Source organism: Duganella sp. 3397 (genome assembly GCF_031456625.1).
Classification (GTDB): Bacteria; Pseudomonadota; Gammaproteobacteria; order Burkholderiales; family Burkholderiaceae_D; genus Rugamonas; species Rugamonas phyllosphaerae.
Map to the genome: position 1 here is coordinate 1 of NZ_JAVDVB010000002.1, position 56,329 is coordinate 56,329.

Below are 56,329 nucleotides of genomic sequence, written 5' to 3' on the forward strand. Positions count from 1 at the left end.
TCTGATAGCATCGTGCAGAAAGTTAACACTTCCGGCAGTCGTTTACAAGAAAAATGCCGCTAAGAGCTTAACTTAGCGGCATTAGGCACTGACCCTGAAGTGGGAACTTCCGCCTGCAAGGTAATATGGTCGATGCCGTGCTTCTCGAGCAGCATCGCCTTGATCGCCTGCAGGATCGCAGGCCAGCGCTGCAATTCGACGATCTCCACGTGGCCGATCAGCGCCGGCTCACCCGGCGACATGTCCCACACGTGCAGGTCGTGCACCGAGCACACGCCGTCGATGTGCTCGAGGTCGGCGCCCACGGCCAGGTAGTCGATCGGTTCGGGCACGCCGCCCATCAGGAAGTGATACGACTCGCGCAGCACGCCGATGGTCGAGCGCAGTATCAGTAACGCGACGAACAGCGACAGCAGCGGATCGACCTGCATCCAGCCCGTGTAATAGATCACCGCGCCCGAGACCAGCGCCGCCACCGAACCGAACAGGTCGCCCATCACGTTGACCAGCGCCGCGCGCGTATTCATATTGCTGTCGCCGCGCGAGAGCATCCACGCCAGCAGCAGGTTGATCACCAGGCCGATGCCGGCGACGATGAACACGGTGGAGCCGTGCACTTCTTCAGGTTTGGAAAAGCGCTGCGCCGCCTCCAACATGATCCAGCCCACCAGGACCAGCAGCACCAGGCTGTTCACAAAAGCTGCCAGCGCCTCGGCGCGACCAAAGCCGAACGAGTGTCGCGCCGACGGTGGTCGCTTGGAAATGATTTGCGCCAGCAGCGCCAGGCCCAGCGCGGCAGCGTCGGTCACCATGTGGCCCGCGTCCGAGATCAGCGCCAGCGAATTGGCCATGAAACCGGTCACCGCTTCCACCACCGCAAAGCTCAGCGTAAGCAGCAGCGCCCAGGCCAGCACTTTCTGGCTGCGCTGCACGCTGACGTGCTTGTACTTGGCGTCATCGCTGCGGTGCTCGTGCAGATGGGAAGACGGGGAGGCGGCGCGGCTATCTAAGGACATGGCGGTTCTTGTGTATGAATAGATACAGGCAGTTTACTGGAAGCAGGGACAGCGTGTGCTATCGACATCGTGCAATCCGTAAATCTTTCCTATGAAAGCCTCTTGTCATTCTGCTTTTCGCTCTCTATAATGCTGGTCTTCGGGCGGTTAGTTCAGCTGGTTAGAATACTTGGTCGACATCCAAGGGGTCGGGGATTCGAATTCCTCACCGCCCACCAGAATTCGCAGTATCGCAGTAAAAAGCGCAGTAAAATGTAGTGCAAAAGGGCGGTTAGTTCAGCTGGTTAGAATACTTGGTCGACATCCAAGGGGTCGGGGATTCGAATTCCTCACCGCCCACCAGAATTCAAATGAGGCTGATTCAAAATGAGCGCGGCAAGGCGCAACACCGCAGACAGTGCGGTTGCACGGCAAGGTGGTGCAACGAAGCTGCGGTCGTTTTGAGTCGGCCCTTCATGTAAGAGCGAGAAAGGCATCCCGGTTATGACACCGCGAACTACTACCAAGCTTTGGGAGTGACGCTAGTCGAACGGGAACCTTTTTGCTCAAAAAAAGAGAAAACGCGGCTAGTCCGCGTTTTTTTTCGTCCGCGTTTTTTAATTCAATGTACCAACAGGCGCGCCATGCGCCCACAGGGAGAACTTCATGATTTCAGTCCGCCTTCCAGATGGCTCCGCCCGCGAGTTCGAGGGTCCCGTCACCGTTGCCCAGGTCGCGTCCAGCATTGCCACCAGCCTCGGCAAAGCCGCGCTGGCCGGCAAGGTCGACGGCAAAGTCGTGGATACTTCCCACCTGATCGAGAAAAACGTCGACCTGGCCATCATCACCGATAAAGACCCCGAGGGTCTGGACGTGATCCGTCACTCGACCGCCCACCTGCTGGCCTACGCCGTCAAGGAACTGTTCCCGGATGCGCAAGTGACCATCGGCCCGGTGATCGAGAACGGTTTTTACTACGACTTCTCGTACAAGCGTCCGTTTACGCCCGATGACCTGGTGGCGATCGAAAAGAAAATGACGGAACTGGCCAGGAAGGACGAGCCGGTCACGCGCCGTGTCTTGCCGCGCGACGAGGCCGTGGCCTACTTCAAGTCGATCGGCGAAGCTTATAAAGCTGAAATCATCGCCTCGATCCCGGCCGACCAGGACGTCTCGCTGTACAGCGAAGGCGGCTTCACCGACCTGTGCCGTGGGCCGCACGTGCCATCGACCGGCAAGCTGAAGGTGTTCAAGCTGATGAAGCTGGCCGGCGCCTACTGGCGCGGCGACAGCAAGAACGAAATGCTGCAGCGCGTGTACGGCACCGCCTGGGCCAGAAAGGAAGACCAGGAGCAGTACCTGTTCCAGCTGGAAGAGGCGGAAAAACGCGACCACCGCAAGCTGGGCAAGCAGCTGGACTTCTTCCACTTCCAGGACGAGGCGCCGGGCCTGGTGTTCTGGCACCCGAAAGGCTGGACCATCTGGCAGCAGGTTGAGCAATACATGCGCCACAAGTACCAGGTCAACGGCTACCAAGAAGTGAAGGCGCCGCAAATTCTCGACGCCAGCCTGTGGGCCAAGACCGGCCACTGGGACAATTACCGCGAAAACATGTTCGTCACCGAGTCGGAAAACCGCTCGTATGCGTTGAAGCCGATGAACTGCCCGGGCCACGTGCAGATCTTTAACAGCAATATGCGTTCGTACCGCGACCTGCCGCTGCGCTACGGCGAGTTTGGCCAGTGCCACCGCAACGAGCCTTCGGGTGCGCTGCACGGCATCATGCGCGTGCGCGGCTTTACTCAGGATGACGGCCACATCTTCTGTACCCACGAGCAGATCGAGCCGGAAGTGGTGTCATTCCACACCCAGGCCATGGAGGTGTATGCCGATTTCCACTTCCATAATATCGAAGTGAAACTGGCGCTGCGTCCGGATAACCGCATTGGTTCCGACGAAGTGTGGGATGAAGCGGAAGAAGCGCTGCGCTCGGGCCTGCGCGCCTGCGGCGTGAGCTGGACCGAATTGCCGGGCGAGGGCGCCTTCTACGGTCCGAAGATCGAGTACCACCTGAAGGATTCGCTCGGTCGCCCATGGCAGGTGGGCACCATGCAGGTCGACTTCTTCATGCCGGAGCGTTTGGGCGCCGAGTACGTGGCGGCCGACAACACGCGCCAGGTGCCGGTCATGCTGCACCGTGCAATCGTCGGTTCGATGGAACGTTTCATCGGCATCCTGATCGAAAACTATGCGGGCGCCCTGCCGGCGTGGTTGGCGCCGGTGCAAGTTTCGGTCTTGAACATCTCCGATGCGCAGGCTGATTATGTGCGCGAAGTAACCGAAAAGCTGCGTCGGGCCGGGTTCCGCGTGCAGCTTGATTTGCGCAACGAGAAAATAAACTATAAAATACGTGAACATTCCGTCCAAAAACTGCCGTACATCCTCGTGGTGGGCGACAAAGAGCGGGATGCCAATACCGTGGCCGTGCGGGCACGGGGCAATGTCGATCTGGGCGTCATGTCCGTCGATGCCCTGATCGAGCGACTGTCGCAAGACATCGCCAACAAAGCCTGATCGCACGCGCCTTATTCTCAGATTTTAAAAAGGAATCACCATAGCTACTGACAAGTCGCATCGCATCAATGGCGAAATCACTGCCCCCGAAATGCGTTTGAGCGGGGTCGATAACGAAGCACTCGGTATCGTGACTTTGGCCGAAGCCTTCCGCCTGGCGGAAGAGGCAAACGTCGACCTGGTCGAGATCGCCCCTACGGCGGTCCCGCCGGTTTGCCGTTTGATGGACTACGGCAAATTCAAGTACTCGGAGCAGAAGAAGGCTCACGAGGCGAAATTGAAGCAGAAAATCATCTCCGTGAAGGAAGTCAAATTCCGTCCGGGTACCGATGATGGCGACTACAATATCAAGCTGCGCAACCTTATCAAGTTCCTCGAAGAAGGCGATAAGACCAAGATCACGCTGCGTTTCCGCGGCCGTGAAATGGCGCACCAGGATATTGGCTTCCGTATGCTGGAACGTCTGAAAGCCGACCTCGAGCCACATGGCCAGGTCGAGCAGTTCCCGAAAATGGAAGGCCGCCAAATGATCATGGTCCTCTCCCCCAAGAAGAAAAAATAAGTCGCCGCTAGCGGTTGCTTCATCATTCCCGCGCAGGCGGGAATCCAGTTTTGCCTGAGTCAACGTGGCTCGCCGGCATTGGATTCCCACCTTCGCGGGAATGACGTTTTTGCAAGCCGGAATGACGTTTTTCAAGTCAGCGATTTTTGCTGCACAGTTGCTTCAAACCGGCTATAATCGCCGGCTGTAGTCAATGTAGTGGACTCGCATCCGCTGCACAAACAAGTGAGAGCAGGCATCTAAGCGTAACGTAGTTACCACCTGTAATCCTGTTTCGATATGGAGCTGTCCGTAAAACGACAGAATATCTATGCCAAAAATGAAAACCAAGAGCTCCGCGAAAAAACGTTTTCGCGTACGCCCGGGTGGAACTGTTAAGAGTGGCCACGCTTTCAAGCGTCACATTCTGACCAAGAAAACCACCAAATCCAAGCGCCAGCTGCGCGGTATCACCAATGTCGATGCGGCAGACGTGAAATCGGTTCTGCGCATGATGCCATCGGCTTAATCTCACACTCAATTTAAGGAGTTACTATGCCTAGAGTAAAACGTGGGGTTACAGCTCGTGCCCGTCATAAAAAAGTCTTAAACCTGGCCAAGGGTTACCGTGGTCGTCGTAGCAAGGTTTACCGTGTTGCCAAGCAAGCAGTCATGCGCGCTGGCCAGTACGCCTACCGCGACCGTCGTAACAAGAAGCGCGTCTTCCGCCGCCTGTGGATCGCCCGTATCAACGCCGCTTCCCGTGAGCATGGCGTGACGTACAGCGTATTCATGAACGGTCTGAAGAAAGCTGCAATCGAACTGGACCGTAAAGTCCTGGCCGATATGGCAGTAATGGACAAGCCAGCGTTCGCTGCGATTGTCAACGTAGTCAAAGCACAAATCGCTGCGTAAGCACTGATTGATGATGCGGCCCTTCGCGGGGCAGCGTAAAGGACGGGGCAAAGGTGTGAACCTGTGCCCCGTTTTTGATTGAGGATAAGAAACGCATGTACTCCCTGGAACAACTCGTTGCCTCAGCAGTGCAGGACTTCACGGTTGCGCAAGACGACGCCGCCGCACTGGAAAACGCCAAAGCCAAATACCTGGGCAAGACCGGCCAGATTACCGAATTGATGAAGGGCCTGGGCAAGCTCGACCCGGAAGCCCGCAAGGCGCAAGGCGCCCTGATCAACGCTGCCAAGCAGCAGATCGAAGCAGCCCTCACGGCCCGGCGCGACGCGCTGGCCGACGCCCAGATGCAAGCGCGTTTGAACGCCGAGGCGATCGACGTCTCCCTGCCAGGCCGCGGACGCGCCGGCGGTGGACTGCACCCGGTCATGCGTACCTGGGAACGGGTGGAAGAGATCTTCCGCTCGATCGGTTTCGATGTGGCCGACGGCCCCGAGATCGAAAACGACTGGACCAATTTCACAGCACTGAACAGCCCGGAAAATCACCCGGCCCGTTCGATGCAAGACACCTTCTATATCGACGGTAACGACAGCGAAGGCAAGCCGCTGCTGCTGCGCACCCACACCAGCCCGATGCAGGTGCGCTACGCGCGCAGCCACACGCCGCCGATCAAGGTGATCGCGCCCGGCCGTACCTACCGCGTCGATAGCGACGCCACCCACTCGCCGATGTTCCACCAAGTGGAAGGGCTGTGGATCGCCGAGAACATCAGCTTTGCCGACTTGAAGGGCGTTTACCTGAACTTCGTCAAGGCCTTCTTCGAGACCGACGATCTGCAAGTGCGCTTCCGTCCGTCGTATTTCCCGTTTACCGAACCATCGGCCGAGATCGACATCGCCTTCGGCTCGGGGCCGCTCAAGGGCCGCTGGCTCGAGATTTCCGGTTCCGGCCAGGTGCACCCGTCGGTGGTGCGCAACTTCGGCCTGGACCCGGAAAAATACATCGGCTTCGCGTTCGGCTCCGGCCTCGAGCGCCTGACCATGTTGCGTTACGGCGTGAACGACCTGCGGCTGTTCTACGAAGGCGATTTGCGCTTCCTGAAGCAGTTTAACTAAGACGAGATAAATCCCTGACTGTGCCTGCGCCAGCAACCGAGATCGCCGGCGCTCGCACCGTCATCCTCGCGAACGCGGGGATCCATAGAGCGCTTGTTCAGTCGGCTCAGCATGGATTCCCGCGTGCGCGGGAATGACGGCTCGAAGGTCGCGGGTACAAACAACTAGAAAGTTTGATTATGCAATTCTCCGAAAACTGGCTCCGCACCATGGTCGACCCGAAGATGACTTCGGACGAACTGGCCCACCTGCTGACGATGTCCGGCCTGGAAGTGGAAGAGGTCGAACCGGTCGCGCCACCGTTCTCCAACGTGGTGGTCGGCCTGGTGCGCGACATGGCCAAGCATCCGAATGCCGACCGCCTCAACGTCTGCCAGGTCGATGTCGGCACCGGCACCTTGCTCACCATCGTCTGCGGCGCACCGAATGTGCGCCCGGGCCTGCACGTGGTGTGCGCCAAGGCTGGCGCCGTGCTGCCGCCGGGCGCCGATGGCAAGCCGTTCGAAATCAAGGTAGGGCAACTGCGCGGCGTCGAGTCGCAAGGCATGTTGTGCTCGGCCAAGGAACTGAAATTGTCGGAAGAGGGCAGTGGCCTGCTGGAACTGCCGGACGATGCGCCGGTGGGCCAGGACTTCCGCGACTACTACGCACTGAACGACCTCAAGTTCACCATCAAGCTCACCCCGAACAAGGCGGACTGCCTGTCGGTGCTGGGCGTGGCCCGTGAAGTGTCGGCATTGACCGGCGTGGCGCTCACCGCACCGACGTTTACCCCGGTGCCGGTCACCAGCGACGAAGTGCTGCCGGTAAAAATTTCGGCGCCGGACCTGTGCGGCCGTTTTGCCGGCCGCGTGATCCGCAATCTCAACGCCAAGGCTGCCACGCCGGACTGGATGAAGCAGCGGTTGGAGCGCAGCGGCCAGCGGTCGGTGTCGGCACTGGTCGATATTTCCAACTACGTGATGCTGGAACTCGGTCGTCCGAGCCACGTGTTCGACCTGGCCAAGATTCACGGCAGCCTGGACGTACGCTGGGCCAAGGAAGGCGAAACCCTCAAGCTCCTGAACGGCAACACCGTCACCCTCAACGAGTGGGTCGGCGTGATCGCCGACGAGCAGCAGATCGAATCGCTGGCCGGCATCATGGGTGGCGATTCCACCGCCGTGTCGCTCGAGACCGACGCTATTTACCTGGAAGCGGCGTTCTGGTGGCCGAGCGCCATCCAGGGCCGCGCCCGCAAGTTCAACTTCTCCACCGACGCGGCGCACCGCTTCGAGCGCGGCGTCGATTACGCCACCGTGGTCGAACACATCGAGCGCATCACCGCGCTGCTGGTCGAGATCTGCGGCACCGCCACCACGCAAGTGGGCCCGGTGGACGACAAGGTCGTCAACCTGCCGCAGCGCTCGCCAGTGCAATTGCGCACCGCGCGCGCGCAGAAGGTGATCGGCGTGCCGCTCGACGATAAAGTGATTGCCGACATCTTTACGCGCCTGGCGCTGCCGTTCTCCCTGGCAGACGGCGTGTTCTCGGTAACCGCGCCAAGCTACCGCTTCGACATCGAAATCGAGGAAGACCTGATCGAGGAAGTGGCGCGCGTGTACGGCTTCGAGAACATTCCCGCTGTCGCACCAATCGCAGCCAACACCATGGTGATCGCGCCGGAAAACACCCGTTCGCTGTTCGCCGTGCGCCACCAGCTGGCCGACCTGGGCTTCCAGGAAGTGGTCAACATGAGCTTCGTGGAAGCGGCGTGGGAGCAGGACTTCGGCGGCAACAGCAACCCGATCACCCTGCAAAACCCGATCGCCAGCCAGATGAGCGTAATGCGCTCGACGCTGGTGGGCAGCCTGGTGGCCAACGTCCGCTACAACCTCAACCGCAAAACCAACCGCGTGCGCGTGTTCGAAGTCGGCGCGATCTATCGCCGTGACGACAGCGTGGCCGACGGCCCGCTCAGCGTGGCAGGCTATCTGCAGCCCAAGCGCGTGGCCGCGATGGCGTACGGCAGCAATGTTGACGAGCAGTGGGGCCAGGACAGCCGCGCGGTCGATTTCTTCGACCTGAAAGCCGACCTCGAGCACCTGTTTGCACCGCAAATCCTGCGTTTCGAGAAAGCGGAGCACCCGGCGCTGCACCCGGGTCGCTCGGCCAACGTACTGTTGAACGGCCAGGTGATCGGCTTCATCGGCGAACTGCACCCGCGCTGGATGCAGAAATACGAGCTGCCCAATGCGCCAGTGGTGTTCGAAGTCGATGCGTATGCTTTGCAGCAACGATCGGTGCCCGAGTACGCAGAGATCTCCAAGTTCCCCGGCGCCACGCGCGACCTGGCGGTGGTGGTCAAGCAGGGCGTGGCCGCGCAAGATGTGCTCGACGCTTTCCATGCCGCAGTGCAAGCAAGTCCGCAGGCCCGGTTGGTGCAAGCCATTGTTTTGTTTGATGAATATCGCGGCAAGGGTCTGGAAGCGGACGAGAAATCGCTTGCTTTCCGCTTTAGCTTACAAGATACTCAAAACACCCTGCAAGACGATGTTGTCGAGGCCATCATGGCTGCAGCGGGAAGTGCCGCACAGCACAAACATGGCGCGCGTCTGCGGGCGTGATAGCATAGCGGGCTGGCACAAATAAGCACATACGTTTCTTTTATCATCCGGGAGTCCGGCCATTTGGCCGGCCTCATGCGTTTTTGAAGGCAGGGCAGGAAAATTAATAATCACGACGTTGATTCCGCCGTACTCCAGTCAGCATTGGCTGCCGATTTACACCGGGCCATGCAAGTGGCCAAGGTACGCCAGGATGCCGAAAAAGATTTGCCCACGCTGACCAAGGCGGAGCTCGCCGAGCTGCTGTTCGAGCAAGTGGGCCTGAACAAGCGCGAGGCCAAAGACATGGTGGAAACCTTCTTTGATGAAATCCGTAACGCACTCGAGCGCGGTGAAGCGGTCAAGCTGTCCGGCTTCGGCAACTTCCAGTTGCGCGACAAGCCGCAGCGTCCTGGCCGCAATCCCAAGACCGGGGAAGAAATTCCCATCACGGCGCGCCGTGTCGTGACCTTCCATGCCAGCCAAAAACTCAAGGGCATGGTCGAAGAGAGTAATCCGATGGCGCGTGTCGCCTGACCCAAGCTGATTCTTGATGAACGATCGTCCCGCCAAGTCCGAGCTGGTGGCATTGCCACCGATCCCCGCCAAGCGCTACTTCACCATCGGCGAAGTGAGCGAGCTGTGTGGCGTCAAGCCGCACGTGCTGCGTTATTGGGAGCAGGAATTCACCCAGCTCAAGCCAGTGAAACGGCGCGGCAACCGCCGCTATTACCAACACCACGAAGTGCTGCTGATACGCCGTATCCGCGAACTGTTGTATGAACAAGGCTTCACCATCAGCGGCGCACGCAATAAACTCGACAGCCGTGCCTATGGCGGCTTACAGGAAGAGTATGATGCACAAGCCCCGGTCAACGACGTGGCGCCAGAGGACATTGCTGTGCCGCTGGACCGTGAATTGATACGCAGCGAACTGCTCGATATTCTCGGTCTGCTCAGGCAAGGGCAATAACCCCACGAGGGTGCGCACCGCTGGCGGGCAATACGTCAGAAGTGTGATTGCTGATATACTTTCAATATTATTTAATAAGTCAGCGACTGCTGAAATACGGTGGCGTGAAGTTCGGCCCGCGCCCAGCGCGTGTATGCCGGACACGACGAGAGGAAACAATGATACGCGTTGCCATTTGTGACGACCATCAAATAGTAAGAGCAGGTTTCAAACAGATTTTTTCGTCTTCGGACGATTTCGACGTGGTAGCGGAAGCCGGTACCGGGCGTGAAGCGCTCGACATCGCGCGCCGCGAAATCTGCGATGTGCTGTTGCTCGATATCGCCATGCCAGATCAAAGCGGCATCGATACCTTGCGCACCATCCGACAAGGCCAGCCCGACCTTCCTGTGCTGATCCTGTCCGGCTATCCGGCCCAGCAGTACGCACTCAACCTGTTCAAGATGGGCGCCAATGGCTACCTGAACAAGGAGTGCGAGGCGGACGAACTGATGACCGCCGTGCGCACCGTGTACCAGGGCCGCCGCTACGTCAGCTCCACCGTCGGCGAACTGCTGGCGCAAAGCTTCGACCGCGATCCCAACACGGCGCTGCACACGGAATTGTCCGACCGCGAGTTCCAGGTATTCTTGCGCCTGGCGCGTGGTGCGACTGTGTCCGATATCGGCGTGGCCCTGTCGCTCAGCATCAAAACCGTGAGTACCTACCGTACCCGCATCATGGAAAAAATGGGCATGCAATCGAATAGCGATCTGACCTACTACGCCATGAAAAACAATCTGCTTGACTAAACAATCTCACCTGATTCCACCGGGAAATTCCTTGTGGTCCAGGTGGCTTGCTTTCTTTTCTCCCCGCACTGTTCGCGTGCGCACTAATCTTACTTCCCGTCTATAATTGATCGGCTTGGGCGCGCCGTCGCCCCACTGATTGAAGGAAGAGGATGTATTTCACCGTCGATTCAGCGCCGCATCGTCGTTTGCCGCTGTACAAGACTGTCCTGTGCGTCACTTGCGCCTTATTGTTGATCGTCAACGGGTTCAGCCTGTTCCACAACCTGCAGGCGCTGCGTGGCGCCCAGGTCCTGATCGGCCAGACCGCCCGCGTGGCCGACCGTCTGCAATACCTGAACGTGCTGGTGCTCGATGCCGAGAGCAGCATGCGCGGCTATTTCTTGTCCGACCACGACGCCTACCTGGGCCCCACGCGCACCGCCCTGGCCGAGAGCGAAGCGGAGTTCCGCGAGCTGGAAAAGCTGCTGTCCGATAATCCCAATCAACTCAAAAACCTGGCGCAACTGAAAACCCTGGTGCGCCGCCGCCTGACCATCATGACGCAGTCGCTCGATGTCTACCGCGAGGGTGGCTTGAGCGAGATCGTCAAGATCGCGCGCGTGAGCGACGGCCGCGCCAGCATGGACGAGATCCGCCTGCAAGTAGTGATCATGGAACAGGAGCAGAACGAAACGCTCAAGGCGCGCAGCGCCATGTTCTACGAGGAATACCAGAAGGCCGTGATATTGGGTATGGGCATCAATGCCGTGGCCATCGTGGTGCTGATCATGTTCTACCAGCTGGTGGGGCGCAGCTTTGCCACCCGCGCCGAGGCCGAGCACGCGCTGAAAATGGCCAACGAAAGCCTGGAGTCGCAGGTCGAACAGCGCACCGAGCAGTTGTCGGTCCTGTCGCGCCACCTGATCAGCATCAGCGAGGAGGAAAAGGTCAGGCTATCACGCGAGCTGCACGACGAGATCGGCGCCCACCTGACGTCGATCAACATGGATATCGCGGCGGTGACCATGCAGCTGCAAAAGTCCGATCCCGAGCTGGCGGCGCGGCTCAAGCGGGCGCGTGGCTCGCTGGTGGAAGTGGTGGAAATGAAGCGCCGCATCGTCGAAAACCTGCGGCCTAGCCTGCTCGACAACCTGGGCCTGTGCGCGGCCATCGAGAGCTACTGCCAGGAGTTCAGCCGGATGGCGTCGGTGCGCTGCGATTGCGACGTCGATGACGAGATCGAACTGCTCACGCGCGATGCCGGCGACTTGTCGATTGCTTTGTTCCGCATCGTCCAGGAGTCGCTCAACAATATCCGCAAGTACGCCAAGGCCAGCCGGGTGTCGGTCATGCTCAACCGTAACCAGGAAGGGCTGATGCTGCGCATCATCGATGACGGCGTAGGCATTTCGGCAGCCAATATCGCCAAGCCGATGTCGCACGGTTTGCTGGGCATGCGCGAACGCGCCTTGTTGCTGGGTGGTACCTTGAATATCCGGCGCGGACGCAACGACAGCGGCACCTGCATCGAGGTGGCGATCCCCGTGCGTGACAACGTGGCGCCACAAGAAGAAAGACGGGCAGCGCCCGTCTTCGAGATGGTAGACCGCCGGGCAGCGCCGGCAGCTTAAAACCGTAGCGAGCGGTTCGATATCGTCGGGAGTAGCGGAGGCGTACGGAGGTACGCTGAAGGTAAGTAATGGAGCGGCGATAGCGAGACGCGCAGTAGGTTTTCTGTCAGCAGCGGCCGACATCGACCAGCAGGCGATCATACTCGGTCTTGGCGACCTTGTAGCATTCGCCGGCATAGGCTTCCAGCGCCGAGCGGTCGAGCACGGTGATATTGCCGCGGCGGTAGGTGATCAGGCCTTCGTCCTGCAGCTTGCCGGCAGCGGCGGTAATGCTTTCGCGGCGCACGCCGAGCATGATGGAAATCATTTCCTGTGTCACCTTCAGGGAGTTGCCTGGCGAACGGTCGAGGCGGTCGAGCAGCCAGCGGCACAGTTTCTGTTCGATCGAACTGTGGCGGCCGCCAACGGCGTTCTGCGCCATCTGCGCGAACAGCGCGGTGTTGTAACGCATCAGCAGCGCAGGCAGGGCGCCGCCCTGGCTGAACGCAGCGCGCAGGTGCTGGGTTTTCATGCGGTAGCCGTAACCGGCGGCCTGGGTGACGGCGCTGCACATGGCGCGCTCGCCATCGAATAGCGAGACGCCGATCACGCCCTCGTGACCGACCACGGCGATCTCGGTGGTGGCGCCGTCTTCCATGACGTACAGCAGCGAGACGATCGCGGTGGTAGGAAAGTACACGTAATCCATGGTGCCGCCGAACTTGAACAGTTCTTTGCCGAAAGGCATCGTGACCAGTTCCAGGTGTTCGAACAGCGATTCGAGCACGTCGCGCGGCAGGGCGGCCAGCAATTCGTTTTGCTGGGTGCCGCTATAGCTGACCACGGGCCGCGACGACGCCGTGACATGGTCGGCGCCAGCTGGAAGGCGGCGCGGTACCGGTGCGATGGTGGCGTTGTTTTGGACGTTGATCATGTTTTTCCTCACTTAATTAATGCATTGTGTGACTTACCTCACGTACAGGTGACACTGTATTGCCAATGTTAATTCCCGAACATAAGACGAGGGGGCGCCCCTCTGTAGGCTTGGACTACAAGGGCCTGTAGGCCTTCTCCTACAGGGCACTGTAGGTTTCTACCCTGCACGGGCGCATAATGCATATATCCAACAATTACGGCGCACAGCATGCAAATACTGGTAGTGGAGGACGACAGCGTGATCTCCGACGGCCTGTGCCGGGTACTGGGCGCGCAGGGCATGACGGTGCAGGTGGTCGATAACGGCTTGGCCGCCGACCAGCTGTTGCAGCGGCCGGATACGGCGGAGGTGGTGGTGCTCGATATCGGCCTGCCCGGCATGGATGGGTTCGAGGTGGTGCGGCGCTTGCGCGCGCGCGGCGGCCGGGTGCCGGTGCTGTTGCTCACCGCCCGCGACGCCATCGAAGACCGCGTGCGCGGCCTGGAAATCGGCGCCGACGACTACCTGGTCAAGCCGTTCGCCAGCGCCGAGCTGGTGGCGCGGGTGCGGGCGCTGGCGCGGCGCCACGGCGAACCGCCGGCGGTGCTGGCCATGGGCGCGCTCACGCTCGACTGCGCCACCCGCCGCGCCCGCGTGGGCGAGCGCGTGGTGGACTTGTCGGTGCGCGAGTGGACCGTGCTCGAATACCTGTTGCAGCACGGCGCCCGGGTGGTTTCCAAGCAGCAGATCATCGAAGCGATTTTGCCGTGGGGCGATGATCTCACCCTCAACGCGGTGGAAGTGTATGTGTCACGCCTGCGCCTGAAGATTGCCGACGCGGGCGTGGCGATCCGCACCATCCGTGGCTTCGGCTATATGCTCGAACCCGCGCCGGCCGCGGCTGCCGACACCGCGCCATGACCAGCATCCGGCTGCGGCTACTCAAGTGGCTGATCGGCCCCATCTTGCTGATCAACCTGGCGGGCGGAATGCTGGCTTACAAGCTGGCCTCGCTGCCCACGCCGCTCACGGCCACAGTCCCGGCCTCGGCCGACGCCGCGCGCAAGCAGGAGCAGTTGCGCCAGGCCGTGCTGCGCGCGTTGCTGCTGATGGAAGGTGTGTTTGCGGTGGCCAGCGTGGGACTGATCTGGTTTTCGGTCAGCAACGGCCTGCGGCCACTGCATCGTCTGCGCGCCGACCTGGGCGCGCGCGAAGCCGACGAGCTGGCCCCGCTCGATCCGGCGCGCGTGCCATCCGAGCTCGAGCCGGTCGTGACCGCCATGAACGGCTTGCTGGAAAAAGTAGGCGAGGGCGCCAGGGCGCGCCAGGACTTCCTGGCCAATGTCGCCCACCAGTTGCGCACGCCGCTGGCCGGCCTGAAAACCCAGCTCGAGTGGCTGCAGGCGCGCCACGCCGAGCCAGAGACGGCGCAATCGGTGCGCCTGATGCAGGCCGCCACCGAGCGCATGATACGGCAGACCAACCAGCTGCTGTCGCTGGCCCGGGCCGAACCGCACCAGTTCGAAAAAGCCCGGCTCGAACCGCTGGCGCTGGACGCCCTGGTAGGCGAAGCGATCCAGCTGTTCGTCGAGCAAGCCGTCCGCAAGGGCATCGACCTCGGCTTCGAATTGCAGCCGGCGCCGGTGACGGGCGACCGCTTCCTGCTACGCGACCTGATCGATAACCTGATCGACAACGCGCTGCGTTACACGCCGGCGGGAGGTACGGTGACGGTGCGCTGCGGGGTTGGGGATGAACGCAGTTTTCTCGCGGTGGAGGATGACGGTCCCGGCATTCCGCTGGCGCGCCGGGCCGACATTTTCAGCCGATACGTGCGCCTCGACGACAAATCGCATGGCAGCGGCCTGGGCCTGGCGATCGTGCGCGATATCGCCACGGTGCATGGGGCGGCGTTGACGGTGGGGGATGGACTGGGCGGCATAGGCGCTGTGTTCGAGGTGCGGTTTCCTTGAGAAAGTGCGTTACTCTGGCAGCTTACGCTGTCGGCGCTTCCACCATAGTCTGATTGCAGACACCACCAGCATCCAGAACGCGCCGGAGACAATCAAGCGCTGCCACAAGATGTCATCCACACCGATCAGCAGCGCCAAAGGATTCCGGGCAACCGAACCGACCGGGGCGATACCCTGGCTGTCGGCGAGGAACGGCAGCGGGAAGCCGTAGGCGAGCACTGGGCAATAGACCGGAACGTCCACGTGGGAGCACACCGCGTTGACATGTCCCGGGACTGCCAGTGACGGGTAACGGACAGCTCCTGTGGATTTATCATACGCTTGTCAGCAATCCGTCAGCATTCCCTCAGGGAAATGCAAGCTTGCCCGGCTACACTGTTTCCAAAAGCCAAGCCCCACGGAGACAGCCATGCACACCCGAAAGCCACGCGGCTTCACCCTGATCGAGCTGATGGTCAGCGTCGCCATCATCGGCATCCTGCTGGCGGTCGCCATTCCCTTGTACACTGACTACGTCACCCGCAGCCGCCTGAGCGAAGCCTTTTCCGCGCTGGGTGGCGCCCAGCCTGCCGCCGAGCAGTTCTGGTCCAACAACCGCACCTATGACGGTTTTGCCGCCGCCACCGGTTTTCCTGCCAAGACCGACAACTTCACCTATACCCTGACCGACGCCAGCGCGTCCGGCTACAAGCTCGTCGCCACCGGCGCCGGCAAGACCGCCGGCTTCATCTACACCATCGACCAGAACGGCACCCGCGCCACCACCGCCAGTCCGGACGGCTGGGGTACCAGCACGTCGTGCTGGGTCGATCACAAGGGCGGTACGTGTTCCAACTGAGCCCCTTCACGGCTACCGCCACCCAGCGCGGCTTGACCATGATCGAGCTGCTGGTGACGGTGTCCATTATCGGCATCATGCTGGCCGTGGGCATCCCCAGTGCCAGCCACTGGCTGCTGGCCAACCGCGCACGCGCGGCCAGCGAGTTTTATGCGGATGGCTTCAGCCTGGCGCGGCGCCAGGCCATTGCTCATAACAGCCACAGCCGCATTTCGCTCACGCCCAACGTGACCACCGGCCAGATGGACTGGCAGGTCGATATCTGCTTTACCACGCCCAATGCGCGCTGCACCGACGCCGCCGGCGCCTGGTCCACCACGGCCGCCGCGTCGGCTGCCGATCCGCAAGGGGCGGGCGGCTGGAAGTCGGTGTTCCGCGCGGCGACCTCCTTGCCGCCGAGCGAGGTGCTGGTGCCCGCCATCGTGCCCGATGGCGCCACCCAGGTCTACTACACGGCGCTTGGCTGGGTCGATCCGGTGGTCGGCAACCGGCTTTCCAGCCTGCGCCTGATCCCGGCCAGCGCCTACGCCGCCGACGTGCCGCCGGTGGCGCTGGTGGTGACCCTGGCCGGCATGCCCGTCAAGTGCAATCCGGCCGTGGCCCGCAGCGACAGTCGCGGGTGCCCGCCATGACGATTCCAAGCCGCCACACCAGCCGCTGCGCCACCATGCCGCCCGGACCAGCTGCCAGCGCACCGCCGGCGCCAGGCCGGCACGCCAGGCGCCAGGCCGGCATTGCGCTGCTCGAAGCGTTGATCGCCGTCGTCATCCTCGGCATTGGCCTGCTGGGCATGATCGGCCTGCAAGCGCGCGCGTACGCGGCGCTGTCCGATGCCAGCATGCGCGCCGAGGCCACCATGGCGGCCGAGAAACTGCTGGGGGTAATGAATACCGACATCCCCAACCTGGCCAGCTACAACCTGGCCGCCGGTGCCACGCCCAACAGCTTTCTGGCGCCATGGGTGCTGGAAACGCAGCGTGCGATTCCAGGCGCCAAACTGACGGTGCGGGTGCAGGATCAAACCCGGCAGTCGCAAGTCGATATCGGCATTACCTGGCAGCGCAAGGCTGCCGGTGCGCAGAACCGCCATGTCGTCACCGCCTACATTGCCAACTGACCCCATGCGCCGCCACGGATTCTCCATCGTCGAACTGATGGTCAGCATCGTGATCGGCCTGCTGGCGATCACCTTTGCCACGCGCCTGGTGGTCGGCGGCGAAAAGGCCAAGGATGCGGCGGTGGGCGGTTCCGACGCGATGCAGAACGGCATGCTGGCGTTGTATTCGCTCAGCAATGATGCCGGTGACGCCGGCTGGGGCCTGAACGATCCGATGCTGGCCGGCTGCAATACCGAGTTTTCGGACAGCCGTGGTTTCCGCATGGCCGTGGCCCAGCGCGGCGGCCTCGACATCACGCCGCTGGCGCCCGTGGTGATCGAGTCGCGCGGCGCGGCGCCCGACCTGGTGACGTTTTACAGCGGCACGTCGCAAACCGGCATCGGCTCGGTCAAGCTCGCGGCCAACTACACGCCCGGCGAAAGCTCGATCGCGGTGGACAGCAACAGCCCCTACGATTTCAATGTGGGCGACGTGCTGGTGGTGGCCCCGCTCGCGGCCGCCGGCGCGCGCTGCACCGTGATGCAGATGTCGGGCACCGGCAGCGGCCAGTCCTCCGCCAACCGCTTGACGATCGCCACCGGCGACCAGTTCCGCTTCAATCCGCAGGCGGGCCTTGGCGTGCCCTACGAGCTCAACCTGGCTTACCTGTACAACCTCGGCAGCGCCGACCGTCTGCATTTCCACACCTGGTCGGTCAGCGCGGGCGTACTGCTGCTGCGCGCCACCGACATGCCCGGCTCGGAAGCGAATGGCGCCTCGGTGAGCGACAACATCGTCTCGCTCAAGGCGCAGTATGGCTTCGACAACCGTACCGTGCCGAATTACAACCCGAATACGCCCGGCAACAGCAGCTGGGGGGAGACCACGGCCAGCGGCATGCGCATCGGCGCCTGGAGCGCCACCATGATCGATGCCGACGGCGACGGCCTGGTCGGCGGCGCCGGCGACTACCAGCGGGTGGGGGCGGTACGGCTGGCCGTGGTGGCGCGCAGCAAGAGCACCGAGCGTCCGGCCGCCAACGGCGCGTGCACCGCCACCACGGTGTTGCCCACGGTGTTCGAACAAGCGGCGCCGGCCAGCGTGGCGGCCGTGCCGATGCAGGTCAACGTGGCGGTGGCCGGCGACCCGGTGGACTGGAAGTGCTACCGCTACCGCGTGTTCGAAACCATTGTGCCGATCCGCAACGCCCAGTGGCGGCCATGATGCAGCGCCATCAACAGGGCATCGCTCTGCCCATCATGCTGATCATGCTGACCGTGATGATGGTCAGCGGCATCTACCTGATCAAGTCCAGTACGTCGAGCGCGCTCACCACGGCCAACCTGGCCTACGATTCGGCGCTGGCCAAGGCTGCCGACGCCGGCCTGCACGCCGGCTTTGCCTATTTGCGCACGGTGGTCAACAAGGCCGACCTCGAAAACAATCAGGCCGCGCAAGGCTACGTGGCCACCTTGAATTCCACCTGGACCGTGAGCACGCCAGCGTTCTGGACCGGTTCCGTCATCATGGATCCCAACGCGGCTGGCGACCGGGTGGAATACGTGATCCATCGCCAGTGCGACTTTACCGGACCGTACAACGGCAACACCTGCATCAAGACCTCGGCCCGGCCCAACGCGCCCACCCCGGTGGCATTCGGCAGTTCGCTGGGGCTGGGCAGCGCCCGCTATACCACCCAGCCACAGCTGCACTACGTGGTGACAGCGCGTATCAACGGTCCTCGTGGCGGCAACGTGGTAACCCAGGCGGTGGTGCTGAAAGGACCATGACCATGAAAAAACTGCTACAGATCTTATTTTTCCTTGCGCTGCTGCCGGGGACGGCCATGGCCGCGCAAACCCAGATCGCCCAGGTGCCGCTGCTCAATATCACCGGCACCGGCACGGTCAAGCCCAACCTGATGCTGTTGTTCGATAACTCCGGCTCGATGGACCAGACCTATACGCCCGACTATGTCAACGATAACCTGTGCCGCAGCAGCATCAGGCTGGCGTTCGGCACCAGGGCCTGCACGGTCGGCCATCCGCCGTTCATGAGCCCGGACTTCAACAAGCAGTACTACAACCCGCAGATCCGCTACGCGGTGCCGCTGCGCGCCGACGGCAGTGCCTACCCGGTCCAAAATGCCGCCACGACCAGCAACTGGACGTCGGTCAGTAGCGACGGCTATGGCGTCAGCCGCGCCGACCTGGCCGGCAACAGCGTCAACGGCAACATCAACCTGGTGACGGATTTCCCGGACCTGCGCTGGTGCGTGATCATCAATAACAACCTGACCTGCCAGAGCAATACGTCCAGCTACACCTACCCGGACCTGCTGTACCAGACCCCGTACGCCGCCACCGGCGCCCCGTACTACTACACCATCGGCGTAGGGCAATACTGCGCCGACGACACCTTGCGCAGTTGCGTGTCCACCGCCATCGGCGCCAACGCGCCGCCCGGCTACCCGGTGCCGGTCAAGGTGCGCTGGTGCAGCGACCGCCAGTTGACCCAGTGCCAGGGCAAGCGCGTGGGCAATTTCATTTACCCGGCGTATTCGCAACCGACCGGCGCGCTGGCCGCCTACGGCACCATTGCCATCGGCGCCTCGGCTACCGCCACGTCGCTGGGCATCAGCGATGTCACCCTGACCGATGCCCAGGGCAACACGAGCGAGCTGATCGCCAACACCGTCACCGCGCCCACCGGCACCAACACCGCCTTCAAGCAGCAGACCATGGCCAGCGCGCTGGCTGCCGCCATCATCGCCACGCCCAACAATTCGTTGCGGCAGATGTATGCGTGCGTCAAGACCCCGACCGGACAGTCGAGCGTGCCGGCATGCAGCTTGTTCGGCATCACCATCGGCGCCGAGAATGTGGTGGCGGTCGTGCCCCTGATTTGCGTGGGCAATACCAAGAGCCTGGCCAACTGCGTGGTGGTCAACGATCTCAGCCGCCAGGGCTGGGGCTTGACGGTGACGTCGCCGCAGGTGCAGGTGTCCGCCGCCACGCCGGCGCGCTCGGTGATCACGTTTTCCGGCGCCAATACGTCCAATACCCGCAACGCCCTGGTACGCAACCTGGCGCTCGGCTCGACCACCCTGATCGGCAATGGCGTGTTCGCCAACCCCAGTTACCTCGACCTGGGCCTCAACCGCAGTGCGGCGTACGCGGCCAATGCCATCGCCGGCAAGATCGGCACTAGCGGCAATATCCGCGCCTACGTTGGCGGCAACGCGCTGTGCCCGGGGCTGTCCAATCTCAACGTCTGCCTGATCAACTATGGCGTCACGTCCAACAACGCGGCCATCAGCAACTTCACCATCGACAACCAGGGCGGCCTGAGCTGGGTGCGCGGCGCCACCAGCGGCTATGCGCCGGCCGTCAGCGACGCCGTTCCAACGACCACGGCCTCGATCTCGGGCGGCCTGGGCGCGCCCAATCCCTTCGTGCGCGTGAACATCGTCAGTGGCCGCACCTATCCCAAGGCTGCCGACCGTATCGACTGCGCGGGCGCCAGCTGCACCTACGCCGAGGAAATGACCAACTTCGCCAACTGGTATGTGTACTACAAGAGCCGGCTGCAAATGATGAAGACGTCGCTGGGCATTGCCTTCTCGCCGATCACCAGCAACTACAAGGTGGGCTACGTCAAATTGTCCACGGCAGGTGCGGGTGGCGCCGTCGAGCTCAAACCGGCCGACTTTACCGGCAGCGCGCGCGAGAGCTGGTACTCGCTGCTGTACAACACCACATCGTCCGGCGCCACGCCCATCCGCACCGCGATGGACAACGTCGGCCGCATGTTCGCCAACCTGTCGCCATATGCGTACGATGCCGGCGCCGAAGTGGTGCAGTACCCGTGCCAGCAAAACTTTTTGATACTCACCACCGACGGCTACTGGAACGGCAGCAGCACGGCCAACGTGACCAGCAACGACAACGTCGCCAATCCCTCGCGCTTCTGCACCCAGGCGCGTGGCTGTGTCGATGCGCGGGCACAGGCGCAGCCGTCGATCGCGGACGTGGCCCTGCACTGGTACAACGGCGGTTCGAGCACCGGCACCACGTCGCTGCGGCGCGACCTGGAAGACATGACCAAGGCTGGCTCGGTGCCAGCCGGTGCCGGCGAGAACACCCACCTGCACATGAACACCTACACGCTGGGCCTGGGCGTGGACGGCGTAATGACTTACGAGCCCAATTACGACACGGCGCCGCGTACCGGCGGCGACTTTTACAACCTGGTCACGGCCGCCGCCACGGGCTGCCCGTGGAACAACAACGGCCCCTACGTGTGGCCCGATCCGCAGACCGGGGTCTCGGCCAACACGGTGCAGGAGCGGGTGGACGACCTGTGGCATGCCGCCATCAACGGCCACGGCAAATACTTCAGCGCACAGGAGCCGCGCGATGTGGTCAATGGCCTGAGCGAGGCGCTGTCGAACATGCAGATCCGCAGCGGCGCGGCGGCGGCTGCCGCCACGTCCACGCCCAACGTGACCCAGTCCGACAACGATATCTTTTCCAGCACCTTCACCACCGTCAAATGGTTCGGCGAACTGCTGGACCAGAAGATCAACATCACCACCGGCACCGCCAACACGGCGCCGGTGTGGAGCAGCCATGCCACGCTGGGCCGGCAGGTGGCCGCTGCCACCGACACCCGCACCATCGTGATGATGAACCCGGCCGGCACGGTCGGCAGCGATGCGCTGTCGTTCACCTTTGCCAACATGAGCGGCGCCATGGCCGGCTGGTTCAGCAACAAGTGCGGCGTGCTGGCGCAATGCACCCAGCTGTCCACCGCCGACAAGGCCATCGTCAACGACGGCGCCAACATGGTCAACTGGCTGCGCGGCCAGCAGCAGCACGCCGACGACGTGCGCTTCCGCCGCTACGCCATCACGCCCGCCACGCCGGCCGGCGCCACCGGGCCGCTGCCGATCGTGCTGGGCGATATCGCCTCGTCGAAGCCAGCCTACGTGCGGGCGCCGCTGGCCGATTACCCCGATACCACCTACGTCGCCTTCAAGGATGCCCGTATCGATCCTGCCAACCCTTTGTTCCGGCGCGGCGCCGTGTTCGTCGCCGCCAACGACGGCATGCTGCACGCGTTCGATGGCACGACCGGCAACGAGCTGTGGGCCTACGTGCCGCGCATCACCATGAAAAAGCTGCCCGGGCTGGCCAGCAGCACCTACGGCACCAACCACCAGTACACGACCGACGGCTCGCCCGAGGTGGCGGACGTCAAGGTAACCATCGGCGCCACCCAGCAGTGGCGCACGATCATGGTGGCGGGCCTGAACGACGGCGGGCGCGGTTACTACGCGCTCGACATCACCGACACCCACGCCGCGCCCAGGCAGCTGTGGGAGTTCTGCGCCGACGCCAGCGTGTGTGCGCGCAGCGACGCCGATATCGGTCTGACCTTCGGCAACCCGCAGTTCGGCACGCTGGCCGACGGCCGCTGGGTGGTATTCCTGACATCCGGCTACAACAACGTGCCCGGCATTGACGGCGTGGCCGGCGGTGATGGCAAGGGCTACCTGTATGTACTCGACGCCTACACGGGCGAGCTGCTGAAAAAAGTGCCCACCGGTTCCGGCGACACCACCACGCCCTCGGGCCTGGCCCGCATCACGGCCATCTCGAACGATCCGGCCACCGACCCACGCGCGACCTACGTGTACGGCGGCGACCTGCTGGGCCAGATGTGGCGCTTCGACTTTACCGCCACCAATGGCACGGTGGCGGTGCTGAAGATGGGCGATGCCGGCGCCCTGAAACCGATCACCACCCGGCCCGACGTCACGCTGTGCGGCGTTCCCGCCACCAGCACCAGCAACGGTGTGACCAGCACCGTGCTGCAGGGCCAGCGCATGGTCCTGTGGGGCACGGGCCGGCTGCTCGATATTCCCGATACGTCCAATACCGACCAGCAAAGCCTGTACGTGGTCAAGGACAGCGGCGCCACCGTCAATGTGCGCGGACCGACGATGGTGCGGCAGTTACTGAGCCTGCCGAGCGACGACACCAATTCGCCTGTCTATGCGATCACCGACAACGCGGTGGACCTGGCCCAGCGCGACGGCTGGTACCTGGACTTTTCGCTTAATGCGGGCGAGCGGATGAACCTCGATCCGCAGATCATCAACGGCGTGGCCAACCTGGTCACCAATATGCCGACTTCCTCGTCGTCGTGCTCGGTGGGTGGCTCGAGCAACCTTTACCAGCTCAACGTGTGCAATGGCCACTCGGTGCGCAACTATCCGGCCGGGATCACGCTGTCGAGCGCTTCGGCGGCGGTGGGGTACGTGGTGGTGCGCCTGCCCGATGGCCAGCAAAAAATCATCACCACGCTGGCCGATGGCACCAAAAAGACCGATCGCGGGGTGGAGGAGGTGTCGGCCGAGGCGCACAGGGTGGGGTGGCGCCGGGTCAGGGGAGAGTGACGGGGCTGGAAATTTCACACGAGAGTGGCATCTCCCGGTAAAATCGAGGGTTTTGCGGGCCCCCGCCGGAAGTCCCGGCCGCCGACCACCAAGCCGTCATTCCCGCGTTCGCTGGAATGACGTATGTTCCGTCCAGGGCTGGCGAACACTTAAATCAAGCATTAGCTTCAGATCGCGAATAAATGTCCAACGATATCGAAAACGTAATACCCGAGAATAGCGGCGAAATTAACGACGACGGCGCACCGTCCTCCAGCGCCGCCAGCGCCAAGACGCCGGCGCTGATCGCGCGCGAAGTGCAGCGCCGCCGCACCTTCGGCATCATCTCCCACCCGGATGCGGGCAAGACCACGCTGACCGAAAAGCTGCTGCTGTTCTCGGGCGCGATCCAGATGGCCGGTACCGTCAAGGCCCGCAAATCGGGCCGCCACGCCACGTCCGACTGGATGGAAATCGAGAAGCAGCGCGGCATTTCGGTCGCCTCGTCGGTGATGCAGTTCGAATTCCGCGATCACGTGGTCAACCTGCTCGACACCCCGGGCCACCAGGACTTCTCGGAAGACACCTACCGCGTGCTCACCGCAGTGGACTCGGCGCTGATGGTGATCGATGCCGCCAAGGGCGTGGAAGCGCAGACCATCAAGCTGCTTGACGTCTGCCGCATGCGCAATACGCCGATCGTCACGTTCATGAACAAGATGGACCGCGAAACCCGCGATCCGCTGGAACTGCTCGACGAGCTCGAATCGGTGCTGAAAATCCAGTGCGCGCCGGTGACCTGGCCGATCGGCATGGGCAAGAACTTCCGCGGTGTGTACCACCTGCTCAACGATACCATCATGCTGTTCAAGGCCGGTGAAGAGAAGGCCGACGGCGCCTTCGAAGTGCTGGAAGGTATCGATAACCCGCGCCTGACCGAGATGTTCCCGCTCGAGATGGATCAGCTGCGCATGGAAGTGGAACTGGTCAAGGGCGCCTCGCACCCGTTCGACCTGGAAGAATTCCTCGCCGGCGTGCAAACGCCGGTGTTCTTCGGTTCGGCGATCAACAACTTCGGCGTGCGCGAGATCCTGTCGGCGCTGGTGGACTGGGCCCCGGCCCCGCGCGAGCGCAACGCCACCGTGCGTGAAGTCGATCCGAAAGAGCAGCCGTTCACCGGTTTCGTGTTCAAGATCCAGGCCAATATGGACCCGGCCCACCGCGACCGCATCGCCTTTTTGCGCGTGTGCTCGGGACGTTTCGAGCGCGGCATGAAGGTCAAGCACCTGCGTTTGGGTCGCGAGATCAAGGTGTCGTCGGTGGTGACGTTCATGGCATCGTCGCGCGAGCAGGTGGAAGAGGCGTACGCCGGCGACATCATCGGCCTGCCCAACCACGGCAATATGCAGATCGGCGACAGTTTTTCCGAAGGCGAGATGCTGACCTTCACCGGCATCCCGTACTTTGCGCCGGACTTCTTCCGCTCGGTGCGCATCCGCAACCCGTTGAAAATCAAGCAGCTGCACAAGGGCTTGCAGCAGCTGGGCGAGGAGGGCGCGGTGCAGGTCTTCAAGCCGGTGCAGGGCGGCGAGCTGGTACTGGGCGCGGTCGGTGTGCTGCAGTTCGAGGTGGTGGCCAGCCGCCTGCTCAACGAATACGGCGTCGATGCCGTGTTCGAAGGCACGAGCATCAGCAGCGCGCGGTGGGTATCGAGCGACGACAAGAAGGCGCTGGCCGACTTCGAAGATGCACTGGGCCACAACGTCGCCTACGACGCCGCCGGCAACCTGGCCTACCTGGCCACGTCGGGCGTCAACCTGCGCCTGACGCAGGAACGCTGGCCGAAGCTGCAGTTCCACGCTACGCGTGAGCATTCGGCGAAGCTGGTGTAATGAGGTAGACGTGCTGCCTGCTTCAGGCAGCACGTAGTCCGAGGTGCGCCACAAAAGGATTGAAATCTCTGTCGCTGTATAGCAGGGAGTAGCCACTCTCGATGCAGCGGGTCGCGATGATCGTGTCGATGGTTTTACGAACCGTGATGCCGAGGGCACGCAGCGTACGGAAATTTTCCGCTGCCTTGACAGCCACGTCCGAACCCGCGACGTCGACAATCAATAAAGATGTCATCAGGCTTTTGGCGCGCTTGAAATCACGCGCATGACGAAAGCCTTGCAATACTTCGGTAAGAATCAGGTCGCCAGTCGCGACGATTTCGCTTGCAAGCAGCTCATCCAGCGTATCGGCTTGCCTGCTGGAAATTCCGTGGAAGTAATCGATCCATACACTGGAATCGACGAGGATCATCTGTGGGTCCGCATGTCGTCAAGGTCGCCTTCCCAAATGAGTTTGCCACGCAGTTGACGAATCTCTGCCTGCTGATGCAATCGCACCAGTGTTCTCAAGCCGAGCTCGATTGCCTCGCGCTTGGTCTTTAATCCCGTCGCGCGCAGCGCTGCCGTGATCAAATCTTCATCGATGGCGATATGAATGGTCATTGCTCAATTCCTTCGGCAAATATAGCCGTATCTTAGGCCTGTAGAACACTTGCTGCAAATTTGCTTTTGGGATGGGCGCGTCGCAACTAATTTCAGCTAGTGCGCCGAGAGCGCCCGCAGCAGCGCCGGCACCTCCGCGCTGATCTCGCGCGCCAGGTAGCCCAGCGGGCCGTGGCGCAGCGACAGCTGTTCGCCGGCCATTGCGTGCAATGCCACGCCCCACGCTGCGGCCTGTTCCAGCGAAGCGCCGCGTGCGGCCAGGCCGGCGATCAGGCCGGCCAGCACGTCGCCCGATCCCGATATCGCCAAGCCGGTGTTGCCCCCCGTGTGCGACCACATATCGCCGTCCGGCGCGGTGATGATCGTGGTAGCGCCCTTGAGCGCCACCACGGCGTTCAGGCGCTGCGCCGCACTGCGCGATGCCGGCTGCGGGTCGGCCGCGATGGCTTCCTTGTCGGCGCCGGTGAGGCCTGCCAGTTCGCCCGCGTGCGGCGTGAGCAGCACCGGCGTTGCAAAACGCATGCAGTCATCACCACCGGCCACGCACATGGCGCCGGCATCGAGTATCACCGGCGCATTGCCGCAGCAGGGCAGCAGTGCCGTCACCAGCGCGGCGCATGCGTCCTTGTCCTGCATGCCGGGACCGATCAGCACTGCGCTGGCGCGTTCGCAGGCTTGCCGCAGCGGCGGTGCCACGCCGGCGTCTTGCTTCTCGCTTGCCGATGCTGCTAACGGCGCGCCTTCAGCCAATTCACCAGACGAGCCGGCCAGCAGCTCACGCGCCGCCCGGTTTGACGCTCGCGTCACCAGTCCGCCCTCCGGCGTTTCATCCAGCCCGATCACCCGCGCCTCGGGCAGCGCCACGCCCAGCGCCGCCGTCACGCTGGCTGCGGTGGCGATGGTCAGCTTGCCGGCGCCCGCGCGCAGGGCGGCGGTAGCGGCCAGCAGCAGCGCGCCCGGCATCTCGCGCGAGCCGGCCACGATCAGCACGTGGCCGCGCGCTTCCTTGTCGGCGTGGGCGCCCGGCATGGGCAACGGCCAGTCGCGCAGCATGCCGGCCGTGATCTCGCGCACGGTGGCCGCGCTGGCGCTGCTGTCGGCGCCCGAGTGTGCGGCTGCGGCGTTCATGACTTGGGTGCAGCCGGCATGTCCGGCTGGTCGGTGACGGGCGTGCCGGTATCCTCCAGTGGCGCGACGAAATTGGCCTGTACCAGCGCCAGCTTGCCGCGCTTGCCCAGCGTGGGGTCGAAGCGGTACTCGGTGATGCCGCAATTGGGCACGTCGGCCTCGCGGTCGATCGCCAGGATGGTCTCTTCGTCCATGCGCTCGAGCAGGTAGCGCAGGCAATTGACGATCACCTGGTGGCCCACGATCAGAACCCGCTCGCCGCGATACTCACGGACGATGGTGTCGAGCGCGCTGCGCAGGCGCAGGATCACGTCGCACCAGCTTTCGCCGCCGGGCGGACGGAAATAGAATTTGCCGACGTGCTGGCGCTGCTCGGCCAGTTCCGGGTACTTGTCGTGGATGCCCAGCGGCGTCAGGCGGTCGAGGATGCCGAACTCCTTTTCGCGCAGGCGCTCGTCCATCACGGTGGTCAGCAGGTCGTCGCGGCCGATGCGGCCGATCACGGCGTTGGCGGTTTCGCGCGCGCGCACATACGGCGAATACAGCACCACGGTGGGCCGCTGGTCTGGCTCGAGCGCCTCGAACCAGTTGGCCAGGGCCTGCGCCTGGCGTTCGCCCAATTCGGACAGCGGCACGTCCATGTCGCGGTCGGCGATATCGATCAGGTGCAGGCGGGCCGCCTCGGCTGCATCGCGCGCGACGTTGCCTGCGCTCTGGCCGTGGCGCACCAGCCAGATTTTTTGCGGCCACTTTTGGTTGGCTCCGCTGGCTCCGCTGCCCGTGTCGGTAAAAATATCGGCGACGTCGTCGCCCGGTTGATCTGTCAGTATGCCCATCAATGGTCTCCGTCGAGGTCGAGTTCTATCCATACCGGCGCGTGGTCGCTGGGCTTTTCGCGGCCACGCACGTCGCGATCCACTTCGGCCTTTTTCAGGTGTGGCGCCAAGTCGGGGGAAAGCAATAAATGGTCGATGCGAATGCCGGCATTGCGCCCGTAAGCGTTGCGGAAATAATCCCAGAACGTGTAGATGGTCTCGCCCGGGTGCATGGTGCGCAGGGCGTCGGTCCAGCCTTGCGCCACCAGGCGGTGAAAGGCCTCGCGCGTTTCGGGGCGGAACAGGGCGTCATCGACCCAACGCTCGGGCTTGTACACGTCGAGGTCGGTCGGCATGACGTTGAAGTCGCCGGCGATCACGGTGGGCGTCCCGGCTTCCATCAGGCCGGCCGCATGGGTGATCAGGCGCTCGAACCATGCGAGCTTGTAGTCGAACTTGGGGCCGGGCGCCGGGTTGCCATTGGGCAGGTACAGGCCGCAAATGAGCACGCCGTTGACCACTGCTTCGATGTAGCGGCTCTGTTCGTCTTCAGGATCGCCGGGCAGACCGCGTCCGACTTCGATCGGCTTGACGCCACGCGCCAGGATCGCCACGCCGTTCCAGCTTTTCTGGCCGTGCCAGATCGCCTCGTAGCCGATTTCCTGGAGTGCCGCCTCGGGAAACTTTTCCTGCGGCGCTTTGAGTTCCTGCAGACAGACCACGTCGGGCTGGGTTTCTTGCAGCCATTGCAGCAGGGCCGGCAGGCGGGCGCCGATGCCGTTGATGTTGAAGGTGGCGATGCGCATGGAATTCCTTAAGTTGATGATGACTCTTCCTTGAGCACGGTGATCATGCCGTTCGCCTCGAGGAAGACATACTTCATTTTATCAAGTGGGCAGTCCGCTTCGCGCAGCGCCTGGTCGACGTCGCCCTTGGCCACGTGTTCGCGCTTCATGGCGTCCTTGAACACCTGGCCGTCGCGGCCCAGCAGCACCGCTTCGCCATCGACCAGCTTGGCCATCTTTTCGCTACGCGAAGTGGCAATCGCGATGCCGACGTTGAGCACGATGAGGGTGCCGGCCGAGATCAGCGCGCCAGCGACCGAGTCTTCACCGGCCGACAGCCCGTTCGAGACCGCTTCGGACAGCAGCATCACGACCAGCAGGTCGAACGGCGTGAACTGTCCCACGGTGCGCTTGCCGGTGAAGCGCATCATGACCAGCAGGGCGATGTAGATGAGGCTGGCGCGCAGCACCAGCTCCCACCAGGGCAAGTCCAGTTCGAACATGGGGCCTCCTTGCAATGTCATGCATTATAGTCATCGTTTTGTGACCATGAAGGTGGGTTCGCTAACAGTGCGCGCGCCTTGTGGTCGCTACGCTGTGCCCATGGACGACTTGATCAATTTGCTGCAATGGCCCGCGATGGCCATCACCCTGCTGGCCGCCTGGCTGGTCGGTTCCGAGCACCACCGGCGCCGCAAGCTCGGCTTCTGGTGTTTTCTGGGAAGTAATGCCCTGTGGGTGGCGTGGGGCCTGCACGACCAGGCCTGGGCGTTGATCATCCTTCAGCTGTGCCTGGTGGTGACCAATCTGCGCGGTGCGGTCAGGAACGACGATGATTCCAAAAAATGAAGGAAATGAATTGACGGCTGCTGGCGCTGCTTGCGCGTCATGGCGCCTGCGTTTCCGTCCGGGCGATTGGCATCCTGGATATCGCGTCGTGAATCGGTTATTGGTTGCGCGCCAGCCACCACGCATCGAGTACCGCACCGAGCCAGCACACCACCAGTACCAGCGACGCCAGGTTGGTGCTGGCATCGTCGCCGCCGGAGGCGCTGATGCGCGCCATGATGACCGGCACATCGAGGGGCAGGGCGCCGCTCTGGATTTCGGCCACCAGCTGGTCGGCCAGGGTGAGCGTGGTACGCAGCAGTACGCCGATCGCCAGCAAGGTGGGCACGATGAACAGGCAGCCGCGCATGGCGCGCTTGAGCACGAAGTGACCGAGGCCGGGGAACAGCAGCGCCGAGATGAGAACTGCCTTGGTTTTCGCTTTCATGCGGACGTCATCCTGTCGTAAATTTTTCGTGCGGAGATATTGTTGGCGCAACTCGGCAGCCTGGAGCAGGCTATCTTACCTGCCGCAGACTGTCACGCGCGTCCTGTTAGCAGAACGAGACGCGAGCGGTGCGCCGGCTGTCGCGGAAAACATGTAGTTTGGCATCTCTCACCGCGACCCGGCCGCGACCAGACCAAGGAGACCGCCATGACCCGCACCACTGCTGCAGTACGTCCGACCAGCCTGGCCGCTCAGAGGGGCAAGTTGGCCCTTACGCTTGCCGTCTCGCTGGGCCTGGCCGCCTGCGGCGGCTCCAGCGACGATACCGTGGTGGTCGTCAATCCTCCCGCCAATCCCGGCAACCCCGGCAATCCCGGCAATCCCGGCACACCCACCGCGCCGACCGCGCCCACCGTGGTGGCCAGCGGCCTGCGCGCGCCGTGGTCGATCGCGTTTTACAAGGGGACGCCACTGGTGAGCGAACGCGATACCGACCGCATCGTGGCCGTCGGCAGCAACGGCGCTGTAAGCGAGGTGGCGGTGATCGCCGGCGTCAATGGCAGCGGGGAAGGCGGCCTGTTGGGCATCGCCGTGCGCGACGATTACCTGTACGTGTATTTCACCGCCGGCAGCCAGAACCGCATCGTGCGGTATCCGCTGTCGGGCGACGGCGCCGGCATACGGCTGGGCGCCGTGCAGTCGGTCCTGAACGGCATCCCGGCCGCCTCCACCCATAATGGCGGCCGCATCGCCTTTGGTCCGGACGGCATGCTGTACGCCACCGCCGGCGACGCCGCCAACACCGCGCGCGCCCAGGACATGGCCTCGCTGGGCGGCAAGATCCTGCGCATGACGCCGGAAGGCGCGGTCCCGCGCGACAACCCGTTCCCCGGATCGTATGTCTACAGCCTCGGCCACCGCAACCCGCAAGGCATTGCCTGGGCCGCCGACGGCGCCATGTATGCCTCGGAATTCGGCCAGAATACCTGGGATGAACTGAACCGCATCACGGCCGGCGCCAATTATGGCTGGCCGGTGGTGGAGGGCATCGCCACCGACAGCCGCTACACCAATCCGCTGCAGCAGTGGAGCACGTCCACCGCCAGCCCGAGCGGCATGGCGATACGCGGCAGTTCGATCTATATCGCCAACCTGCGCGGCGAACGGCTGCGGCAAATCGCGCTGGCCACGCCATCGACTTCTGTTGACCGCTACACCGGCGAATACGGCCGCCTGCGCGACGTAGTAGTCACACCGGAAGGCCTGCTGTGGATGATGACCAATAACACCGACAGCCGAGGCGAGCCGCGCCCCGGCGACGACCGCATTGTCAGTATCCCGTTGCAGTGAGACTGCTGGTGAACGAGGGTAGTATCAAGGAGCGGACGCCGCCGGGTAGCAGCGCGAAGCGTACGGTGCCAGCTCGGCCAGCGGCTTGCCGTAGAGGTGCAAGTGGAAGGTGGGCAGGTCGTCGGCGGCAACGGTGGCGTGGATCGCATCGGCGCGCAGGTGGATCACGTCGTTTTCCTTGACGTCGATCGTGCACAGTGCGTGCAAGGTCGCGGCAGCGGTGTCGCGCTGATAAAGCACGTTGCGCTCGTTGCCGGACAGGCCGACGATGACCGCCCAGGTGGTGTGCTCGTGCGGCGGACTGGCCACCCCGGGCCCGTCCGAGACCAGGTACAGTGCCGGCTTGCCGGGGGCGACGTGCAACGGATAGAGCAGTTCCTGCTGTCCGTCGGCCTTGGGCAGTGCCATCACGTCGTCGGGCAGGGCGCGCGGCAAGCGCATCCAGTCCTGCATCAGCCGTCCGACTTCGCCGAGTTGTTGATCGGTAGGATCCGCACCCAGCCCCAGGGCTGCCACCTGCTGCAGAAATCTGCTCGTCATTTCGCCAGCTCATGTTCTTAAAATGACAATTTACCCCTGATCAACATTTCGTGCAAGAGGCAAGCGGACGAAAATAGCGGCCCGAAGGCCGCTGCGTAGTGACTAACGACAGTTAGCGGTCGGTGCGCTGATTCTGCCGCCCTGGCTGCTGACCCTGCTCCTTGCCTTGCTCGCGAGTGCCGCTGCGCGAACCGCTTTCGGAGCCGTAATCGCTGTCCAGTTCGTCATCCTCGCTGAGCGGACGGTCGCTTTGCTGGTTGCCTTGGTCACTGCGCTGGCTGCGGTCTTGCGAGGAATCTTGCATGGGATTGCGCTGGTCGGGATTGCGTTGATCTGGGTTGAGCGGATTGCCTTGCTGATTGTTCTGATTAGCCATGATCGTCTCCGGTTGGGGCCCCGTGCTTGGGGTGAATTCATCTTAGGCGCTGTCCGCCGTGCTCGCCATCAGGCGCCATGCTGCGCACTTGTAGGACATGCCTGTCGGTCTGAACCTGAACACTTGCAGAGACGACAGTTGTCGGTGTTGCGCTTCAGGTAATATGTTGTCATTTTCCCCACCTGGAACTGCTGCCATGAACCCCGTCAAACTCCTACTCGTCGGCATCGCGCTGCTGGCTTGCCACAACGGCGCGCTGGCGGCGCAACCACCGCCCGCCAGCCTCGCCGGCACCTGGAGCACGGGCGAGACACCGTTTGAAGGAGGCACCCGCCAGATCGACCTGTACCTGGAGCCAGGCGGCACGGCGGTAATGGTCGGCGCCAGGCGGTATGCAGGAAGGATGCAACAGCTGCCGCTGCGCATCGGCATGCCGATGCGGACCACGCTCGACGGCGACCAGCTGCAGGCGCGCGCATTACCTGCCGACATCCGGCCACCGCAGCGGCCAGAGGACATGACGTTGAGCTGCAAGGTAGCGCAGGCATCCATGTTATGCCACGACCCGCGCGGCGCCACGTTCGAGATGACCCGCCGCAGCGACAGCGCCACGGCCGACATCGTCCAGATGCAGGCGGCCATCGGCCGGCAACTGGCAGAGCATCCGGAAAAAGGCGCGATCACCGTCATCGTGCCCTGAAATAAATTCGGGGGCAGTTCCGAATACCGGAACTGCCCCCGAAGCGGATGCCGCTTAACGACGGATTACTCGTAGTCGCTCATCGGCGCGCAGCCGCAGAACAGGTTGCGGTCGCCGTAGACATTGTCGGCGCGGCCTACCGGCGGCCAGTACTTCTGCTTGCGCAGCGATGGCACCGGGTAGGCTGCCACTTCGCGCGAGTACTTGCGTTCCCATTTGTCGGCGGTCAGCACTGCGGCCGTGTGCGGGGCGTGCTTGAGCGGGTTGTCCAGCTTGTCGAACTCGCCGCTTTCCACCTTGGCGATCTCGTTGCGGATAGCGATCATGGCGTCGATGAAGCGGTCCATCTCGACCTTCGATTCGCTTTCGGTCGGCTCGATCATCAGGGTGCCCGGTACCGGGAAGCTCATGGTCGGGGCGTGGAAGCCGAAGTCCATCAGGCGCTTGGCCACGTCCTCGTTGGTGATGCCGGTGGCATCCTGCAGCGGACGCAGGTCGATGATGCACTCGTGCGCCACCAGGCCATCATGGCCCGTGTACAGCACCGGGTAGTGCGGCGCCAGGCGGCGGGCGATGTAGTTGGCGCCCAGGATGGCGTTTTCAGTCGCAGCCGTCAGGCCTTCTGCGCCCATCATGGCGATGTACATCCACGAGATAGGCAGGATGCTGGCCGAGCCGTACGGCGCCGCGCTGACCGCGCCGATGCCGGCGTTGTCGCGAATGTAGCCGTTCGAACGCTGGTTCGGCAGGAACTTGGCCAGGTGCGCGCCCACGCCGATCGGGCCCACGCCAGGACCGCCACCACCGTGCGGAATGCAGAAGGTCTTGTGCAGGTTCAGGTGCGAAACGTCGCCGCCGAACGCGCCGGGAGCAGCAACGCCCACCAGTGCATTCATGTTGGCGCCGTCGATGTACACCTGGCCGCCGTGGCCGTGGACGATCTCGCACAGTTCCTGGATGCCTTCTTCGAACACGCCGTGCGTGGACGGGTAGGTGACCATGGCGCAGGCCAGGTTCTTCGAGTGCAGCTCGGCCTTGGCTTTCAGGTCGGCCAGGTCGACGTTGCCGTTGGCATCGCAGGCGGTGACCACCACTTGCATGCCGACCATGCTGGCCGATGCCGGGTTGGTGCCGTGCGCCGACGATGGAATCAGGCAGATGTTGCGATGGCCTTCGTTGCGCGACTGGTGGTAAGCCTGGATCACCAGCAAACCAGCGTATTCGCCCTGAGAGCCGGCATTAGGCTGCAGCGAGATTGCGGCGTAGCCGGTGACGGCGCACAGCATTTCTTCGAGCTGGGCGATCATTTCGCGGTAGCCCACGGTCTGGCTGTCCGGTGCGAACGGGTGGATGTTCGAGAACTCGGGCCAGGTGACCGGGATCATTTCGGACGTGGCGTTGAGCTTCATGGTGCACGAGCCGAGCGGGATCATGGTGCGGTCCAGCGCCAGGTCCTTGTCCGCCAGGCTGCGCAGGTAGCGCAGCATTTCGGTCTCCGAATGGTAGCGGTTGAATACCGGGTGCGTCAGGTAGGCGCTGGTACGGGCCAAGGTGGCCGGGAACGCTTCGGTGACGCCGGCTTCGACGGTGTCGAGGTCCGGGCCGTGGGCCGGGCCACCGACCGGATGGGCGAACACGGTCCACAGCAGGGCGATGTCTTCGCGGGTGGTGGTTTCGTCGAGCGAAATGCCGACGTGCGACGCATCGATCACGCGCAGGTTCACGCCGTGCGAGTGGGCCGAGGCGTGCAGCTGTTCGGCGTTGGCGGTGGCTACCGTCAGGGTATCAAAATAAGTCTCGTTGGTGACCGTGTAGCCGAGCGTTTTCAGGTTGGCGGCAACGATGCCGGTGTAGCGGTGCACGCGCTGGGCGATCTGCTGCAGGCCTTTCGGGCCGTGGTACACGGCGTACATCGAGGCGATCACGGCCAGCAGCACTTGCGCGGTGCAGATGTTGGACGTGGCTTTTTCGCGGCGGATGTGCTGCTCGCGGGTTTGCAGCGCCAGGCGGTAGGCTTTGTTGCCTTGCGCGTCGATGGTCACGCCAACCAGGCGGCCCGACATGCTGCGCTTGAATTCGTCGCGGGTGGACAGGTAGCCGGCGTGCGGGCCGCCAAAGCCCAGCGGAACGCCGAAGCGCTGGCTGTTACCGACAACGACGTCCGCGCCCCATTCGCCCGGCGGCGTGAGCATGGTCAGCGCCAGCAGGTCGGCAGCGACGACGACCATCGCACCGGCGGCTTTCACAGCTTCCACGCCGGCCTTGTAATCGCGCACCACGCCATTCACGCCAGGGTACTGCAGCAGCACGCCGAAAGCGTCGGTGATGCTGGAGAGTTCGGCCGGGTGGAACGGCTTGATGATGATGCCCAGCGGCTTGGCGCGGGTTTCCAGCACTTCGCGCGTTTGCGGCAGCACATCGTCAGCGACATAGAACGTGTTCGACTTCGACTTGCCCACGCGCTGGATCAGCGTCATCGCTTCGGCGGCGGCGGTACCTTCGTCGAGCATCGATGCATTGGCGATGCCCATGCCGGTCAGGTCGGTGATGGTTTGCTGGAAGTTCAGGATCGCTTCCAGGCGGCCTTGCGAAATCTCTGGCTGGTACGGCGTGTACGCGGTGTACCAGGCCGGGTTTTCGAAGATGTTACGCAGCACCACGCCTGGCGTGGTGGTGTTGTAGTAGCCCTGGCCGATCAGCGACTTGAGCACCTTGTTTTTCGAGGCGATTTTCTTGAGCTTGGCCAGCGCTTCGCTTTCCGGCAGCGGCGCGGAGTAGGCGCCCAGCGGCAGGGCGGCCTTGTTGCGGATGTTGGCCGGAACGATGGCGTCGATCAGGGCGGCGCGGGTGGGGTAGCCGAGCGCCGCCAGCATGGCTTGCTGTTCGGCGGCGTCCGGGCCGATGTGGCGCGCGATGAAGGCGTCGCGGGCTTCGAGTTGGGTCAGGCTGGTGCGGGTCATAGGAGGGCGGGGAGCTTTAATAATGAGACGGGAACTCTGAGCCGTCATCCTCGCGAAAGCGGAGATCCAAGGAACGGTTGAACGGCTCGCCGGTTCTATGGATTCCCGCATTCGCGGGAATGACGGTGGAAGCGTTACTGGCGAATCAGGAAGCGGTGGCGCTGCCGTAAGCGGCAGCGTCCAGCAGGCTGTCAACGGCTGCGGCGTCGCTCGGCTTGATCTTGAACAGCCAGTTGGCGTAAGCGTCGGTGTTGATCGACTCTGGCGCGTTGACCACGTCGTCGTTCACCGCCACCACTTCGCCAGCCACTGGCGCGTAGATGTCGCTGGCGGCCTTCACCGATTCCACCACGGCGGCGTCGTCGCCGGCGCCGTAGGTCGTGCCCACTTTTGGCAGTTCGACGAAGACGATGTCGCCGAGCGCATCTTGGGCGAACTCGGTGATGCCGACGGTGACGGTGCCGTCGGCTTCAGTGCGTACCCATTCGTGGGATTCGGTGTACTTCAGGTCGGCAGGAATGTTCATGTAAAGCTCCAGTGGGGTGGGGTGGTGTATGGTGAGAAAAATCGAAAAAATTAAACGGCCAGGATCTTGCCGTTGCGCACGAACGGCAGCTTGACGACCGAGGCAGCCAGTTTCTTGTCGCGGATTTCGACGTGCACGGTGTCGCCGACGGCCACGCCGTTCGGTACCCGCGCCAGCGCGATGGCCTGCTGCATGGTCGGGCTGAAGGTGCCGCTGGTGATTTCGCCGACCGCATCGCTGCCGGCCACGATCACTTTTTGGTGGGCGCGCAGTACGCCGCCTTTTTCGCGCAGGATCAGGCCCACGAACTGGCTGTTCTGGCCCAGCGCTTGCAGCGCGGCCTTGCCGATGAAGTCGCGTTCCGACACCAGGTCGATGGTCCAGGCCAGGCCGGCGTCGAGCGGGTTGACGGTTTCGTCCATGTCCTGGCCGTACAGGTTCATGCCGGCTTCCAGGCGCAGCGTGTCGCGCGCGCCCAGGCCTGCCGGTTTCACACCTGCGGCCACCAGCGCGTTCCACAGCGCTTCGGCCTGGGTTGCTGCCACGCCGATCTCGAAGCCGTCTTCGCCGGTGTAACCGGTGCGGGCGATCATCGCCTCGCCAAATTGCGCGCTCTGGGCAAAGGCCACGTTGAATGGCTTCATGTCGGCAGTGCCGGCCTGCGCTTCAGGGATCACTTGCCACACCTTGGCGCGGGCGTTCGGGCCCTGCACGGCGATCAGTGCCATGGCATCGGCACCATCCCTGCGTTGGGTTATGGTCAGGCCGCTGTTGGTCGCGTCGTTCTGCGCCTGCATCCATGCCACGTCTTTTTCGGCGGTGCCGGCGTTGACCACCAGGCGGAACCAGCTCTCGTTGATGAAATAGACGATCAGGTCGTCGATCACGAAGCCTTGCGGGTTGAGCATGCACGAGTACAGTGCCTTGCCCGACACTTGCAGCTTGTCGACGTTGTTGGCCAGCAGGCCGCGCAGGAAAGCGCGCGCGTTGTCGCCACGGATGTCCACGACGCACATGTGCGCCACGTCGAACATGCCGACGTCGGTGCGCACGGCATGGTGTTCCTCGATCTGCGAACCGTAGTTGACCGGCATGTCCCAGCCGCCGAAATCGACCATGCGGGCGCCGGCTGCGCGGTGTGCGTTATTGAGGGGTGTGGCTTTGAGCGTCATGGCGGTCCAGGATCAAGAGGGTTAACAGAGCATACAAGGAACAGCAAAGCTGTTCCGCAATGTTGCAGACCCCTCTGTCCTTGGTACCTGAGAGATAACGGGAATGACCCCGTGCGCCCCTTCGGTGGATTGCTGAGGCAATCGCTCTCCAGAGTTTGAGCAGCGCATGTTGCCATGCGGCGCCCCTTGACCGGTCCTTTTGCCTGAGAGTTTTTGGGTAGTGCCCCTTCGGCGGCAACGCTGGATTGCCCTCTCCCGATCAAGACTCGGGAATATAAGTCAGAAGGCTCACCATGTCAATCTTGCGGGGCCGTGAACCAGCGCACAGACGAGCTCGCAGACCGCCGCACGAATGACGCGCAAGTAAAAAGCCCAAAAGACAACTTTTTGCTAGAATAAATCACACAATTTTGAGAGCCCAGCCATGAGCCAAGACCCACAATCCTTAGACGAGTACGCTGGCCAGGCGTGGTTTACGCTGTCCGGCGACGTCAATAGCGATATGGTACGCCGCATGTTCGACGCCGTTGCCGACATGACCGAAGACCGCATCACCACCGCCCACATCCTGATCCAGTCCAACGGCGGCTATGTCAGCGATGGCATTTGCCTGTACAACTACCTGAGCAAGCTGCCGATCAAGATCGTCACCTACAATGCCGGCGCGGTAGCGTCGATCGCGGTGATCCTGTTCCTGGCCGGGGAAGAGCGCTACGCCAGCGAGACCTCGCGCTTCATGGTGCACAAGTCGCACGCCAGCGCCCCGCACGGCGCCCGCCCCGATGCGCTGCGCATCATCGTCGAAGGCTTGCAGGCCGACGACGCGCGCACCGAGCAAATCCTGCGCGAACACGTGCAACTGTCCGAAGAACACTGGCGCACCCATGCGTATTCCGACCTGCACCTGACCGCATCGGACGCCCGCGACGTCGGCATGATCAACGACATCAAGGACTTCATTCCCCCGCGCGGCCAGCGCGTTGCCAACATCTGATCCCCCAGGCGCCAATCCCGGCGCCTTCCGGTCTCCCATCCGCACGCTTGTATCCTTTCCTTGCACTACATTCATAATTGCCGCACTGCATTAATTGGCTACAATGCTGCTGCTGTGTTTAAATAGCATGGTGCAATGCAATAAATGAAAGGCTTTACGGATGATGTATTTTTGGCACCTCTTGAGCATGATCGGCAGCCTGGCTGTCACCGGCCCCATCGGCGCAGCCATCGCCATCTACCTGATCGCAGGCAAGCAATGGCGGCTGACGCTGGCCTGGGCCATGTTGTTCGGCATCGGTATGGCGCTGGTGGTGATCACCAAGATGATGTTCATGGGATGGGGATTGGGCGTGGAGTCCGTCGAGTTTGCCGGTTTCAGTGGCCACGCCATGCGCGCGGCGGCGGTGTACCCGGTGGCCGGCTACCTGGTGCTGCGTTCCAGCGGTCCGTATGCGCGCTACATCGGCGCTGCCGCCGGTGTGATCCTGGCTGTGCTGATTTCCATCTCGCGCGTGCCCACGCTGGCCCATTCGGTGTCAGAAGTGGTCACCGGCGCCATCCTCGGCCTGGCAGTGGCGGGCGGCTTCATCTATTTCGCCAGCCGCGAGCACCGCTGGGCACTGAGCCGCATGTTGGCCGTGCTGTGCCTGCCGATCGTGCTGGTGGCGCCCAATGTCGAGCCGATTCCTGCAGAAGACTGGATCACGCAAGTGGCGCTCAAACTTTCGGGCCGCGATCATCCTTACACCCGCGAGATGTGGCGCCACAATAACTCCAACGTGGCCCACTAGCTCTCGCGTCGGGCCGCACGCTTGCGGTCGTGGTTTTTGGCCTTGGTCGATAAGCTAAATGGTATTATTGCGAACCTTTATAGCCCATATTCCAAGTAAACCAACGTGCGTCTCTCTTCCATTAAATTGTCGGGATTTAAGTCTTTCGTTGATCCCACCAATTTCCAGGTGCCGGGGCAACTGGTTGGCGTGGTGGGACCGAACGGCTGCGGCAAGTCCAACATCATCGACGCCGTGCGCTGGGTGCTGGGCGAATCGAAGGCGTCCGAGCTGCGCGGCGAGTCGATGCAGGACGTGATTTTCAACGGCTCCACCCACCGCAAGCCGGCCGGGCGTTCGTCGGTCGAACTGGTGTTCGACAACGCCGACGGCAAGGCCGCGGGGCAGTGGGGCCAGTATGCCGAGATCGCCGTCAAGCGCACCCTCACGCGCGACGGCACGTCCACCTATTACATCAATGGCCAGCCGGTGCGCCGGCGCGATATCCAGGACATTTTCCTCGGCACCGGCCTCGGGCCGCGCGCCTACGCCATCATCGGCCAGGGCATGATCAGCCGCATCATCGAGTCGCGCCCTGAAGAACTGCGGGTGTTCCTGGAAGAGGCGGCTGGCGTCTCCAAGTACAAGGAACGCCGCCGCGAAACCGAAAACCGCCTGCACGACACGCGCGAGAATCTGCTGCGCGTGGAAGACATCCTGCGCGAACTGAACAGCAACCTGGAGAAGCTCGAAGGCCAGGCCGCCGTCGCCACCAGGTTCCACCAGCTGCAAGCGGACCAGGAAGAGAAGCAGAAGCTGCTCTGGCTGCTGCGCAAGGTCGAGGCGGAAAGCGAGCAAAAGCGCGTATTCCGCGAGATGGAGCAGGCCCAGAACGACCTCGAAGAACAAACCGCCAAGCTGCGCAACGTCGAGCTGTCGCTCGAACACCTGCGCCAGTCCCACTTTGCCGCCGGCGACCGCCTGCACACGGCACAGGGCGCGCTGTACCAGACCAATGCCGAAATCGGCAGCCTGGAAGCGCAGATCAAGTTCGTGATCGAATCGCGCAGCCGGCTGCAATCGCAGCTGGCCACGCTCACCGCCCAGCGCGACCAGTGGCAGCAGCAAGCCACCGAATATGGCGGCCAGATCGAGGAAGCGGAATTCACGCTCGAAGAGCTGGGCGCCAAGGTGGAAGAGGCGCAGATGCGCGCTGAACAGAAGGCCGAATCGCTGCCGCTGCTCGAACAGGCGTGGCGCGCCGCGCAGGAAAAAAGCACGCAGTCGCGCGCCCGCATCATGCAGGCGCAGCAGCAGCTGGAACTGGAATCGGCGCACCAGCGCAACGCCAGCAATATCCTGGGCAGCCTGGCCGTGCGGCGCGAACGGCTGCAACAGGAAAAGCACGGCCTGAGCCTGCCCGACAGCGCCCATCTGAGCAACCTGCGCGAGCAGCAGGAAGAGCAGCAATATCAGCTCGAAGAACAGACCGGCTTGCTCGAAGAACTGACCGCGCAGCAACCGGCGCTGGAACAGGAACGCCGCGACGCCCAGCAGCAAGTCAATGCCGAGACTGCCGCCAACGCCCAGCTGGAAGCGCGTCTGAACGCGCTGCGCCAGTTGCAGGAACGGGTGCAGACCGAGGGCAAAGTCACGCCATGGCTGCAAAAACACGAACTCGATACCTTGCCGCGACTGTGGCAAAAGCTGCATATCGAAGCCGGCTGGGAGACCGCGCTGGAAGCGGTGCTGCGCGAGCGCACGTCGGCGCTGCAACTGTCGAATATCGACTGGGCCAAGGCCTTTTTTGCCGATGCGCCGCCGGCCAGGCTGGCGCTGTACGCGCCGTCGTCCAGTGCGCCGCCAGCACCGGTGGACGCTTCGGGCCTGGCGCCGTTCATCGATTTATTGAAACTGAACGATCCCGGCCTGCGCGGCCTGCTGCAAGACTGGCTGCACAGTGTCTACCAGGCGCCCGATGTGGCTACCGCGTTTGCCGAGCGGGTCAAACTGCCGCTGGGCGGCAGTTTCGTCACGCCGCAGGGCCACGTGATCAACGCGGCCAGCGTGCGCTTTTACGCAGCCGATTCCGAGCAGGACGGCATGCTGGGGCGCCAGCAGGAAATCGAGAACCTCACGCGCCAGCTGCGCGCCCAGCAGATGCTGGCCGACGAGGCGCGTGCGCGCGCCGTGCGCGCCGAAGCAGCGCTCAGCGCCCACACGCGCGCGCTCGGTGACGCCCGCGTCAAGCTGCAAAGCCTGCAGCAGTCGGTGCACAAGCTGCAAATCGAAGTGGTCAAACTGTCCGAGATCGAAGCGCGCTTCAACCAGCGCAGCACGCAGATCGCCGCCGACCTGGCCGAGATCGTCGCGCAGGAACAAGAGCAAACCCAGATCAAGCTCGAGTCGGAAGAAAAGTTCGAGCAGCTCGACATGGAACTCGGTAACCTGCAAGGCGAGCACGAAGACGGTCAGACCGTGTTCCTGGAACAGGAGCAGCGCCTGGCCGACGCCCGCGACGCCGCGCGCGATCTCGAACGCGCCGCCCAGGAAATCGCCTTTGCCGAGAAAACCCACCGCAACAAGATCGAGGAACTGCGCCGCGCGATTGCCACCGCCACCGCCCAGGTGGTGCAGGTGACCGACAGCATGGAGGCCGGCCACATGGAACTGGCCAACCTCGATTCGGGGGCTGCCAACGACGGCTTGCAGGACCTGCTCGATCGCCGCACCGACCAGGAAAAAGCCTTGTCGGACGCGCGCCACGAATTGGACCAGGTGGCGCAGCAGATGCGTGCCTTCGAGGAAGGGCGCATGTCCACCGAGCGCGCGCTGCAGCCGCAGCGCGACAAGATCACCGAGCTGCAACTGAAGGAACAGGCCGCGCGCCTGAACCAGGAGCAGTTCGCCGCCCAGCTGGCCGAAGCGCAGGCGGACGAAGCGGCGCTGTCCCAAAAACTGCATCCGGACATGAAGGCGTCGTACCTGCAAGGCGAGGTCACGCGCCTGACCAACGCCATATCGCTGCTGGGCGCGGTGAACCTGGCGGCGCTCGACGAGCTGGCCACCGCCTCGGAGCGCAAGAATTTCCTCGACGCGCAGAATGCCGACCTGATGGAAGCGATCGCCACGCTGGAAAATGCGATCACCCACATCGACAAGGAAACCCGCGACCTGCTGCAAGATACGTTCGACCGCGTCAACGGTCATTTTTCCGAATTGTTCCCCATCCTGTTCGGCGGCGGCCAGGCCAAACTGATCATGACCGGCGACGAGATCCTCGACTCCGGCGTGCAGGTCATGGCGCAGCCGCCGGGCAAAAAGAACGCCACCATCCACCTGCTGTCCGGTGGCGAAAAAGCGCTGACGGCAACCGCGCTGGTGTTCTCCATGTTCCGCTTGAATCCCGCGCCATTCTGCCTGCTCGACGAGGTCGATGCGCCGCTGGACGACGCCAACACCGAGCGCTTTTGCCGCATGGTCAAGCGCATGTCGGAACATACCCAATTCCTCTTCATCTCGCACAACAAGATTGCGATGGAGATGGCCAATCAACTAATCGGTGTGACGATGCAGGAGCAGGGCGTGTCGCGCATCGTGGCGGTGGACATGGAGTCCGCCGCCAACTTTGCAACTGAGGTACAAGCAGCATGACAGATCTCCAACTGAGTTTGATCGGGCTCGCGGGCGTGTTCGTCGCCGGCGTTTTCACCTATAACAAGATCCAGGAATACAAGGCCAAGAAAAGCGTGGAACGCGCGTTCGGCACCGATCACGACGACGTGCTGATGCGCGATCCAAATGCGCCCAATGCATCGTCGGCGCCTTCCTATGCGCAGAATCCGGTGCCTGCCGCGCCGGTCGCGCCAGCCCCGGTGCGCGCTGCCGCTCCGGTCACTGCGCCAGGACTCGATCCCGCCGTGCGCCAGGAACCAAGCTTCTCGCTCGACGAGCCGGTGTCCGATACCCCCGGCGTGGCAGGCGCCGAAGCCACCGCGTCGGCTGCCGCCCTGGGCGCCGTACTGAGCCCGGTTAGTCCAGCAGGCCCGGCTTTGCCGCCGATCCCTGAATTCACCATCGACCCGGTCGCGCCCGGTGCACCCGAGCCGGACGAGGACGAACTGGCCGCCCGCGCCAACGCCGCTGCCGCAGCGGCGGCCGAGCAGGCCACCGCGCTGGTCGATCCGTTGATCGACTGCCTGCTGCCGCTGGCGCTGGAAGCCCCGCTGCGCGGCGACAAGCTGCTGCCGGTGCTGCAAACCCTGCGCATGGTCGGCAACAAGCCGCTGCACTACATCGGCCTGGCCGTCTCCGGCGACTGGGAACCGATCGCTTACGGTGGCGTGTACACCAGGCTGCAAGGCGGCATCCAGCTGGCCAGCCGCAGCACTGCGCTGAACGAACTCGAATACTCGGAGCTGGTCACGCGCCTGCGCGCCATGTCCGACGAAATCGGCGCCGAACCGGAAGTGCCGGACATGATCGAAGTGATGGCCGAAGCGCGCAACCTGCACCGCTTCGTCGCCAGCCACGACGCCCAGCTGGGCGTCAACCTGCACACCAATGGCGCACCATGGGCGATCAACACCCTGATCGGCGCACTGGAAAAGCAGGGCTTCGATCTGCGGCCGGACGGCCGCTACGTGATGCCCGACGGCGACGGCGGCTTCCTGTTCTCGCTGTCCACCAACGTCACGCTGGCCGAGGAAACCACGTCGCGCCTGACCCTGCTGCTCGACGTGCCCTGCGTGGCGCCCGCGCGCGACGGCTTCGGCGCCATGATCGCCTGCGCCAAGTCGCTGATGGGCCGCCTGGACGCCACCATCGTGGACGACTACAACCAGCCGCTGTCCGACGCCGCCCTGGCCGAAATCGCCAAGCAGGTGCAGGACTTCTACACCGAAATGAATGACGCCGACATCCCGGCCGGTTCCACCCGCGCCATGCGCCTGTTTAGCTGAGCCGAGTAACTGCAATGACCGAAGTGGATTACCAAGCACGCATCGCCGCACTGAGCGCGGAGCTCAACCGCCACCTGCACGCCTACCACGTGCAGGACGCGCCCACCATCCCGGACGCGGAGTACGACAAGCTGTTCCTCGAGCTGCAGCAGCTCGAGCAGGATCACCCTGAACTGGTGCAGCCCGATTCGCCCACCCGGCGCGTGGGCGCGGCGCCGCTGCCGCAGTTCGACCAGGTGACGCACTCGGTGCCGATGCTGTCACTGAGCAATGGGTTCACCGACGAGGACATCGAGAACTTCGATCGCCGCGTGCGCGACGGTCTCGATACGTCGGCCGAAGTGGAATACGCAGCTGAAGTCAAGTACGACGGCCTGGCCATCAACCTGCGCTACGAGAATGGCCTGCTGGTGCAGGCTGCCACCCGTGGCGACGGCTACACCGGCGAAGACGTCACCGCCAACATTCGCACTATCAGCGTGATCCCGCTGCGCCTGGGCACCGACAAGCCACCGGCCGTGCTGGACGTGCGCGGCGAAGTGCTGATGTTCAAGGGCGATTTCGCGGCCCTGAACACGCGCCAGCGCGAGGCCGGCCAGAAGGAATTCGTCAACCCGCGCAACGCGGCGGCAGGCAGCCTGCGCCAGCTCGACTCGCGCATCACGCGCCAGCGCAAGCTGCGCTTCTTCGCCTACGGCGTCGGTTTGCTGGAAGGCGCCGACATGCCGGCCTCGCACAGCGCGTTGCTCGAGTGGTACCAGACCATGGGTCTGCCGGTGGCCAAGGAAGCGGCCGTGGTGCGCGGCTACGACGGCTTGATGGAGTATTACCAGACCGTCGGCGCTGCCCGTCCGACCATGCCCTACGAGATCGACGGCGTGGTGTACAAGGCCAACCGCCTGGAAGACCAGCGCACGCTCGGTTTCGTCTCGCGCGCGCCGCGCTTTGCGCTGGCCCATAAATTTCCGGCCGAGGAAGCGCTGACCACCGTGCAGGCCATCGAAGTGCAGGTCGGCCGCACCGGCGCCATCACGCCGGTGGCGCGCCTGGCCTCGGTGTTCGTCGGCGGCGTCAACGTTACCAACGCCACGCTGCACAACGAGGACGAAGTGCGCCGCAAGGACGTGCGGGTGGGCGACACCGTGATCGTGCGCCGCGCCGGCGACGTGATTCCGGAAGTGCTGTCGGTGGTGCTGGAGCGCCGTCCGCAACCCGAGCCGCCCATGTACGTGCTGCCCAAGACCTGCCCGGTCTGCGGCTCGCACGTGGTGCGCGAGGAGGGCGAGGCGATTGCCCGCTGCTCTGGCGGCCTCACTTGCGCGGCGCAGCGCAAGGAAGCGATCCGCCACTTCGCCGGCCGCCGCATGATGGACATCGAAGGCCTAGGCGACCGCTACATCGACAACCTGGTCGAACACGGCAAGGTCCAGCGCGTGGCCGACCTGTACGCGCTCACGCTCGACGACCTGCTGGAAATGAAGCGCCTGGCCGATGAACGCGACGGCACTACCCCGGAGACAGTGGCCAACGGCAAGGTCGCCACCAAGTGGGCCGAGAACCTGCTCGAAGCGATCGAAGCGAGCAAGAACCCGCCGCTGGAGCGGCTGCTGTTCGCGCTCGGTATCCGCCACGTGGGCGAATCGACCGCCAAGACCCTGGCCGAGTGGCTCGGCCGCTTCGAGCTGGTACGCCGGGTGCCGGCCGCGCTGCTGCGCGTGCTGCCCGATATCGGCGGCATCGTCGCCATTTCGATTGCCGAGTTCTTTGCCGAACCCAAGAACCAGGAAGCCATCGATGCGCTGCTCGCTGCGGGCGTTGCGCCCAAGGGCGAACACGCGCCGAGCGCCAAGCTGCGCGAAAAGCTCGAGCCGGTCAAGCTGATGGCCGCGCTGGGCATCCCCAAGTTGACGGAACCGCGCAGCAAGCAGCTGGTCGAACAGGAAGTCTCGCTCGACGTGCTGGCGCACCTGACCATCTACAACGTGTTCGGCCTGCCGGCCACGGTGTCCGACGCGCTGCAAGCCTGGATGGACGTTGCCGCCAACCGCCAGCAAGTGAAAGCGCTGGCCGCATTGCGCGAGGACTTGCTGGCGCAATTGCCGGCCACGGTGGCCAGCGAGGGCCATTTGACCGGCAAGACCTTCGTCCTGACCGGCACCTTGCCCACCATGGGCCGCGACCAGGCGGCAGAGTTGATCGAAGCCGAAGGCGGCAAGGTCTCCGGTTCGGTCTCGAAAAAAACCCACTACCTGGTCGCCGGAGCGGATGCCGGCAGCAAGCTGGCCAAGGCCCAGGAGCTGGAAGTGACCATCCTCGACGAAGCAGGCCTGCTGGCGGTGCTGGCGGCAAAATAAAGGAAGCGTAATGGCAGTTCGTGAAATTTTGAAGATGGGCGATCCGCGCCTGCTGCGCGTGGCCGAACCGGTCACCGAGTTCGACACGCCGGCCATGCGCGAGCTGATCGCCGACATGTTCGACACCATGCATGATGCCAATGGCGCCGGCCTGGCCGCGCCGCAGATCGGCGTCAACCTGCAACTGGTGATCTTCGGCTTCAAGCAGAACCTGCGCTACCCGGACGCGCCGCAGGTGCCGGAAACGGTATTGATCAATCCCGTGCTCACACCTTTGTCCGACCAGATGGAAGAGGGCTTCGAAGGCTGCCTGTCGGTGCCGGGCCTGCGCGGCAGCGTGCCGCGCTACACGCGCCTGCGCTACGAAGGCGTGGACCAGCACCGCCAGCCGATCCAGCGCGAGGTGGACGGTTTTCATGCGCGCGTGGTGCAGCACGAGGTCGATCACTTGCTGGGCATACTGTACCCGGCGCGTATCACTGATTTTTCCAAATTCGGCTTCACGTCGGTGATGTTCCCGGATCTTGACTCCAACGACGACGATTAAGCATGGCGATGACATTCAATGAATTTGTGAAGCGACTCGTCGCCAAGCCACAACCGGACGGCCGCCGCGTGCTTCAGCCATTGGCCCCGTTCGGTCCCGCTTACCTGGTGTCCGAGCAACAGTGCGCCGTCCGTGGCTGGCTCCAGCTGCTGCTGTTCGCAGGATGGATCGTCGGGATGGAATGGGTTCCGCTCGAGGACTCGCTGCTCAATATACTGGTCTACCTCGCAGCTTGCCTGGTCATCAACACGGTTATCTCTTTATTGTGGAGCATCGGTTTACCACGCACCCAGGTGCGTATCACCGAAGACCAGAAGCGCGCCGGGCTGATCGAGCACGGCAACCGTGTTGGTAACGGCATCAGAAACATGGCGATCTTTTTGTGGATCCTCACGGCGCTTGACGCTGCCATGTATCTGTACCAGGGCGACTGGTTTAGCGCCGTGCTCGGTACCGTAATATTAGGCGGCATTGCGGCAGTCCTCACCTGGCATCACGGCCTGTTACGCAAAGCCAGGGACGGCAAACCGCTGTAGGACCAGCGCTACTCTGGCTTGGCCACTGCCGCCACGGCCCCATCCTCCGGCATCAACACCATCTCCACGTAATTCTTGCGATCGAGGTAGCGCCGCGCCGCTGCCTTGATATCGTCGGCAGTCACCGCGTTGATGCGCTGGTCGATGTTGAGGATCTCGTGCGGGTCCAGCCCTTCGAGCACGTTCAGACGCAGGTAATTCATCCAGTAGCCGTTTTCACGAAGCGCCCGGCGGTAGGTCTGCAGCCTGGCCTGTTTGACCTTGTCCAGGTCGCCGGCCTGCGGGCCGTCTGCCTGCAGTTTCTCGATCTCGCCCCACAACGCCGCTTCCACCCTGGGCACCTTGTCCGGGGTGGTCGGCAACACGATGGTGGCGCCATACTGGCCGCGCGGGATCTTGTCGTACCGCACGCTCGAGCCGCCCGAGTAGATCAGCTTTTGCTGTTCGCGCAGCTCGTCGTTGATGCGGATATTGAGCACTTCGTTCAGCAGGCCGAGTGACCAGGAGTCGGCGTAGGAATACGTGGTGTCGCCGCCGAAATCGACGATCACGGTGCTCTTCTGTTCCAGGCCGGCTTTTACCTCGCGCCGCACCACGCCCGGCCCCTGGCGGATGCCGGGGTCGCGGTAAGTGAGCGGCACCTCGCCCACCGGCAGCGTCGCCACGTACGTCGCCAGCAGCGGCTTGATCGCCTCGATCTCGAAGTCGCCGACGAAGATGAAGGTCATGCCCTTGACGCTGGACTGGCGCGCGCGCAGCAGGTCGAAACTGCGGTCGAGGTTGATCTTCTCGTAGTCTTCCGGTGTCGGCGGCAGTTCGAGCAGCGGATGGTTGCCGTACACGGTCCTGGCCCGCGCCTCGGCAAAGCGCGCTTCCGGCGCGGCCGAACGGTTGCGCACGGCTTCGGCGCTGCGCACAACGTAGGACCGGAACAGCTTTTCGTCGCGGCGCGGTTGGGTAATGGTCAGATAATTCATTTGCAGCACCGCTTCGAGGTCGCCGCTGCGGCTGCCACCGCTCAACTGGTCGGCGTACAAGCCCATGGTCGCGCTGTACGCCAGGCCTTTGCCGGCCAGTACGGTCTGCAGGTCGGACGGGCTGTACGAGGCCACCCCCATCGCCTTCTGGACGTCGCTGGCAAAGCGCACGGCAGCCTTGTCGGCGTCGCTGTAGGCCGTGCGGCCACCGGGACGCACTGCCAGCATCTGCACCATGTTCTTGCTGAAGTCGGTGGGCTTGAGCAGTACCTTCACGCCGTTCGATAGCGTCAGGGTAGTGACGCCGGTGGCCTTGTCATCGATCTGGGCGGTAATGCTGCCCGGCGCGGGTTTGCTGCTCATCAGGTCGTTCGGCAGCGCCTTCTCCACCAGCTTTACGACCGGCAGCTTGCTGGCTGCCTCGGCACGCGCCAGCAGGTCGGCGCCGGTGGGGGCTGGATGGCCGTCGGTCACACTGTTGGTGTTCGCGGTGTACAGCACCAGCTTGGGCGCCGTGGCCGGGATGACGCTTTGGGCGTAGGCGTTGATTTCTTCGATGGTAATGGTGGGCAGCAGTTCGTGCGCATATTCCGCCTCCTTTTCTACCCCGGGCAGCGGACCGCCGGTGCGGAAGTGGCGTATCAATTCGCCCGGGATGGCGGCCGAATTGCGGGTTGTGCGCGTCTTCACCGCGGAGTCATAACTGCCCAGCATGGTGCGCTTGGCCGCGTCGAGGTTGTCCGCAGAAAAGCCGAACTGCCGCACCCTGGCGTTTTCCCGCACCAGCGTGTCGATCGAGGCATGCACGCCTGCCTTGCCCACCATGGCGCTGGCCGAGTAACTGTAGTGGTTCACGCCGAACGGCAAAGCGGTCTCGCCGGAAACGCCGCCGACAAACGCCGGCCTGGCCGTCTGCGTCAGGCGGCCCAGGCGCATCGCCATCAGCTGGCTGAACAGGCGCCGCACCAGGGCGTCGCGCAAGTCGCCGACCGTTTGGCCCGGTGTGCGGGTATAGGTGGAGTAGATCAGCTGGACGTTATTGGCTGGCGCTTCCTGGTCGAGGAAGACCAGCGCCTCCGGCGCACCGAGCGGCGGCACCGGGTAAGCGACATTCGGACGCGGCTTGGCCGGCATGGTCAAACCGCTGAAATGGCGCTTGACCATCTGCTCGGCCTCGACCGGGTCGAGATCGCCGACCATGATCACGGCCATCAGGTCGGGGCGATACCAGTCGGCGTAGAAGCGGCGCACGGCATCTGCCCTGGCGTGCAGGATCGAGTCCTCGGTGCCGATCGGCAGCCGGTCCTGGTAGCGCGAACCGTTGGCCAGTTTCGGCAGCACGGCGGCCAGGCTGCGCCGGGCGTAGCCGCTGCGCAGGCGCTTTTCTTCGAGCACGATCTGGCGCTCGTCGTCGATATCCTGGTCGGTGAGGGTCAGGCCGTGGGCCCAGTCTTCCAGCACCGTCATGCCTTGCTCGAGGTTTTCCGGTTTGTCGGTCGGAATCGGCAACATGTACATGGTCATGTCGAAGCCGGTGGTAGCGTTCAGGTCGGCCCCGAAGCGCACGCCGATCGAGCGCAGGTAGGCGATCAGCTCGTGCTTTTTAAAATGGGTGCTGCCGTTGAAGGCCATGTGCTCGAGCAGGTGAGCCATGCCGCGCTGGTCATCGTCCTCCTGCACCGAGCCGGCATTGACCACCAGCCGCAGTTCCACGCGCTGGGCCGGCTTGGCGTTTTTCTGGATGTAGTAGGTCAGACCATTATCGAGCTTGCCGATCTTGACGCTGGGGTCGAGCGGCAGCCGGTCGGTGAGGACCGGCGCCGCAACTGCCAGCGCCGTCATGGCCAGCAGCACGCCGGCGAGCAGGGCGGACAAGCGCAAATGTTTGGTCATGCGAATTCCTGTAAGTGAGGTCTCTCAGACTGTAAGCGAGAAATATCCTTTCGGCAATGCGCAGCCGATCAACTGCTTGAGAGAAAGGCAACTCCCGCCGTGGCTGACAATCACCAGACGTGTTTGAAGTCGATCAGTTCGCTTCGGACTTCAATGCATCAAGCTCGGCGATATCGGCGCTTGCAGCGCCGAGCTTGCGGGTTCGGGTGCAGCCACTTGCATACAGCCGATTGCCGGCGGTGGTCGCGTAAATCAGGTAACTTTTTCCAACCTCGTATTGGTACTCGGTCGAGACGATGTAATCGGTGCCGTCGGCATCCCTGGGGATCATGGTGTGCAGCGTGACCTGTTCGCTCGGCGTTCCTTTCCACCAGGTGCCGGTACTCAGTTTAACTGTCTGAAACTTTCTGCCGTTGGCCTGCTGAGCGTCCGCCGGAACGTATTCGATCGCGGTGACCTGGGCGGTGAAGACTGCGCTGCTGTCATGCATGGCCGAGCCTACGACCGTTTTATGATTGGCCGATGCAAAGCCCGGCCTGACGTTGCAGGCTGCCGCGGCAGCGCCGCTTGCTGTCACGATGGTCAGGGCGGTTGCGAGGTTGATCAGCGATGGGATCTTCATGTGTCCTGGGTGGCGAATTGGCAGTGCAGCCAATCATACACTTCAGATAACACCATGGGTGCTATTGCAGACACGGTGATGGCCAGCTTGAGGCCAGGCAAGCTAAGGCTGATCCGGGATATCCGCCAGCAGGTCGCGGGCATTGAGCAGCGCATAAACAATCTCGGGATGCTCGGCGAGGCAGCGCCGCACTGCCGCCGGCAATATCTCGCGGGTGCGGCGGCACAGGCCTTGCTGCTCGGCCAGCTTGATGTTCAGGCCCCGAACGGTGCGCACGCCGTTGGCGCTGGGTGTGATGGTGAGCCGGATGCCCAGCAGGTCGTACAGGCGCTGCTCGATACGGTTCAGCGCTTCGTAGCTGTCGATGGCTTCGATGCGCGCGACCAGCGCTTTTTCTTCGTCGCGCGTCAGGCGCAGGATGCGGATATCGGTGGCCGGGTCACGCTCCCAAGCGTCCAGCAGCTCGCCCTGGCGGCATTCACATGCGCCGGGCGGGCATTCCTTGCGGATCGGGAAGGGCAGGGCTGGGGGCATGGTCGGCAGCGCGCGGCGATCGAAAAGCCGATTCTAACCCGAACGCGGGCCGCCCGAACGCGCATCACCCGATCCGCGCTCAGTCCCATGCAATCATGCGCTACGACTGCAAGCGCCGCTGCAACAGCGCCAGCACGGCAGCTTCTTCTGGCCGCAGCGCGTGCACGTCGTCCTGCAACTGCTGCTGCGCGCGCTTGCGCAGCGCGGTCTTCATGGCACCACTGAGGTAGGTCTCGATGACGGCCGGGTGCACATAGCACTTGCGGCAAATGGTCGGCGTATTGCCGAGCTTTTTTGCCACCGCTTCGATCGCGGCCACCACGTTCTTCTTGGCCTGCACTTCGGAATCGAACTTTTCGTATTCGAGCAGTGCCACCGCCGCCAGCACCGTGCCCGACCAGGTGCGGAAATCCTTGGCGGTATAGTCTTCGCCGGCGATCGATTGCAGGTATTCGTTCACATCGGCCGAGCCGACCGTGTGCGGGTTGCCATCGTCATCGACGTACTGGAACAGGTCCTGGCCTGGCAGGTCGAGCGTGCGGCGGATGATATTGGCCAGGCGCCGGTCCTGTACCTGCACCGAGTGGTTGACGCCGCTCTTGCCGCGGAAGCGGAACTCCACTTTGGTGCCGTCGAGCCGCACGTGGCGTTCGCGCAGCGTGGTGAGGCCGAACGACTTGTTCTCGCGCGCATACTCCTCGTTGCCGATCCGCATCATGGTCGCTTCGAGCAAATAGACGATGGTGGCCAGGACTTTTTCGCGCGGCAGACCCGGCAGCTTGAGCGACTCGTCGACGGCGCGGCGGATTTTCGGCAGGGCCTTGCCGAAGCTGAGCATGCGTTCGTACTTCGACTCGTCGCGCACGGCGCGCCACTTGGGATGGTAGCGATACTGCTTGCGCCCGCGCGCGTCGCGGCCCGTGGCTTGCAGGTGGCCGTTGGCGTGCTTGCAGATCCAGACGTCCTGGTAGGCCGGAGGAATCACGAGCGACTTGATGCGCGCCAGCGTATCTTCGTCCTTGACAGTGGCGCCGTCCGCATCGACGTAATAAAAAGTTTTGCCGCGCTGCTTGCGGGTGATGCCGTGCTGGTCGTCGTGCACGTAGCGCAGGCCGGCCGATTTCGCGGCGGCCGGCGCATCGGCCACGCCGCCCGGTACTTCAGGTAGTTCGTCGCGCTTCATTGCTGTCCTCTGGCGTCGTTTAGCAGTATCGGAACGATGCTACTCCCGGCGCTGGCGGCGTGTTGTGCGCGAACGCACCGACCCCACCCAGAGTATGTAGCGCCAGACAAAGCTTTCAGCGCAAGGCGCAGCGACGAAGACAGTACGAATAGTACGGCGAGGAGCTGCAACGAAGCGCTGGAGGCTTTGTCTGACGCTACTCGAGGCTTTTTAAACGTTGGCCCATGATGCCCCACTTGCGCGGCTCGCCGTCCACGGTGCCCACCAGCGCCCAGCCGGTGCCGATCTTGACCACGTCGATCGGGCACTCGAGTTCCTTGGCCAGCTTTTCGGCCCAGCCGCGCGCGGCGCCCTGGCCCTTGAACAGTTCATTACCCTCGTAGATCACGGTGGCGTCAAACACGGAGGCGGCAAATATGGTCATGGCGGTTCCTTCAAAGTGAAGGCGGTATTTTGCCACGCCAGGGCCGCCATCGCCACTGCCATGGTTGCGACAAGTATGTATTTATGGCAACATCCGCCACCTTGCCACCGGACCCTCCTCATGCACCGACCCCCTGATTGCCATCGCACTTGCCGTTGCTACCTCGCCCGGCCATGCTGCCGCCACCCCGCCGGCGACAGCCAGCGCCGACGCCAGTGTCGAGTTTGCCAAAGGGTTGCGTCGGCAGGCGCAACAGCTGGCCGGGCCCGAGGCGCCGCCGGACGACGTACGGCGCGCGGTGGCGCTGTACCAGCAGGCGCTCGATTACCTGGCCGGGCCGGCGGTCAGGGAACGTGCCGACGGCAACCGGTCGCTGATCTACGAGCAGCTCAATCTCGAGCTCTCGCAGGCGATGGCGTACGCGAAGCTCGGTCAACAGCAGCAGGCGCTGGCGGTGCTGGATCGGCTGGCCAACCTGGCGTGGGCGCCAGCCATCGAACGCGCGCTGGCGCACGAGGACTTCAACGCACTGCGTGACGAGCCGCGTTTCAAGGCGCTGCAGGCGACCATGAAGCTGCCCGGACAAATCTACAATACGCCGGCCATTGCCACACCCTGGAAGCCGGTGCTCACCACGGCAGAAAAAGTGGCGGGCCTGTCGCTATTCTGGGCCGAGGCCCGGCGCAATTTCGTCTATTTCGACCATGTGCCGCAACTGCAGTGGGACCAAGTCTATATGGACTACCTGGCCAAGGTGATCGCCGCGCCCACCACCGAGGATTACTACCGCGTGATGCTCACGCTGGCGCCGCTGCTGCAGGACGCCCATACCGACATCCGCGCGCCGGAGCCACTGGCGTCGGTGCTGTACGCGCCGGCGCCGTTGAATACGGCGCTGATCGAGGACAAGGTCATCGTGCTGCACGTGGGCGACGCCGGCGTGGCGGCGCGCATCCACCGTGGCGACGAAGTCGTGTCCATCGACGGCGTGCCGGTGCGCCAGTACGGGCGCGAGCGCATCGCGCCCACGATAGGCGGCAACACGCAGCGCTACCGCGACGCGCGCACGTTCAACTACCAGTTGTTCGCCGGCGACGCTGGGCGGCCGGTCGTGATCGGGCTGCGTGCGCCCGATGGCGCCGAGCGCACCGAAACGGTGGCCCGCTCAGGCTTCGGCAGCGTGCCGCCCGGCGGCGGTTTCAAAATGCTCGACGGCGGCATCGCCTACATCGCGCTCGACCAGTTTGCAGACGATGGCGACATAAAAGCGTTCGAGGCGGCGCTGCCACAAATTCTGGCCGCGCAGGGGCTGATCATCGATGTGCGCCGCAATGGCGGCGGCAATGGCGCGTACGCCGTGCAGGTGCTTTCGCATCTGACCCGCTCACCGATCAAGTTCATGGACAGCATGACCCGCAACGACAACGTCATCGAGCGCGCGCAGGGCAACCCCATGATCGACTGGAGCCGCCGCAGCTACGAATGCCGGCAGCCGCAACAACAGGTGTTCGACGGTCGCGTTGCCGTGCTCACCGGCGTGGACACGCTGTCCGCCGCCGAAGACTTCACTGCCATGTTCAGGATCATGAAGCGCGGCGTCGTCGTGGGCGAAACCACCGGCGGCAGCACCGGTCAGCCGCTCTCGCTCTCCCTGCCCGGCGGCGGCTGGGCACGGATCTGCGTCAAGCGCGACGTGTATCCCGACGGCTCCACCTTTGTCGGTAAAGGCATCGCGCCCGACCTGGAGGCGCCGCAAACCGTGGCAGACCTGCGCGCGGGGCGCGACCTGGCGCTCGAACGCGCTGCCGCCGTACTGCGCCACCCATCGGCGCGCGGCGGCCAGGTTGCGTCACCACCACTACGTTAATTGACGTATTCCCCGACCTGACCCCGCTGGCTAATCTTGCAACATGTCAAAGGCGCAAACCCTTTGATGAACGAGCAAGCAATTCAAGACTAGCCAAAACAAGGGGAATCGAATGGGTCGTGTAGCGAAGAATAGCCGCAGCAGCGGTAGCAGCGGTAGCAGCTTGTTGGCGGTGGCCGCCCTGGTGGCCGGCGCCTGCGCCGTGGGCCAGGTCCACGCCGGCGCCACCATCAAGATCGACGACGAAAAGTCGGTCTCCGTGGGCTTCGGCCTGCGCGAGAGCTACACCTCGCTTGACGACGGCGCGCCTGGCGGCGGCAAGCGCTCCAGCGATTTCAATCTCGACAGCGGCCGCTTGTACTTCGGCGCCACCCTCAACAAGAACATCAAGGGCATGTTCAACACCGAGTGGGACGGCGACAAGATCCGCGTGCTCGATGCCGCCGGCCAGTTCGCCATTTCTCCCGAACTGAATATCTGGGCCGGCCGCCTGCTGTCGCCGTCCGACCGCGCCAACATGGCCGGTCCGTACTACTCGCTGGGCGGCGGCTACTGGGCCGGCGTGGCTTCGCGCTACGGCTACAACGGCGGCATCTTCCGTGGCCGCGACGACGGCGTGGTCGTCTGGGGTAATGCGGCCGACGGCAAGCTTGGTTACTCGTTCGGCGCCTTCGAAGGCCACACGCTGGGCATCGGCACGCTGACCCAGTCGCAGGCCAACGCTGCCGGCGTCAAGGCCGACGACGCCCTGATGTATGCAGGCCGGGTGCAGTATGACTTCTGGGATGCGGAACCGGGCTACTACGGCACCGGCAACTACCTGGGCAATGCCGACATCCTGTCGATCGGCGTGGCGGGCCGCTACCAGAAGGACGGCATCCTGACCGTGGCGCGCAGCGGCAAGTACAGCTCGTACAACATCGACTTCCTGATGGAGAAGCGCTTCAAGGGTTCGGGCGCGGTCGCCATCGAAGCCGCCTACTACGACTACGACACCGACAACATCGTGCTCTCCGAGCAGGGCAAGGCCTATTCGGCCGGCGCCTCGTACATCTTCGAGCAGAAAGCCGGCTGGGGCAAGCTGCAGCCGTTCGCCCGCTTCCAGAAATTCAACGCCGACACCAACATCGACACCAAACAGGTCGACGCGGGCGTGAACTACATCATCGACGGCTACAACGCCCAGGTGAGCGCG

The 56,329-nt window shown here is 63.4% G+C and carries 51 protein-coding genes, 2 tRNA genes and 2 riboswitches (1 of these 55 cut by a window edge); of the genes, 33 read left to right on the forward strand and 20 right to left on the reverse strand.

Annotation, left to right across the window (positions count from 1 at the left end; translation table 11 throughout):
- Nucleotides 1–59: 59 nt before the first annotated feature.
- A complete protein-coding gene (locus J2X54_RS04650; RefSeq protein WP_310178434.1) occupies nucleotides 60–1,016 on the reverse strand; it encodes a cation diffusion facilitator family transporter in 957 nt (318 codons plus the stop codon).
- Nucleotides 1,017–1,157: 141 nt separating this feature from the next.
- On the opposite strand from J2X54_RS04650, the gene J2X54_RS04655 reads away from it, so the two are divergent.
- From J2X54_RS04655 to J2X54_RS04710, 12 genes are all read left to right on the forward strand, one after another.
- Nucleotides 1,158–1,234 (forward strand) — tRNA-Val (locus tag J2X54_RS04655).
- A gap of 47 nt (nucleotides 1,235–1,281) precedes the next feature.
- Nucleotides 1,282–1,358, forward strand: a tRNA-Val gene (locus J2X54_RS04660).
- Nucleotides 1,359–1,661: 303 nt separating this feature from the next.
- Nucleotides 1,662–3,569 (forward strand): threonine--tRNA ligase, encoded by a 1,908-nt coding sequence (thrS, locus tag J2X54_RS04665; protein ID WP_310178436.1) that lies wholly within the window; start codon nucleotides 1,662–1,664, stop codon nucleotides 3,567–3,569.
- Nucleotides 3,570–3,609: 40 nt separating this feature from the next.
- Complete coding sequence (gene infC, locus J2X54_RS04670) at nucleotides 3,610–4,131, forward strand: translation initiation factor IF-3 (RefSeq protein WP_071651575.1); 522 nt, start codon at nucleotides 3,610–3,612, stop codon at nucleotides 4,129–4,131.
- Nucleotides 4,132–4,441: 310 nt separating this feature from the next.
- Entirely contained in the window at nucleotides 4,442–4,639 is a 198-nt protein-coding gene (gene rpmI / locus J2X54_RS04675) for a 50S ribosomal protein L35 (RefSeq protein ID WP_026636906.1), read from the forward strand.
- Nucleotides 4,640–4,665: 26 nt separating this feature from the next.
- Nucleotides 4,666–5,025, forward strand: coding sequence for a 50S ribosomal protein L20 (gene rplT / locus J2X54_RS04680; protein ID WP_026636905.1), 360 nt, complete (start codon nucleotides 4,666–4,668; stop codon nucleotides 5,023–5,025).
- 95 nt (nucleotides 5,026–5,120) lie between these two features.
- Nucleotides 5,121–6,140: a phenylalanine--tRNA ligase subunit alpha gene (gene pheS / locus J2X54_RS04685; RefSeq protein WP_070246232.1), complete on the forward strand. Its 1,020-nt coding sequence runs from the start codon at nucleotides 5,121–5,123 to the stop codon at nucleotides 6,138–6,140.
- A gap of 179 nt (nucleotides 6,141–6,319) precedes the next feature.
- Nucleotides 6,320–8,746 carry a phenylalanine--tRNA ligase subunit beta gene (gene pheT / locus J2X54_RS04690; protein ID WP_310178449.1) on the forward strand — a complete coding sequence of 809 codons (2,427 nt, stop codon included), beginning with the start codon at nucleotides 6,320–6,322 and terminating at the stop codon, nucleotides 8,744–8,746.
- Nucleotides 8,747–8,914: 168 nt separating this feature from the next.
- Nucleotides 8,915–9,262, forward strand: a complete 348-nt coding sequence (locus J2X54_RS04695; protein WP_070246228.1) for an integration host factor subunit alpha — start codon at nucleotides 8,915–8,917, stop codon at nucleotides 9,260–9,262.
- Nucleotides 9,263–9,278: 16 nt separating this feature from the next.
- The gene (locus tag J2X54_RS04700; RefSeq protein WP_310178452.1) at nucleotides 9,279–9,698 is read left to right on the forward strand and encodes a MerR family transcriptional regulator; all 420 of its coding nucleotides are present in this window, start codon (nucleotides 9,279–9,281) and stop codon (nucleotides 9,696–9,698) included.
- 158 nt (nucleotides 9,699–9,856) lie between these two features.
- On the forward strand, nucleotides 9,857–10,489 hold the full coding sequence (locus tag J2X54_RS04705) for a response regulator transcription factor (protein ID WP_026636903.1): 633 nt from the start codon (nucleotides 9,857–9,859) through the stop codon (nucleotides 10,487–10,489).
- Nucleotides 10,490–10,641: 152 nt separating this feature from the next.
- Nucleotides 10,642–12,102: a CHASE3 domain-containing protein gene (locus J2X54_RS04710; RefSeq protein WP_310178458.1), complete on the forward strand. Its 1,461-nt coding sequence runs from the start codon at nucleotides 10,642–10,644 to the stop codon at nucleotides 12,100–12,102.
- A 106-nt stretch (nucleotides 12,103–12,208) separates the two neighbouring features.
- On the opposite strand, the gene J2X54_RS04715 is transcribed toward J2X54_RS04710, so the two are convergent.
- A complete protein-coding gene (locus J2X54_RS04715) occupies nucleotides 12,209–13,015 on the reverse strand; it encodes a Crp/Fnr family transcriptional regulator (RefSeq protein WP_310178461.1) in 807 nt (268 codons plus the stop codon).
- A gap of 210 nt (nucleotides 13,016–13,225) precedes the next feature.
- On the opposite strand from J2X54_RS04715, the gene J2X54_RS04720 reads away from it, so the two are divergent.
- On the forward strand, nucleotides 13,226–13,918 hold the full coding sequence (locus tag J2X54_RS04720) for a response regulator transcription factor (protein WP_310178463.1): 693 nt from the start codon (nucleotides 13,226–13,228) through the stop codon (nucleotides 13,916–13,918).
- Entirely contained in the window at nucleotides 13,915–14,970 is a 1,056-nt protein-coding gene (locus J2X54_RS04725; RefSeq protein ID WP_310178465.1) for a HAMP domain-containing sensor histidine kinase, read from the forward strand. The genes J2X54_RS04720 and J2X54_RS04725 overlap by 4 nt, the downstream gene beginning before the upstream one ends.
- Nucleotides 14,971–14,979: 9 nt before the next feature.
- On the opposite strand, the gene J2X54_RS04730 is transcribed toward J2X54_RS04725, so the two are convergent.
- Nucleotides 14,980–15,213: a hypothetical protein gene (locus tag J2X54_RS04730; protein WP_310178467.1), complete on the reverse strand. Its 234-nt coding sequence runs from the start codon at nucleotides 15,211–15,213 to the stop codon at nucleotides 14,980–14,982.
- A 166-nt stretch (nucleotides 15,214–15,379) separates the two neighbouring features.
- On the opposite strand from J2X54_RS04730, the gene J2X54_RS04735 reads away from it, so the two are divergent.
- The 7 genes from J2X54_RS04735 (at nucleotide 15,380) to J2X54_RS04765 (ending at nucleotide 25,239) form a co-directional block, all read left to right on the forward strand.
- Nucleotides 15,380–15,808, forward strand: a complete 429-nt coding sequence (locus tag J2X54_RS04735; protein WP_070246215.1) for a type IV pilin protein — start codon at nucleotides 15,380–15,382, stop codon at nucleotides 15,806–15,808.
- Nucleotides 15,796–16,440: a prepilin-type N-terminal cleavage/methylation domain-containing protein gene (locus J2X54_RS04740; protein ID WP_310178472.1), complete on the forward strand. Its 645-nt coding sequence runs from the start codon at nucleotides 15,796–15,798 to the stop codon at nucleotides 16,438–16,440. Before J2X54_RS04735 ends, J2X54_RS04740 begins: the two co-directional genes overlap by 13 nt.
- Nucleotides 16,437–16,925 carry a prepilin-type N-terminal cleavage/methylation domain-containing protein gene (locus J2X54_RS04745; RefSeq protein ID WP_229255216.1) on the forward strand — a complete coding sequence of 163 codons (489 nt, stop codon included), beginning with the start codon at nucleotides 16,437–16,439 and terminating at the stop codon, nucleotides 16,923–16,925. Before J2X54_RS04740 ends, J2X54_RS04745 begins: the two co-directional genes overlap by 4 nt.
- 4 nt (nucleotides 16,926–16,929) lie before the next feature.
- Entirely contained in the window at nucleotides 16,930–18,129 is a 1,200-nt protein-coding gene (locus tag J2X54_RS04750) for a PilW family protein (protein WP_310178478.1), read from the forward strand.
- Nucleotides 18,126–18,695, forward strand: a complete 570-nt coding sequence (locus J2X54_RS04755) for a PilX N-terminal domain-containing pilus assembly protein (RefSeq protein WP_229255217.1) — start codon at nucleotides 18,126–18,128, stop codon at nucleotides 18,693–18,695. Before J2X54_RS04750 ends, J2X54_RS04755 begins: the two co-directional genes overlap by 4 nt.
- Before the next feature lie 2 nt (nucleotides 18,696–18,697).
- Nucleotides 18,698–23,368, forward strand: coding sequence for a PilC/PilY family type IV pilus protein (locus J2X54_RS04760; RefSeq protein WP_310178480.1), 4,671 nt, complete (start codon nucleotides 18,698–18,700; stop codon nucleotides 23,366–23,368).
- Nucleotides 23,369–23,550: 182 nt separating this feature from the next.
- Entirely contained in the window at nucleotides 23,551–25,239 is a 1,689-nt protein-coding gene (locus tag J2X54_RS04765; RefSeq protein ID WP_310178482.1) for a peptide chain release factor 3, read from the forward strand.
- Between the two features lie 22 nt (nucleotides 25,240–25,261).
- On the opposite strand, the gene J2X54_RS04770 is transcribed toward J2X54_RS04765, so the two are convergent.
- From J2X54_RS04770 to J2X54_RS04795, 6 genes are all read right to left on the reverse strand, one after another.
- A complete protein-coding gene (locus tag J2X54_RS04770; protein WP_310178484.1) occupies nucleotides 25,262–25,651 on the reverse strand; it encodes a PIN domain nuclease in 390 nt (129 codons plus the stop codon).
- Nucleotides 25,648–25,842: a type II toxin-antitoxin system VapB family antitoxin gene (locus J2X54_RS04775; RefSeq protein ID WP_310178486.1), complete on the reverse strand. Its 195-nt coding sequence runs from the start codon at nucleotides 25,840–25,842 to the stop codon at nucleotides 25,648–25,650. Before J2X54_RS04775 ends, J2X54_RS04770 begins: the two co-directional genes overlap by 4 nt.
- Before the next feature lie 96 nt (nucleotides 25,843–25,938).
- Nucleotides 25,939–26,970: an NAD(P)H-hydrate dehydratase gene (locus tag J2X54_RS04780; protein WP_310178488.1), complete on the reverse strand. Its 1,032-nt coding sequence runs from the start codon at nucleotides 26,968–26,970 to the stop codon at nucleotides 25,939–25,941.
- Nucleotides 26,967–27,806, reverse strand: a complete 840-nt coding sequence (locus J2X54_RS04785; RefSeq protein WP_310178491.1) for a histidine phosphatase family protein — start codon at nucleotides 27,804–27,806, stop codon at nucleotides 26,967–26,969. The genes J2X54_RS04780 and J2X54_RS04785 overlap by 4 nt, the downstream gene beginning before the upstream one ends.
- Nucleotides 27,806–28,591 (reverse strand): exodeoxyribonuclease III, encoded by a 786-nt coding sequence (gene xth, locus J2X54_RS04790; protein WP_310178493.1) that lies wholly within the window; start codon nucleotides 28,589–28,591, stop codon nucleotides 27,806–27,808. Before xth ends, J2X54_RS04785 begins: the two co-directional genes overlap by 1 nt.
- An 8-nt stretch (nucleotides 28,592–28,599) precedes the next feature.
- On the reverse strand, nucleotides 28,600–29,073 hold the full coding sequence (locus J2X54_RS04795; RefSeq protein ID WP_310178496.1) for a YetF domain-containing protein: 474 nt from the start codon (nucleotides 29,071–29,073) through the stop codon (nucleotides 28,600–28,602).
- A 100-nt stretch (nucleotides 29,074–29,173) separates the two neighbouring features.
- Here J2X54_RS04795 and J2X54_RS04800 point away from each other — a divergent pair, with 100 nt between their 5' ends.
- The gene (locus J2X54_RS04800) at nucleotides 29,174–29,419 is read left to right on the forward strand and encodes a hypothetical protein (protein ID WP_310178498.1); all 246 of its coding nucleotides are present in this window, start codon (nucleotides 29,174–29,176) and stop codon (nucleotides 29,417–29,419) included.
- 97 nt (nucleotides 29,420–29,516) lie between these two features.
- On the opposite strand, the gene J2X54_RS04805 is transcribed toward J2X54_RS04800, so the two are convergent.
- Nucleotides 29,517–29,846, reverse strand: coding sequence for a DUF6677 family protein (locus J2X54_RS04805; protein WP_310178500.1), 330 nt, complete (start codon nucleotides 29,844–29,846; stop codon nucleotides 29,517–29,519).
- A gap of 207 nt (nucleotides 29,847–30,053) precedes the next feature.
- On the opposite strand from J2X54_RS04805, the gene J2X54_RS04810 reads away from it, so the two are divergent.
- Complete coding sequence (locus tag J2X54_RS04810) at nucleotides 30,054–31,196, forward strand: PQQ-dependent sugar dehydrogenase (RefSeq protein WP_310178502.1); 1,143 nt, start codon at nucleotides 30,054–30,056, stop codon at nucleotides 31,194–31,196.
- A 24-nt stretch (nucleotides 31,197–31,220) separates the two neighbouring features.
- Here J2X54_RS04810 and J2X54_RS04815 read toward each other — a convergent pair whose 3' ends face one another.
- Together J2X54_RS04815 and J2X54_RS04820 are read right to left on the reverse strand one after the other, a co-directional pair.
- Nucleotides 31,221–31,736 carry a hypothetical protein gene (locus tag J2X54_RS04815; RefSeq protein ID WP_310178504.1) on the reverse strand — a complete coding sequence of 172 codons (516 nt, stop codon included), beginning with the start codon at nucleotides 31,734–31,736 and terminating at the stop codon, nucleotides 31,221–31,223.
- Nucleotides 31,737–31,848: 112 nt separating this feature from the next.
- The gene (locus tag J2X54_RS04820; RefSeq protein WP_310178506.1) at nucleotides 31,849–32,112 is read right to left on the reverse strand and encodes a hypothetical protein; all 264 of its coding nucleotides are present in this window, start codon (nucleotides 32,110–32,112) and stop codon (nucleotides 31,849–31,851) included.
- A gap of 196 nt (nucleotides 32,113–32,308) precedes the next feature.
- On the opposite strand from J2X54_RS04820, the gene J2X54_RS04825 reads away from it, so the two are divergent.
- Entirely contained in the window at nucleotides 32,309–32,812 is a 504-nt protein-coding gene (locus tag J2X54_RS04825; protein ID WP_310178508.1) for a hypothetical protein, read from the forward strand.
- Nucleotides 32,813–32,877: 65 nt separating this feature from the next.
- Here the strand turns inward: J2X54_RS04825 and gcvP are convergent, their stop codons facing one another.
- The 3 genes from gcvP to gcvT all read right to left on the reverse strand — a co-directional run bounded on the left by gcvP (nucleotide 32,878) and on the right by gcvT (nucleotide 37,470).
- Nucleotides 32,878–35,772: an aminomethyl-transferring glycine dehydrogenase gene (gene gcvP / locus J2X54_RS04830; protein WP_310178510.1), complete on the reverse strand. Its 2,895-nt coding sequence runs from the start codon at nucleotides 35,770–35,772 to the stop codon at nucleotides 32,878–32,880.
- Nucleotides 35,773–35,917: 145 nt separating this feature from the next.
- A complete protein-coding gene (gene gcvH, locus J2X54_RS04835; protein WP_310178512.1) occupies nucleotides 35,918–36,298 on the reverse strand; it encodes a glycine cleavage system protein GcvH in 381 nt (126 codons plus the stop codon).
- Nucleotides 36,299–36,348: 50 nt separating this feature from the next.
- A complete protein-coding gene (gcvT, locus tag J2X54_RS04840; protein ID WP_070249618.1) occupies nucleotides 36,349–37,470 on the reverse strand; it encodes a glycine cleavage system aminomethyltransferase GcvT in 1,122 nt (373 codons plus the stop codon).
- Nucleotides 37,471–37,534: 64 nt separating this feature from the next.
- Nucleotides 37,535–37,632: riboswitch (glycine riboswitch) on the reverse strand.
- Nucleotides 37,633–37,651: 19 nt separating this feature from the next.
- Nucleotides 37,652–37,738: riboswitch (glycine riboswitch) on the reverse strand.
- Between the two features lie 156 nt (nucleotides 37,739–37,894).
- On the opposite strand from gcvT, the gene J2X54_RS04845 reads away from it, so the two are divergent.
- The 7 genes from J2X54_RS04845 (at nucleotide 37,895) to J2X54_RS04875 (ending at nucleotide 47,634) form a co-directional block, all read left to right on the forward strand.
- A complete protein-coding gene (locus J2X54_RS04845; RefSeq protein WP_070249617.1) occupies nucleotides 37,895–38,464 on the forward strand; it encodes an ATP-dependent Clp protease proteolytic subunit in 570 nt (189 codons plus the stop codon).
- A gap of 160 nt (nucleotides 38,465–38,624) precedes the next feature.
- Complete coding sequence (locus tag J2X54_RS04850) at nucleotides 38,625–39,257, forward strand: phosphatase PAP2 family protein (RefSeq protein ID WP_310178515.1); 633 nt, start codon at nucleotides 38,625–38,627, stop codon at nucleotides 39,255–39,257.
- 105 nt (nucleotides 39,258–39,362) lie between these two features.
- Nucleotides 39,363–42,890, forward strand: a complete 3,528-nt coding sequence (gene smc / locus J2X54_RS04855; protein WP_310178518.1) for a chromosome segregation protein SMC — start codon at nucleotides 39,363–39,365, stop codon at nucleotides 42,888–42,890.
- Complete coding sequence (locus J2X54_RS04860; protein WP_310178521.1) at nucleotides 42,887–44,197, forward strand: cell division protein ZipA C-terminal FtsZ-binding domain-containing protein; 1,311 nt, start codon at nucleotides 42,887–42,889, stop codon at nucleotides 44,195–44,197. The genes smc and J2X54_RS04860 overlap by 4 nt, the downstream gene beginning before the upstream one ends.
- A gap of 14 nt (nucleotides 44,198–44,211) precedes the next feature.
- On the forward strand, nucleotides 44,212–46,551 hold the full coding sequence (ligA, locus tag J2X54_RS04865; RefSeq protein WP_310178525.1) for an NAD-dependent DNA ligase LigA: 2,340 nt from the start codon (nucleotides 44,212–44,214) through the stop codon (nucleotides 46,549–46,551).
- A 10-nt stretch (nucleotides 46,552–46,561) separates the two neighbouring features.
- Entirely contained in the window at nucleotides 46,562–47,098 is a 537-nt protein-coding gene (gene def / locus J2X54_RS04870; protein WP_310178527.1) for a peptide deformylase, read from the forward strand.
- 2 nt (nucleotides 47,099–47,100) lie between these two features.
- Complete coding sequence (locus J2X54_RS04875; protein WP_310178531.1) at nucleotides 47,101–47,634, forward strand: hypothetical protein; 534 nt, start codon at nucleotides 47,101–47,103, stop codon at nucleotides 47,632–47,634.
- Between the two features lie 8 nt (nucleotides 47,635–47,642).
- Here J2X54_RS04875 and J2X54_RS04880 read toward each other — a convergent pair whose 3' ends face one another.
- From J2X54_RS04880 to J2X54_RS04900, 5 genes are all read right to left on the reverse strand, one after another.
- Complete coding sequence (locus tag J2X54_RS04880; RefSeq protein ID WP_310178534.1) at nucleotides 47,643–50,504, reverse strand: insulinase family protein; 2,862 nt, start codon at nucleotides 50,502–50,504, stop codon at nucleotides 47,643–47,645.
- A 133-nt stretch (nucleotides 50,505–50,637) separates the two neighbouring features.
- On the reverse strand, nucleotides 50,638–51,126 hold the full coding sequence (locus tag J2X54_RS04885) for a hypothetical protein (protein ID WP_310178536.1): 489 nt from the start codon (nucleotides 51,124–51,126) through the stop codon (nucleotides 50,638–50,640).
- Nucleotides 51,127–51,228: 102 nt separating this feature from the next.
- Nucleotides 51,229–51,660, reverse strand: coding sequence for a hypothetical protein (locus tag J2X54_RS04890; RefSeq protein WP_310178538.1), 432 nt, complete (start codon nucleotides 51,658–51,660; stop codon nucleotides 51,229–51,231).
- A gap of 100 nt (nucleotides 51,661–51,760) precedes the next feature.
- A complete protein-coding gene (locus J2X54_RS04895; RefSeq protein ID WP_310178543.1) occupies nucleotides 51,761–52,843 on the reverse strand; it encodes a DNA topoisomerase IB in 1,083 nt (360 codons plus the stop codon).
- Nucleotides 52,844–53,039: 196 nt separating this feature from the next.
- Entirely contained in the window at nucleotides 53,040–53,267 is a 228-nt protein-coding gene (locus tag J2X54_RS04900) for a hypothetical protein (RefSeq protein ID WP_070249609.1), read from the reverse strand.
- Nucleotides 53,268–53,331: 64 nt separating this feature from the next.
- On the opposite strand from J2X54_RS04900, the gene J2X54_RS04905 reads away from it, so the two are divergent.
- Together J2X54_RS04905 and J2X54_RS04910 are read left to right on the forward strand one after the other, a co-directional pair.
- Nucleotides 53,332–55,134: a S41 family peptidase gene (locus J2X54_RS04905; protein WP_310178548.1), complete on the forward strand. Its 1,803-nt coding sequence runs from the start codon at nucleotides 53,332–53,334 to the stop codon at nucleotides 55,132–55,134.
- Nucleotides 55,135–55,246: 112 nt separating this feature from the next.
- Nucleotides 55,247–56,329 carry the 5' portion of a porin gene (locus tag J2X54_RS04910; protein WP_310178550.1) on the forward strand. 75 nt of this gene lie beyond the right edge of the window, so 1,083 of the gene's 1,158 nt are visible here — the first part of the coding sequence; the start codon lies at nucleotides 55,247–55,249; the stop codon falls past the right edge of the window.

Excerpts from the sequence above, each read along its gene's own strand:
- thrS (WP_310178436.1), top strand. The coding sequence starts at position 1,662 with ATGATTTCAGTCCGCCTTCCAGATGGCTCCGCCCGCGAGTTCGAGGGT.
- xth (WP_310178493.1), bottom strand. The coding sequence starts at position 28,591 with ATGCGCATCGCCACCTTCAACATCAACGGCATCGGCGCCCGCCTGCCG.
- J2X54_RS04775 (WP_310178486.1), bottom strand. The coding sequence starts at position 25,842 with ATGACCATTCATATCGCCATCGATGAAGATTTGATCACGGCAGCGCTG.
- J2X54_RS04785 (WP_310178491.1), bottom strand. The coding sequence starts at position 27,806 with ATGGGCATACTGACAGATCAACCGGGCGACGACGTCGCCGATATTTTT.
- J2X54_RS04800 (WP_310178498.1), top strand. The coding sequence starts at position 29,174 with ATGGACGACTTGATCAATTTGCTGCAATGGCCCGCGATGGCCATCACC.
- J2X54_RS04890 (WP_310178538.1), bottom strand. The coding sequence starts at position 51,660 with ATGCCCCCAGCCCTGCCCTTCCCGATCCGCAAGGAATGCCCGCCCGGC.
- J2X54_RS04880 (WP_310178534.1), bottom strand. The coding sequence starts at position 50,504 with ATGACCAAACATTTGCGCTTGTCCGCCCTGCTCGCCGGCGTGCTGCTG.
- J2X54_RS04815 (WP_310178504.1), bottom strand. The coding sequence starts at position 31,736 with ATGACGAGCAGATTTCTGCAGCAGGTGGCAGCCCTGGGGCTGGGTGCG.
- J2X54_RS04810 (WP_310178502.1), top strand. The coding sequence starts at position 30,054 with ATGACCCGCACCACTGCTGCAGTACGTCCGACCAGCCTGGCCGCTCAG.
- J2X54_RS04795 (WP_310178496.1), bottom strand. The coding sequence starts at position 29,073 with ATGTTCGAACTGGACTTGCCCTGGTGGGAGCTGGTGCTGCGCGCCAGC.
- rpmI (WP_026636906.1), top strand. The coding sequence starts at position 4,442 with ATGCCAAAAATGAAAACCAAGAGCTCCGCGAAAAAACGTTTTCGCGTA.
- J2X54_RS04885 (WP_310178536.1), bottom strand. The coding sequence starts at position 51,126 with ATGAAGATCCCATCGCTGATCAACCTCGCAACCGCCCTGACCATCGTG.
- J2X54_RS04650 (WP_310178434.1), bottom strand. The coding sequence starts at position 1,016 with ATGTCCTTAGATAGCCGCGCCGCCTCCCCGTCTTCCCATCTGCACGAG.
- J2X54_RS04770 (WP_310178484.1), bottom strand. The coding sequence starts at position 25,651 with ATGATCCTCGTCGATTCCAGTGTATGGATCGATTACTTCCACGGAATT.
- J2X54_RS04725 (WP_310178465.1), top strand. The coding sequence starts at position 13,915 with ATGACCAGCATCCGGCTGCGGCTACTCAAGTGGCTGATCGGCCCCATC.
- J2X54_RS04755 (WP_229255217.1), top strand. The coding sequence starts at position 18,126 with ATGATGCAGCGCCATCAACAGGGCATCGCTCTGCCCATCATGCTGATC.
- rplT (WP_026636905.1), top strand. The coding sequence starts at position 4,666 with ATGCCTAGAGTAAAACGTGGGGTTACAGCTCGTGCCCGTCATAAAAAA.
- J2X54_RS04735 (WP_070246215.1), top strand. The coding sequence starts at position 15,380 with ATGCACACCCGAAAGCCACGCGGCTTCACCCTGATCGAGCTGATGGTC.
- pheT (WP_310178449.1), top strand. The coding sequence starts at position 6,320 with ATGCAATTCTCCGAAAACTGGCTCCGCACCATGGTCGACCCGAAGATG.
- def (WP_310178527.1), top strand. The coding sequence starts at position 46,562 with ATGGCAGTTCGTGAAATTTTGAAGATGGGCGATCCGCGCCTGCTGCGC.
- J2X54_RS04745 (WP_229255216.1), top strand. The coding sequence starts at position 16,437 with ATGACGATTCCAAGCCGCCACACCAGCCGCTGCGCCACCATGCCGCCC.
- J2X54_RS04760 (WP_310178480.1), top strand. The coding sequence starts at position 18,698 with ATGAAAAAACTGCTACAGATCTTATTTTTCCTTGCGCTGCTGCCGGGG.
- J2X54_RS04750 (WP_310178478.1), top strand. The coding sequence starts at position 16,930 with ATGCGCCGCCACGGATTCTCCATCGTCGAACTGATGGTCAGCATCGTG.
- gcvT (WP_070249618.1), bottom strand. The coding sequence starts at position 37,470 with ATGACGCTCAAAGCCACACCCCTCAATAACGCACACCGCGCAGCCGGC.
- J2X54_RS04705 (WP_026636903.1), top strand. The coding sequence starts at position 9,857 with ATGATACGCGTTGCCATTTGTGACGACCATCAAATAGTAAGAGCAGGT.
- J2X54_RS04825 (WP_310178508.1), top strand. The coding sequence starts at position 32,309 with ATGAACCCCGTCAAACTCCTACTCGTCGGCATCGCGCTGCTGGCTTGC.
- J2X54_RS04765 (WP_310178482.1), top strand. The coding sequence starts at position 23,551 with ATGTCCAACGATATCGAAAACGTAATACCCGAGAATAGCGGCGAAATT.
- pheS (WP_070246232.1), top strand. The coding sequence starts at position 5,121 with ATGTACTCCCTGGAACAACTCGTTGCCTCAGCAGTGCAGGACTTCACG.
- J2X54_RS04805 (WP_310178500.1), bottom strand. The coding sequence starts at position 29,846 with ATGAAAGCGAAAACCAAGGCAGTTCTCATCTCGGCGCTGCTGTTCCCC.
- ligA (WP_310178525.1), top strand. The coding sequence starts at position 44,212 with ATGACCGAAGTGGATTACCAAGCACGCATCGCCGCACTGAGCGCGGAG.
- J2X54_RS04845 (WP_070249617.1), top strand. The coding sequence starts at position 37,895 with ATGAGCCAAGACCCACAATCCTTAGACGAGTACGCTGGCCAGGCGTGG.
- J2X54_RS04820 (WP_310178506.1), bottom strand. The coding sequence starts at position 32,112 with ATGGCTAATCAGAACAATCAGCAAGGCAATCCGCTCAACCCAGATCAA.
- J2X54_RS04700 (WP_310178452.1), top strand. The coding sequence starts at position 9,279 with ATGAACGATCGTCCCGCCAAGTCCGAGCTGGTGGCATTGCCACCGATC.
- J2X54_RS04710 (WP_310178458.1), top strand. The coding sequence starts at position 10,642 with ATGTATTTCACCGTCGATTCAGCGCCGCATCGTCGTTTGCCGCTGTAC.
- J2X54_RS04715 (WP_310178461.1), bottom strand. The coding sequence starts at position 13,015 with ATGATCAACGTCCAAAACAACGCCACCATCGCACCGGTACCGCGCCGC.
- J2X54_RS04895 (WP_310178543.1), bottom strand. The coding sequence starts at position 52,843 with ATGAAGCGCGACGAACTACCTGAAGTACCGGGCGGCGTGGCCGATGCG.
- J2X54_RS04850 (WP_310178515.1), top strand. The coding sequence starts at position 38,625 with ATGATGTATTTTTGGCACCTCTTGAGCATGATCGGCAGCCTGGCTGTC.
- gcvP (WP_310178510.1), bottom strand. The coding sequence starts at position 35,772 with ATGACCCGCACCAGCCTGACCCAACTCGAAGCCCGCGACGCCTTCATC.
- J2X54_RS04860 (WP_310178521.1), top strand. The coding sequence starts at position 42,887 with ATGACAGATCTCCAACTGAGTTTGATCGGGCTCGCGGGCGTGTTCGTC.
- gcvH (WP_310178512.1), bottom strand. The coding sequence starts at position 36,298 with ATGAACATTCCTGCCGACCTGAAGTACACCGAATCCCACGAATGGGTA.
- J2X54_RS04780 (WP_310178488.1), bottom strand. The coding sequence starts at position 26,970 with ATGAACGCCGCAGCCGCACACTCGGGCGCCGACAGCAGCGCCAGCGCG.
- J2X54_RS04695 (WP_070246228.1), top strand. The coding sequence starts at position 8,915 with ATGCAAGTGGCCAAGGTACGCCAGGATGCCGAAAAAGATTTGCCCACG.
- J2X54_RS04900 (WP_070249609.1), bottom strand. The coding sequence starts at position 53,267 with ATGACCATATTTGCCGCCTCCGTGTTTGACGCCACCGTGATCTACGAG.
- J2X54_RS04720 (WP_310178463.1), top strand. The coding sequence starts at position 13,226 with ATGCAAATACTGGTAGTGGAGGACGACAGCGTGATCTCCGACGGCCTG.
- J2X54_RS04875 (WP_310178531.1), top strand. The coding sequence starts at position 47,101 with ATGGCGATGACATTCAATGAATTTGTGAAGCGACTCGTCGCCAAGCCA.